Raw genomic sequence first — 55135 nt, forward strand, 5'->3', positions numbered from 1 at the left:
CCGGGGTCGCCGACCTGGATGCGGGTGATCCCGGACCGGTTGGTCTCGGGCCCGGCCCGGCGTACGGAGTCGCCGGTGAGACCGGTGGCCTCGGTGAAGTGGGTGCGCACGGTGTCCTCGACGAGGCGGGCCTCCTCGCCGTCGCGGGCGAGCACGACACCCTTCTCGTAGAAGAACTCGGCGGAGTCGTCCGGACCCATCGCGAGCGGGATGTCGGGCATCGAGCGTTGGATCTGGTCGAACTGCTCGTGGAATCGCTGTGGTGCCATGGCGTGTCCTCCCACTGAGGCGGCGGTCGTCAGTCAGAGCCTGCTGGCCCGTACTTGATACAGCGCCAAACGCGTGTGGTCTGCACCGGGGGCCACTACCATCCGAGGAGTGACAGCGGATGGCGACCCGGTTCTCGAACTGCTGCCGATGGTGTTCGCGGCTCCGAGCGAGGCGCTGGCCGGTGCGCGGGAGGTCCTCGACGGCGGTCCTACGGCGTTCCAGGCGTCCGTGGCCCACCATGTGATCGGTATCTGGCAGCGGGACTTCGGCGATCTCCGGCTCGCGCTGAAGCATCTGCGGCGGGCCCGCGACCTGGCCGCGCGCGCCGAGTCGGCGGACCGCGAGGCGGACGTCCTGGGCACGCTCGGGGTGGCGCTGGTGCACGCGGGCCGCACCCGGCAGGGGCTGGCGGCCTTCGAGCGGGGCATCGCCCGCGGCAGCGGGAAGTCCAGGGCGCGTGTCATGTTCCTGCGGGCCTACGCCTGGTGGGTGCTGGGCCGGCACCAGGAGGCGCTGCACGACGTACGGCGGGCGATCCCGGTGCTGCGGCGGACGGACGACGTGATCTGGACGGCGCGGGCGCTGACCCTGCGGGCGACCGTGCATCTGGCGCTGGGCGCGGTGGACCGGGCGGACGCGGACTTCACGGCGGCCGAGCGGCTGTGGGAGACCACCGGCCAGGAGCACGACAAGGCCGACGCGGTGGAGAGCCGGGGTCTGGCCGCGTTCCGCTCGGGCGACATCCCGGTCGCGCTCCGGCTGCTCGACGAGGCCGAGGAGAGGTACGCCAAGCTGTCCACGCCGACGTTCATGCTCACCATCCGGCGCTGCGAGGTGCTGCTGAGCGCGGGCCTGGCGGCGGAGGCGCTGGCCCAGGCGGACACGGCGGTGGGGCTGCTGGACGGCATCGGCGGGCAGTCCACCCGCAAGGCGGAACTGCTGCTGGTGGCCGCGCGGGCGGCGCGGCTGGCGGACGATCCGCCGACGGCCATCGCGCGCGCGGCGGTGGCGGTACGGCTGTTCGCCGCGCAGCGCCGCACCTGGTGGCAGACGCATGCCCAACTGGTGCTGATCGAGGCGAGGTTGGCGGCCGGGCGGGCCTCGGGCAGGCTGGTCGCGGACGCCGCCGCGGTGGCCGGCCGGCTGGCCGCGTTCGGCTCCCCGTCCGCGCCGGAGGCCGCGCTGCTCGCGGGGCGGATAGCGCTGGCGGTCGGCTGGACGGCGGACGCGGAACGGCACTTGGCGGTGGCGGCCCGCAGCAGACGCGGCGGGCCGCCGCTGGCCCGGATGACCGGCTGGGCGGCACAGGCGCTGCGCGCCGAGGCCGCCGGTTCGGGCCGCGGGGTCCTGGAGGCCTGCCGCCGCGGCCTCGACGTCCTGGACGACCACCGTACGACCCTGGGCGCCTCGGAGTTGCGGGCTCGGGCGACCGCGCAGGGCGCGGAGCTGGCGGCGCTCGCGCAGCGGGCGAGTCTCGACTCCGGTGGCCCGCGCAGGCTGTTGGTGTGGAGCGAGCGGTGGCGGGCGACCGCGCTGTCCACCCCGCCGGCCCGGCCGCCCGCCGATCCGGCCCTGCTGAGCGGTCTGACCGCGTTCCGCGAGATCGCCGCCCGCGCGGAGGAGGCCCGCATGGAGGGCCACCCGGTGCCGGCCCTGGAGCGCGAACAGCGGCGCCTGGAACGGGAGATCCGCTCCCGCACGCTGCACATGCGCGGCGACGCGCCCGGCGAGGGCGAGCGCTTCGACCCGACTCGGCTGCTGGCGCGCCTCGGTGAGCGGCGGTTGGTGGAACTGGCCGTGGTCGACGGGCGGGTGCACGCCCTGCTGTGCGGTCAGGGGCGGGTCCGGCGGTTCGCGGCGGGCCCGCTCGCGGAGGCGATGGCCGAGGCGGAGCATGTGCAGGCGGGGCTGCGGCGGCTGGCGCATCCCGGCGCGGAGGCCAGGCTGCCGGTGGTGGAGGCGGCGGGCCGCCGCCTGGAGGAGCTGCTCCTCGGCGAGGCGGCCGGGCATCTGGGCTCGGGGCCGGTGGTGGTCGTTCCGCCGGGCCGACTCCACCGGGTGCCTTGGGCGTTGCTGCCCTCGCTGCGCGAGCGGGTGCACAGTGTGTCGCCGTCCGCGGGCAGTTGGCTGCGCGCCCTGGACACCCGGCCGCCGTCCGGCGGCCGTCATGTGCTGGTGCGCGGGCCCGGTCTCGCGACCGGCGGCGCCGAGGTCCCGGACCTGGCCGACCGTTACGGCAGGCCCACGGTGCTGGAGCACGACGACGCCGAAGTCCCGCGTGTGCTGGCCGAGTTGGACGGGGCGGCGCTGGCGCATATCGCCGCGCACGGCACGTTCCGCGCGGACAGCCCGCTGTTCTCGTCCCTCCGCATGGCCGACGGCCCCCTGATCGTGCACGACTTCGAACGCCTCGCGCGCAGCCCGTACCGCATCATCCTCTCCAGCTGCGACACGGCCCGCCTCGCGTCGGTCGGCGCGGACGAACTCCTGGGCCTGGTCACGGCGTTGCTCCCGCTGGGCACGGCGGGTGTGGTGGCGAGCAGCGCCCCCGTCAACGACGCCGCCGTGGTCCCGCTGATGCTCGCCCTCCACAAGGGCCTGAGCGCGGGCCTCTCCCTGGCGGAGGCCCTGCGCGACGCCCGGGCCGCGCTCCCCGGCGACGCCGTCCACCAGGCCACGGGCTGGTCCTTCACCGCCTTCGGCGCGGCCTGACTCACTGCCTCGCCGGCCCGGCGAGCCGGCGCCGGGCCGCCCGTCACGCCGAGCGCGTCGCCGGCAGTTCCACCAGCCACGGCAGCGCGCCGCGGTCGCTCGCGCCGAGGCGGGTGTAGGCGCTGTAGAGGTGGTTGCCGACCGTGCGGACCGAGAGGGTGAGGCGTTCGGCGATCTGGCGGTTGCTGAGGCCCGCGGCGGCGAGGGTGACGATCTGCCGCTGGCGGGCGGTGAGTTCGCCGAGGACCAGACCGGACAGCGCCGGGGTGCGGGCGCCCTGGCAGCGGCGGGCCAGCGCGACCGCGCGGGTGCGGGACTTGCGGGCGGCGCGCGGGTCGCGGTGCGCGCGGACGGCCTGTGCGTGCGCCTCGGCCGCGAACAGCAGGAACCCGCGCCGCTCCAGCTCCCCCGCCACTCTGTCGAGTGCCGGCCCGTCGCCGTCGACCAGTGCCTCGGCGTGCCGGGCGAGGACGGCCGGTCCGTCGCCGGGCAGCCGGGCGAGCCGGCCGGCGACCTGTTCGGGAGCGCCGAGGCGTACCGCGTCGTAGAGGGCGTACGCGGCGGGCCTGCCGTCCTCGGCGTCGCCGCGCCGGTTCGGGGTGAGCGCCTCGGCGACGGTCTCGCGGGCCGTCTCCACATCGCCCCGGGCCGCCGCCGCCCAGCCGGTGGCGGGGCGGTGGGCGAGGGTCTCGCCGGTGTCCGGCACATCGCCCGACTGGGCCGCGGCCAGGGCGAGTTCGGCCCCGCAGAGCGGGTCCGCCAGGGTCTCCCGCAGCCCTTCCCTGGCCCAGGCCGCGGCCTCGCGCAGTTCGCCGCGCAGCCGCGCGAACCGGGCGCGGACGGCCGCGTACCCGGCCGGGACCGGTGCCCCTTCGGCCGCCAGCCACTCCCCCACCGGCGTCGGCAGCGGCCGTACGTCGGTCCGGTCGATGCGGTCGGTGAGCGCGGCGCGTTCGGCGGCGAGGGCCGGGACGCACTGGTCGGGTGTGCGGGCCAGGCGGCGGGCCCGGAGCCGGCCGGCGGCGGCGCGCAGCGCGGGACCGTGCAGAGGGTGGGTGAGGCGGACGGCGCCCAGGTCGTCGACCTGGATCAGGTCCTCGGCCTCCAGGCGTTCCAGGACGTCGAGGTCGAAGTCGTCCGTGGCGGACGCCAACGGCTCGGCGAAGGCCAGCCGTTCGAGGCTCTCGCGCTCGTCCAGGCCGGTGCGGGCGAGGACCCGCGCGGTGCGTTCGCGGACCGCGGCGGTGACCGGGACCGGGCCGCGCCAGGCCCACTCGTCGGTGTCCGTGGCGCGGGTCAGCAGCCCGCGCTCGCGCACCGCGCCGAACAGGTCGCGCAGCAGCCGCAGATCGCCCTGGCAGAGGTGATGGAGACGCTTGACGGTGAGGGGTTCCAGCGGGCCGCCGGCGCCCGCCGCCAGCAGCTGGGCGATCTCCTCGCGGGGCAGCGGCTCCAGCGCGAGGCGCGGCAGCAGCTCGCCCGTCCACAGACGGGACACCGCGCCGGGCACCGGTTCGCCGTCGGCGACCACGACGATCAGGCGGGTCCGGCCGTGGACGGTGAGCTGATGGACCAGGGCGGCCGAGGAGTCGTCCAGGAGGTGGGCGTCGTCGATCAGCAACAGCCGTGTTCCGGACAGGAGTTGGACCGCTCGGTGCAGCGAGACGCTCTCGGGCAGCAGGTGGGCGAACGCAGCGAAGGGCAGCGCGCGGGTCTCGGGCGTCCCGGTGACCCGCAGGCATTCGCCGCCCCGGACGGCCTCGGTGACCAGCCGGGTCTTGCCCCGGCCGGCCGGGCCGGTGACCACGATGCCGTGCCGGCCGGCCGTCAACGACCCGCGGATCAGTTCGAGTTCGTCCTCCCGGCCGGTGAACGGCCAGGGCAGTTCGAGGGTCTTCGCGTCCTGTTCGAAAGTCATCACGCAGATATGAGTCGGGCTACTCATCCCTGATACAGGGTGACTTGAGTAGCCCTCGACTCAGGCGCCCGGGTGCGGTCACCGGCACTCTGGTCGCATGACCGCTCGCTACTGCTCCCTCGCGCAGCAGCCGGCCCCGGAGTTCGGACCGGGACTGGCCGCGGAGCGGCGCGGTGCGCTCGTCGGCGGCAGCCGCATGTGGGTCAACGGCACGGTCCTGCACTACTACTTCTACGATGTCGCCCACGCCGACCGGGCCGCGGGCGCCGACACGTCCGTCATCCCGATGCCCGGGACCGGTGAGCTGCGGCGGGTGCCGTGGGCCGGTGCCAAGGAGCAGCAGGAGGTCGTGCGCGAGTGCTTCCGTGAGTGGCGGGGGCTCGGCATCGGTGTCGACTTCGCCGAGGTAGGCGACCGTTCGGAGGCCGAGCTGCGGATCGGGTTCCAGGCCGGTGACGGTTCCTGGTCGGCGGTGGGCCGCGACGCGCTCACGGTCGGTCTGGGCGACCGGACCATGAACTTCGGCTGGGACCTGACCGCGCCCGGACAGCGTGGCACGGCGCTGCACGAGATCGGGCACGCGCTGGGCATGCTGCACGAGCACCAGAACCCGTTCGCCGGGATCCACTGGGACGACGAGGCGGTGTACGCCGAACTCGCGGGCCCGCCGAACTTCTGGAGCCGGGACCGGACCCGGTGCAACATCCTGCGCAAGCTGGACCCGGACGAGGTGAACGGCTCCGTCTGGGACCCCCAGTCGATCATGGAGTACCCGTTCGCGTCGGGCCTGATCCTGGAGCCGGAGGAATACCGTACGGGCCTGCACCCGCACGGCGGTCTCTCCTCCTGCGACAAGGAGTTCGTACTGCGCTGGTACCCGCCCGTCGGCCCTCCCCGGCCGGCCGAGCTGGTGCCGTTCCGTTCGGCCCCGCTGCGACTGGGGCCGGGCGAGCAGACCGACTTCACGATCGAGCCGGCCCAGACGCGCGAGTACGCCGTCGGCACCTTCGGGGACAGCGACGCGGTCGTCGTGGTCTTCGAGGAACGGGACGGCGAACCGCGCTTCCTCGCCGGGCAGGACGACGGGGGAACACCGCGCAACGCCACACTCAAGGTCCGGCTCGTCAAGGGCCGCCGCTACTTCGTCCGTGTGCGTCTGTACTCCACGTGGGGGTCGGGGGACACCGCAGTGATGTGCTGGTGACAGCACGGGTACAGGCGCACGCGGGCGGACGGACCACAGTCCGGCGCCGGGGGAAGCGGCCGAGGAAACGTCGCCTTCGGGGGAGGGAGACGTTTCCTCGGCCACGCCGCTGTGTTCAACGCCGTTGGCCGACGGCGTAGTTGTGCGCTAGGCCCCCGACTCCAGTGGCCGGGAGGGGTCCTTGGACCACTCCTCCAGTGAGCCGTCGTAGACGGAGATGTCCGTACGGCCGAGCAGGGTGAGCGCGAGTGCGGCGCCCGCGGCCGAGATCCCGCCGCCGCAGTACAGCACGACCGGTGAGGCCTCGGGGTCCAGGACCGCGCCGACCCGCGACGCGAGTTCCGCGTGGGGCAGGACGTGTCCGGATTCGTCCAGGAGGCCGCGTCCCGGAAGGCTGCGGCTGCCCGGGATATGACCGCGCCGGCTGTAGCGGGTGGGCACCGAGCCGTCGTAGCCGCCGGGCGGAAGGGCGCACACGAGCGTGCCGGGGCGTTCGCCGCGGCTGATGGCGGCCACGTCCTCGATGCCGGACCACAGGTCGGGACGGACGACCGGGGTGAGGGGACGGACGTCCGGCACCGGGCCGACGTCGTCGCCGGAGGCGAGCGGGCGCCCGGCCCTCGCCCACCCTTCGAGACCGCCGTCCAGGACCGCCGCCGGTACGCCGATCGCGCGGAGCATCCACCACAGCCGGGCCGCCCAGATACCGCCGCCGCTGTCGTACGTGACGACCCCGGTGCCCTCCCCCACACCCAGCCGGGCCAGCGCGGCGGCGAGCGCCCCGGGCGCGGGCACGGCGAAGTGGTACGGCGCCTCGCGGTCGGAGAACTCGCCGGTCAGGTCGGCGTGTCGTGATCCGGGCAGGTGCCGCTCGGCCCAGGTCCCGCGCCCGCTCACGGAGCGGTGGTCGCCGTCCTCACGGGGTGAGGGCAGCAGCGCGGTGGCGTCGAGGACGACCAGCCGGGGGTCGTCGAGATGGGCGTCGAGCCAGGTGTCGTCGACCAGCGGGCCGGGCAGCGGGGAGAGGGTCATGGCGGCCGATCGTACGCCCGCGACCTGGGCGTCTCACCCATCGGGCATGGATATCCCATATTCCGGACCGGGCTTGCACAGAATCCGGGTGGTGCGGTTATCGTTCGGCCATCTACGCGGGAGCCCCTACCCGGTTGGGCTGAGAGGGCGTCTGGGACCGGCTCGTCGAGAGTCCGGCCCCCATGGGGACGCCGACCGCACCACTCGCGCCTCAGCGCCCGCGTAGGAGTTCACGTGTCCGCAGCAGTCGAGCCTCAGCACCCGGTGGTCAACTCCCCGGCGCGCCGCTCCTGTTGTTGTCGCACGCACTGATCCACCGCTTCCGCGCGCTCCCCCTTTCCTCCCTTCAGGCGCCGTCACGCCTGCGCACGTCTCGGAGTACCCCCATGTCGCACATACGGGTCATGCTGGACTATTTCCACCCGTGGCCGAATTCGGCCGGTCTGTACGTCGCCCGTGCCCGCCGCTGGTACGCCGAGGCCGGTCTCGACGTCGAGCTGGTGGTCCAGGATCCGGGACGCGGGGACACCCTCGAATATCTGGCGCGGGGCGAGGTCGACTTCGGCATCTTCCCGCCGAACCGCCTGCTGGCCCGGCGCGCCGAGCACGGCCAGCCGCTGATCGCCGTGTCTGCGGTCAACCACCGCGGCCTGGAGGCGATCCAGACCACCGTCTCGGCCGGCATCACCCGCCCCCGCGAGCTGGCCGGCCGCCGGATCGCCTACAACCCCACCCCGCGCGGCCGGGCCATGGTGCGCCATCTGGTGGCGGCCGACGGCGGCGACCCGGACGCCGTGATCAGCGTGGACGCCGGTGCGCGGGAGCTGACCGTGGACGACATCGCGGCGGGCGAGGCGGACGCCACCTTCGGCAACTACTGGTCCTGGGACGCGCTGCGCGGCGACCTGCCCGAGGAGCAGCGGCTGACCTGGCCGGTCGACGAGATCGGCGCCCCGCGCTACCACAGCTATCTGCTCGGCACGAGCGAGCGGCTGCTCGGCGAACGCCCCTCCCTCGTAAGGGACTTCCTGGCCGTCACGGCCCGCGGCTACGCGGCGGCGGCCCAGGAACCGGACGCCACACTGGAGTTGCTGGAGCGAGTCATCCCCTACTTCCCGCGCCCGCTGATCGCCCGCTCCCTGGCGCTCGTAGCGCCCACCTGGACGGACCCGGACGGTCGTTGGGGCGTCATCGACGAGGGCCGGATGGGGCCCTACGCGCACTGGCTCGCCGAGAACGGCGCGATCCCCAACGACCGGGACTGGGCCAAGTCCTTCACCAACGGCCTGCTGGACGTGGCCACATGAGAACCCTGGCCTGCCAGGCACGGTCGCTGACCCGGCGCCTCGCCGTCGACTTCATGCGGGTGGGCAGCGCGCTGTGTCGGCCCTGACCGGACCGACCCGCCAGCCCGACCACCCCTCGAAGGACCCGACATGCATCGCCGTACCGCCCTGGCCGCCCTGGCCACCACCGCCCTCCTCGCCGTCACCGGCTGCTCCGCCGACTCCACGGCCGCCGCGAAGGACGGCACCACGACCGTCACCCTCGCGCTGGACTGGACGCCCAACACCAACCACACCGGTATCTACGTCGCCCAGGCCAAGGGCTGGTTCAAGGCCGCCGGGATCGACCTGAAGATCGTGCCCTACGGCTCGACCGCGCCCGAGACCCTGATCGCCAACCACAAGGCGGACTTCGGGATCTCCTACCAGGAGGGCATCACCACCGCCCGGGCCGCCGGCCAGGACATCACCTCCGTCTACGCGGTGACACAGAAGACCGACGTGACGATCGCCGTGCGCGCCGACCGCAGCGACATCACCTCGCCGAAGGACCTCGACGGCAAGACCTACGCCGGTTTCGGCGCCCCGTACGAGCAGCCGCTGCTGCGGAAAGTGATCCAGAACGCGGGTGGCGAGGGCGACTTCAAGCAGGTCACCCTCAACACCTCGGCGTACCAGGCGCTTTACGCGGGCAAGGCGGACTTCGCGATGCCGATGCCGACCTGGGAGGGCCTGGAGGCGGAGCTGAACGGCAAGCCGCTGAAGAACTTCCAGCTCTCCGACTACGGCTTCCCGGCGATCTACTCGACGCTCGTCGCGTCCTCGGATCAGTTCCTGAAGAAGAACCCCCGGCTCGCCAGGGAGTTCCTGGCCGCCGTCGACAAGGGCTACCGCTACGCCGCCGAACACCCCGCCCAGGCGGCCGACCTGCTGATCGCGGCGAACAAGAGCGTCCTCACCAACACCGAGCTGGTGCGGGAGAGCGAGGCACTGCTCGCCAAGGAGTACTACAAGGGCGCGGACGGCTCGATCGGCACCCAGAGCGCGGAACGCTGGCAGGCCTTCGCGGACTTCGAGTACAAGGCGGGCCTGCTGGTCGACGCCAACGGCAAGAAGCTCACCACCGCGCCGAAGGCGTCGACGTTCTTCACCAACGCCTACCTCCCGGACACCAAGTGAGGCCGCTGCTGCGGTCGTTGTGGCCGCCACTCCTCGTCCTCGCCGTACTCCTCGGCGGCTGGCAGCTCTACGTCACCGCCGCCGGGGTCGATCCGACGACGCTCCCCTCCCCCGCCCGGGTCGTGGAGCAGGGCTGGCTGAACCGCCAGGACCTGTGGGACCAGACCCTCCCCACCCTCCAGGAGACGCTGCTCGGCTTCGCTCTGTCGTTCGCGGCGGCCTGGCTGGTCGCCGTCGTCCTCGACTTCTCCTCGGCGGCCCGCCGGGGTCTATACCCGCTGCTCGTCGCCTCGCAGACCGTCCCGATCGTGGCCGTGGCCCCGCTGCTGATCATCTGGTTCGGCTTCGGACTGCTGCCGAAGATGCTGGTGGTGACCCTGACGACGTTCTTCCCGCTCGCCGCGAACCTCGCGGCGGGCTTCGCGGCGACCGACCGCGAGGCGATGCGGCTGCTGCGCTCGCTGGGAGCGGGCCGTCTGCGCACGTTCCGGCTGGTCCGGGTGCCGAGCGCGATGCCGTACTTCTTCGCCGGGCTCCGCGTGAGCATCACCTACGCCGTCGTCGGCGCCGTCTTCGCCGAGTACGCGGGCGCGGAGGCGGGCCTCGGCATCTATATGCAGGCCCAGAAGAGCGCGTTCCGCACGGACCTGGTCTTCGCGGCGGTCGCGGTGACCGCCGCGCTGAGCATCGCCCTGTTCGGCGCGACCTTCCTGCTGCAACGGCTGGTGCTCCCGTGGGAACGGGCGCTGAAGGAGGAGAGGTCGTCATGAGCAGTCTGCGGATCGAGGGCGTCGGCAAGTCGTTCGGCCCCCTCGAAGTGCTGCGGGATCTCGAACTCGGCGTGGAGCCGGGCGAGTTCGCGGCCGTCATCGGCCCGAGCGGCAGCGGCAAGAGCACCCTGTTCAATCTGGTCTCCGGCCTCGACCGTCCCACGTCGGGTCGGGTACTGGTGGAGGGTGAACCGGCCGGAGTGGAGTCGGGCAAGGTCGCCTACATGCCGCAGAAGGACCTCCTCTTCCCCTGGCGGACCGTGCTCGACAACACGGCACTGGGCCTTCAGGCACAGGGAGTCGGGAAGAAGGAGGCACGGCGCAGGGCCGACGCCCTGTTCGCGGACTTCGGCCTCGACGGCTTCCAGAAGGCGTATCCGTCCCAGCTCAGCGGCGGTATGCGGCAACGCGCGGCGCTGCTGCGCACGGTCGTCCTGGAGCGCCCGGTCCTGCTCCTCGACGAACCCTTCGGCGCGCTCGACTCACTCACCCGCACCGAGATGCAGCTGTGGCTGGCCGGCATGTGGCAGCGCCACCGCTGGACGGTCGTCCTGGTCACCCACGACATCCGCGAGGCGGTCCTGCTCGCGGACACGGTCCACGTCCTGTCACCGCGCCCGGCCACCGTCGTCGACCACGTCGAGGTCCCGCTCGCCCGCCCGCGCGGCGCCGACGACTTCACGAACCCCGACTTCGCGGCGACCGAGCGCCGTGTCCTGGACGCCCTGCGCGGCACGACTGCGGTGAGGACGGCGTGAGTTCACACCTCGCCCACGGCCTGGGCACCGACCCCGTCGCCCCCGACTGGCCGCCCCTGACCGACATCGAGGTGACCGACGTCGTGGGCCCGGCCCGGGTCGTCTGGCGCAGCCCGCGCCCCCTGTCGGCGGCGGCCGTGGTGGAACGCGCGGGCCGCCGGCTGTTCGTCAAGCGCCACCACACCTCGGTCCGCACCCTCGAAGGCCTGACCGAGGAACACGCCTTCCTGCGGCGGCTACGGCGACGCGGCGCACCCGTGGTCGAGGTGCTCGACGCGACGACGCGCGGCGAGTGGACCTACGAGGTGCACTCGACCGGCACCGGCATCGACCTCTATCGGGACGCCCTGTCCTGGTCCCCGTTCCGCTCCCCCGCCCACGCGAGAGCGGCCGGCGAGGCGCTGGCCCGACTGCATCTGGCGGCGGAGGGTTTCGACGCGCCGCGCCGCCAGGTCCAGCCGCTGGTGGCGTCGTTCACCGTGTTCGCGTCGGCCGACCCGCTGACGGAGCTGGAACGGTACGTGGCCGACCGCCCCCAACTGGCCGCGGGCCTGGTGGACTTCCCGTGGCGCGAGGACACCCGGCGGGTCCTGCTCCCGCTGCACGAGGAACTGGCCCCGCACCTCCCGGGCCTCACCCCGCTCTGGACCCACAACGACTGGCACGCCTCCAACCTCCTCTGGAACGAGGACGGTTCGGTCGCCACGGTCCTGGACTTCGGCATGAGCGACCGCACGACCGCCGTGCACGACCTGGCCACCGCGATCGAACGCAACACAGTCCAGTGGCTCCGGCCCGGCTTCCCGGTCCGCGAGGAGGACGCCCTCGCGCTCCTGGCCGGCTATCAGTCCCTACGTCCGCTCGGCCCCGCCGAGTCGAAGGCGCTCCCCGCGCTGCTTCCCCTGGTCCACGCCGAGTTCGCGCTCTCCGAACTCGGCTACTTCCACGGTGTGACGCGCTCGGCGGAGAACACCCGGCTGGCGTACGAGTACTACGTGGGCCACGCGGAATGGTTCGCCGGGGAGGGCGGACGGCGTCTGCTGGACCTGTGCGGTGCTAGCGGGGCGGCAGTTCACGGCTGAAGACGACACGGGGTCGGCCCGGCCCGTCGTAGTCCTCGACGGTGCGCGCGTCGAAACCGAGGGTGCGGTGGAAGGCGATGGACCCCTCGTTGGTGACCGAGGTGATGGCCTTGAGGCGGACCGCGCCCTGTCGTGCGGCGGTCTCCATGAACGCCGTGTACAGGTCGCGGCCGAGCCCGGTGCCGCGGGCGTCGTCCCGGGTCGCGATCAGGTGCACGTATCCGGTGCGGTCGGGTGTGACGAAGCCGAAGAGGTAGCCGCGGATGCCGTCCTCGGCCCGGGCGACGAGACATGTCGACCCGAACTCCTGGACCAGCGCGGTGAGATGGAGCGCGCGCAGGTCGCGCTCCCCCCAGTAGCGTGCGTGGTCCGCCAGGACCTGGTGGAGGTCGGTGACGTCGGCGGGTTCGATACGGACGGCCATGGCGTCGATCATGGCAGAACCCGTCAGGGCCGGGCGAGGACCGGCCCCCAGTCGAACGGCGGGTCCGGGATGTCCGCGCGCAGCGCGGGTGCCACCGCCGATCCGAACAGCTCCAGCGAGTCGCGGTGCTGACGGTCCGTCAAACCACTGGCGTCCGCGTGCAGGTGGAGCACGGTGTGGCCGAACCGCTCGTGGTAGCGGTGCACCTTGTCGATGACCTGCTGGGGGCTGCCGATCAGCGCGGAGCTGCGCTCGACGTAGTCCTCCAGGGTCTCGAAGACGACGGGCAGGCCGACCTGTCTCTGGAAGGCGAGGTTGCTCTCGAAGACCGGGCGGTAGGCGGTCAGCGCCTCCTGGGTCGTGGGAGCGACGTAGAGGCCGGCCGTGCCGGCGCCGACCGCGATGTCCGCCGGGTCGTGGCCGTAGTGCTCCCAGCGTTCCCGGTAGTGGCGGATCAACTCGGCATAGGGCTCTATGGGGTTGGTGACGTTCGCGGAGAACAGCGGGTCGCCGTAGCGGGCGGCCAGGTCGACGCTCTCCTTGCTCGTCGCGCTGCCGTGCCAGACCCGGACCGGCTGCTGGTAGGGCCTGGGCCACACCTCCGCGTCCTTCAGTTCCGGGCGGAAGCGGGTCTTCGCGGTCACCTTGTCCTGTCGCCACAGCTGCCGGAACACCTCGTAGCTCTCGGCGTTGCGCTCCCACTGGTCCTCGGGCGTGACGTGGAACAGCTCGCGCTGAGCCGTGCCGTTGCCCTTGCCGATGATCAGGTCGAGGCGTCCTCCGGAGAGGTGGTCGAGCGTGGCGTAGTCCTCGTAGGCGCGGACCGGGTCGAGGAGGCTCAGGGTGGTGACCGCCGTGAAGAGGCGGATGCGGCGGGTGAGCGCGGCGACGTGGCTGAGGACGACGGTCGGCGAGGAGGAGATGAAGGGGCGCTCGTGCCGCTCCCCCACGCCGAAGCCGTCGAAGCCCAACTCCTCGGCCAGCACCGCGTTGTCGAGGACCTCGCGGAAGCGTTCGTGCGTCGACTTCCGGATGCCCGTGACCGGGTCGGGGCGGTGGACGATGAGGGTGATCGCGAGGAACCTCACGAGGCCGCCCGATCCTCGCGCACCTCGTCGGGGTGCGCGAGGCCGAGGTGGTCGCGGAGGGTCGGGCCCTCGTACTCGGTGCGGAAGACGCCCTGTTCCTGGAGGAGCGGGACGACCTTGTCGGCGAAGGGGTCGAGTCCGGTCGGGGTGATGTGCGGGACGAGGATGAAGCCGTCGCTGGCGTCGGCCTGCACGAAGTCGTTGATGGTCTTCGCGACCGTGGACGGGGAGCCGATGAAGGCCTGCCGGTTGCCGGTCTCGATGACCAGGTCGCGGATGGACCAGTTGTTGGCGGCGGCCCGCTCGCGCCACTCGCGGGCGGTGGCCAACGGGTCGCGGTACATGCGGACTTGGGCGCGGCCCTTGGAGATGTGGTTGTCGCTGACGTCCGGGTCGACGTCGGGCAGCGGGCCGTCCGGGTCGTAGGACGACAGGTCCCGGTTCCAGACGAACTCCAGGTGCTTGATCGCGGTGGCGCCGCTGACCTGCTGGCGGCGGACCTCCTTGGCCAGGTCCTCGGCCTCGGCGTCGGTGTCGCCGAGCACGAAGGTCGCGGCCGGGAGGATCAGCAACTGGTCGGACCTGCGGCCGTACTTGGCGAGGCGGGACTTGACGTCGGTGTAGAAGGCCTGGCCCTGGTCGAGGGTGCTGTACCGGCTGAAGATGGCGTCGGCGGAGGAGGCGGCGAACTCGCGGCCCTCGTCGGAGTCGCCCGCCTGGAAGATCACCGGGCGGCCCTGCGGGGAGCGCGGGACGTTGAACTGGCCGTGGATGTCGAAGTGTTGGCCCTGGTGGACGAAGGCCCCGGCCTTGGCGTCGCTGAGGAAGGTGCCGGTGGCCTGGTCCGCGAGGATCTCGTCGCCGCGCCAGGAGTCGAAGAGTTCCTGGGTGGTGGCGAGGAACTCCTTGGCCCGGGAGTAGCGCTCGTCCTGCGGGAGGAAGCCGCCGCGGCGGAAGTTCTCGCCGGTGAACGCGTCCCAGGAGGTGACCACGTTCCAGGCGGCGCGGCCGTCCGAGAGGTGGTCGAGGCTGGCGAACTGGCGGGCCACCTCGTAGGGCTCGTTGAAGGTGGAGTTGATGGTGCCGGTCAGGCCGAGGTGCTCGGTGACGGCGGCGAGCGCGGCGAGGATCGTGAAGGTGTCGGGGCGGCCGACCACGTCCAAGTCGTAGATCTTGCCGCCCTGTTCGCGCAACCGCAGGCCCTCGGCGAGGAAGAGGAAGTCGAACTTGGCGCGTTCGGCGGTGCGGGCGAAGTGCGCGAAGGAGCTGAACTCGATGTGGCTGCCGGCCGCGGGGTCGCTCCACACGGTGGTGTTGTTGACGCCCGGGAAGTGGGCGGCCAGGTGGATCTGCTTCAGGGGCTTGCTCATGTCGTACGGTCCTCCGGCTCAGGCGTTGGCGGCAGCGGCGTAGCGGTTGGCGGGGCGGGCGAGCCCCAGCAGGCCGCGCAGGGTGTCGGCCTCGTAGGCGCGGCGGAAGGCGCCCCGGCGCTGGAGTTCGGGGACCAGGCCCTGGGTGATCGCCGGCAGGTCGTGGCCGGCGACGGCGGGCCGCAGCCGGAAGCCGCTCAGCCCGGCGGACTGCAACTCCTGGAGGAGGTCGGCGAGTTGGGCGGGTGTTCCGGCGAAGATCCGGGCGTCGCTGGTGTACGGCTCCCCCGCGAGGGTGTCGAGGCGCTCGCGGCGGGCGACGGCCGTGCTCTCCTCGTCGTCGAGGAAGACGACGAGGTCGCCGAAGATGTGCAGCGGTTCGCCGGCGCGGCCGGCCGCGTCCTGTTCGGCGCGGATCTCGGCGACGATCGCGCGGGCGTCGGCGGTGTCGTGCGGGGTGACGTAGCCGACGTCGGTGGCGCGGGCCACCAGCCGGTAGGGGATCGTCTGGTGGGCCAGGGAGCTGACGATCGGCTGTCCCTGCGGCGGCCGGGGGGTGATGGAGGGGCCCTTGACGCTGAAGTGGCGGCCCTCGAAGTCGATGTAGTGCAGCTTGTCGCGGTCGACGAAGCGGCCGGTGGCGACGTCCCGGATCTCGGCGTCGTCCTCCCAGCTGTCCCAGAGACGGCGCACGACCTCGATGTAGTCGGCGGCCTCGTCGAAGTGCTCGGCGAGGTGCTCCTGTCCGGCCGGGGTGCGCAGGCTCTCCAGGCTGATCGGCGGGACGTCGCGGCGGCCGAAGTGGTCGGCCTCGTGCGGGCGGGCGGAGAGCTGCACCCGGACACCCGCGCGGCCGGTGCTGACGTAGTCGAGGGTGGCGATCGCCTTCGATATGTGGAAGGGCTCCGTGTGTGTGGACACCACCGTGGGGACCAGGCCGATGTGGCTGGTGAGGGGGGCGATGCGGGCCGCGGTCAGTACGGCGTCGAGGCGTCCGCGGACCTGGTCGGTGCGGCCGTCGAGCTCGCCGTAGTGCGAGGACTGGAGGCCGAGGCCGTCCTCGAAGGTCACGAAGTCGAGCAGGCCACGCTCGGCCTCGGCGACCTGGTCGGCCCAGTAGGTGGCGGTGAACAGGTCGCGGGGCCGGGCCGCCGGCTCGCGCCAGGAGGCGGGGTGCCAGCCGGTGCCGTCGAGGGCGACGGCGAGATGCAGTGGAGAGGGGGAGGTCGATGACACGAGGGGTGCCTTCCTGGAGGTCCGTACGAGAGCGCCGGCCCGGGGGAACGGGCGGACGGCGGGTGGGCAACGGGGTCAGGGGCGACAGAGCGCGCCGGCGATCCGCAGCAGGTCGATGTGCTGTCGGGTGGTGAGTCGCACGTGGAGGACGGCGGCGCCGCACATGTGCTCCACCTCCACGGATTCCGGCTTCACTGGGGGCAACCTCACGGCAGTGCCGTTTCTTCCGGACCGGCGGCGGGCGTCGGGCCGGTGAACCGTACGAACGAGAAGACCGTACGGGCGCGCAGGGTGAAGCCGATCGACTCATAGAGCCGGATGGCGTCGGTGTTGGTGGCGGCGGCGTGCAGGAACGGGTGGTCGCCGCGCTTCTTGATGCCGGCGGCGACGGCGCGGACCAGGCGGGTGGCGAGGCCCCGGCCGCGGTGGTCGGGGTCGGTGCACACGGCGCTGATCTCGGTCCAGCCGGGCGGGTGGAGGCGCTCGCCGGCCAGGGCGACGAGCCTGCCCTCGTGGCGGATGCCGAGGTAGGTGCCCATCTCGACGGTGCGGGGCAGATAGGGGCCGGGCTCGGTGCGGGCGACCAGGTCGAGGATCTCGGGCACGTCGTCCGGGCCGAGGCGGACGGCCTCGGGGTCGGGTTCGGCCCGCAGTGCGGTGTCCACCAGTTGGACGCCGTGTCCGGAACGGACGATCTCCCAGCCGTCCGGGGTCTCGCTCACTCCGCGCACGGCGGCGGTGCCGCCGGGGCCGACGAGGGTGGCCAGGTCGGCCCAGGCGCGCGGGTCGTCGTTGTCGGTGATGGCGTGGAAGCCGGCCACGTCGACGGGGTAGCGGGCGGCGCGCCCGACGCGTTCGGCGAGGTGGGCGTGCGGGCCGGTGAGCGCGGCCCAGGCCGGGTTGTCGAGGACGTGGGTGGTGATCGTCGCGGGACTTGCGGTGACAGACATCGGGTGACGGCTCCGGTACGGGTCGCACGGGCCGGGGACCCCGCCGGGGCGTGGCGGGGTCCCCTTGCCGGGAGGGTGGGTCAGGAGTCGCTCTTCGGCAGTCCGGGCGGGTTGACCTCGGACTTGGCGACGGCCTCGTTGGAGAGGTTCCAGGCGGCCAGCCACTTGGCGTACTGGCCGTTCTTGATCAGGTAGTTGATGGCGTCCGCGAGCGGCTTGGCGAGGCCGCTGTCCTTCTTCGCGGTGGCCGCGATCAGGCCCTGGAGGGTGGAGCCGGCGCCGGAGTAGGTGCCCGCGTTGCGGACCGCCTTGGCGGTGCCCTTGGTCGAGGAGACCTGGTAGGCGACCGAGGGGTTGGGGGCGAGGTAGGCGTCGATCTTCCCGGAGGCCAGCGCGAGGTAGGTGCTGTTGTTGTCCTGGAAGTACTTGACGGTGAGCGCCTTCTTGCCCTCGGCGGCCAGCTTCTTCTTCCACTCCAGGAGGATCCGCTCCTGGTTGGTGCCGGCGCCCACGGCGACGGTCTTGCCGGCGAGGTTCTCGTAATTGCCGTCGAAGTTCCAGGAGTTGTCGGCCTTGACCGCGAAGCCGAGGTTGTCCTCGCGGTAGGAGGCGAACTCGTACTTCGCCTTGCGCTCCTCGGTGTCGGTGACGTTGGAGAAGGCCACGTCGACCTTGCCGCTGTCGAGGCCGATGAAGAGGTTCTCCCAAGTGGAGTTCTTCAGCTCCGGCTTGAGGCCGAGGACGGCGGCGACCAGGCGGGCGATGTCGGCCTCGGATCCGGTGAGGGTCTTCTGGTCCGAGCCGACGTAGCCGAGCGGCGGGGAGCCGGCGGGCAGGAAGCCGACGCCGACCTCCAGCTTGCCGCTCTTGGCTATCGCCTTGGGCAACTCGGCGCTGATCGACTTCACTTCGGCGACCTTGAGCTTGGCCTCCTTGGCGGCACCGAGGGAGAAGGCGCCCACGGTGACGGTGCCGGAGGCGGCGCTGCCGGACGTGGTGGCCGCGTCACTGTCGCCGCCGCAGGCCGCGAGACCACCGGCGAGGGAAGCGAGGACGGTGCCCGCGGTGAGTCCACGAGTGAGTCTGCCGCGAAGGCTGGGAGTAGACATGGCTGTTCCTAGGCTCGGTGTTGAGGGTGAAGGTGAAGGAGAAGGTGAGAGAGGTGGGGCGGGGCGGTTCAGAGGACCTTGCTGAGGAAGTCCCTGGTGCGCTCGTGCTGCGGTCGGTCGAGGACCTCGTGGGGCGGTCCCTGTTCGACGATCTTTCCGCCGTCGATGAAGACGACCCGGTCGGCGACCTCGCGGGCGAAGCCGATCTCGTGCGTGACGATGACGAGGGTGGTGCCGCTGGTCGCCAAGTCCTTGATGACGGAGAGGACTTCGCCGACGAGTTCGGGGTCGAGGGCGGAGGTGGGCTCGTCGAAGAGGATGACTCCGGGCCGCAGGGCGAGGGCGCGGGCGATGGCGACGCGCTGCTGCTGGCCGCCGGAGAGCTGCCTCGGGTAGGCGCCGGTCTTCTCGGCGAGACCGACGCGGCCCAGCAACTCCCGTGCCAGTTCCAGGGCTTCGGGCTTGCCGAGGCGGCCGGTGGCGACCGGGGCGGCGGCCACGTTGTCGAGGACGGTCAGGTGCGGGAAGAGGTTGAAGTTCTGGAAGACGAACCCGATCCGGCTGCGCTGGGTGAGGATGGCGCGTTCGCTCAACTCCTTGAGCCGGCCGCCCTGTTCCTTCACCCCGATCAGTTCGCCGTTGACGCTGACGTAGCCGATCTCCGGCTTCTCCAGGTGGTTGATGACCCGCAGCAGCGTGGACTTGCCTGAGCCGGAGGGGCCGAGGATGACGGTGACCTCGCCGGGCCGCACGGTCAGGTCGACGCCGTCCAGCACCCGGTGGGCGCCGTACCACTTGTGGACGTCGTGCACCTCCACGGCGGCGGGTGTGATCTCCGCCAGCGGTTCGATCGTGTGGGTGCTCATACGGCGGTCTCCCTGCGGATGCGGGCCCGCAGGTCGGTGACACCGGTGCGGAGTTTCTGGATCGGGGTCGGCGGCAGGGAGCGGGTGGCGCCCCGGGCGTAGTGCCGTTCGACGTAGAACTGAATGACGGACACGACGCTGGTCAGGATCAGGTACCAGACGGTGACGACCAGGAGCAGCGGCACGATGTCGCCGGGGTAGGTGGAGCCCATCGTCTGCGCGGAGCCGAAGAGGTCGAGCAGCGAGACGTAGAAGACCAGTGAGGTGCTCTTGATCAGGCCGATCAGCTGGTTGACGTAGTTGGGGGTGATGGAGCGCAGCGCCTGCGGGAAGACGATCCGGCGGAACTGGTAGCCCTTGGGCAGGCCGAGGGCGGAGGCCGCCTCGTGCTGGCCCTGGTCGACGGAGAGGATGCCGCCGCGGACCACTTCGGCCGCGTACGCCGCCTCGTTGAGGCTGAGTCCCACGACGGCGACGGCCATGTCGGTGGCGAGTTTCGACTCGTCGAAGGAGAAGAAGGCGGGGCCGAAGGGGATGCCGATGCTGAGCGTCTGGTACAGGGCGCTGAAGTTGTAGAGGAAGATCAGCACCACGATGAGCGGGATCGAGCGCAGCGCCCACACGTAGGTCCAGCTCGCGGCCCGCAGTACCGGGCTTCCGGAGAGCCGGGCCAGGGCGAGGACGATGCCGCCGAGGAGGCCCAACACCGCGCTGAGCGCGGCCACTTCGAGGGTGATGACGAGGCCGTCGAGGATCGTCGGGCGCAGGAACCAGTAGCCGAAGCGGTCCCACTGGTAGAAGGAGTTGGTGACCAGTCCGTGGACGAACTGGGCGACCAGCACCAGCACGGCCGCGGTGAGGATCCACCGGCCGGGCCGGCGCAGCGGCTGAACCCGCTGTGCGGTGAGGGGTTTTGACGGGGCGTCGGCAGCGGGGGCGTCGGCCAGGGACACGGTGGTGCCTGGGGGTTCACTCATGGTGGGCTCCGGCGGATTCACAGACCCCGGTCCGTGGCGGTGGACGCACGACGGCGGACGGCACGCGCGGGTGCACGGGACCGGGGGCGGGGAGGGGGCAGGCACACCCGCGGGAGCGGGGGCGCGTCAGAGGTGCGTGGGCCGAGTGGTCGTCAGGCCCGACAGCGGGCACGGCCCGGTGCGGTACACAGTGCGCTGCTGACCCGGAGCAGATCGACAGCGCGGTCGGCGACGAACAGGTTGGCGTACGACTGCACGCAGCCCAGCGGGCGGCGCGTGGCCGTCCTGCGTGCTGCGTACATGGCGTCACCTGTCACTGTTCCGGCCCCTGGGGGCCTCGCGCTTACCGAAACGTCATCCGGTCCGGTCGTCACCTGGGGCACCCCACCGCGTGCGAGGGTTGCCGGTCAGCAAGCCAGGGCTTGTCGCTGACACTCATGACCGTTCTGGGTCGCAAGTTAAGACAATTGCCCGAACGGATGTCAATGGCCGTCCAGTAGATGGACGCTCCGGACCCCGCTCAACTGCGGCAAGCCCCGGTTTCGTCCGCCGCGTGGGCTGCCCAGTCCAGGATCTGGACGGCGGCGCCGGCGGCCTCCAGGCCCTGGCAACGGGCGTGGTGGCGGCGGGCGATGCCGTCGAGGTCGAGGTGGGTGCCGAAGGCCGGGTGGGCGGCCAGCCGGCGGGCGTAGGCCCACAGGTGGGGGTGGTCGGCGACGCTCCGCACGGCGGCGGCGTCCAGGTGGTAGCGGTGCACGGTGTCGAGTTGCACCAGCGTGACCCACAACTCGACGTCGGCGGCGGTGAGTTCGTCACGGAGCATGTGCTCGCGGCCGTCCAGCCAGCGGTCCAGCGCGCCCAGCGTCTCCAGCAGCAGGACGAGCGCCGCCTCGCGTTCCGCCCGGTCGCCGCCGGCCGCTCCGGCGCGCTGTGCCGCGTCCTCGATGCCCTGGGCGCAGAGCCGCTCCACGGCCTCGATCTCCGACTCGGCGCCGCACGGGTACAGCTCCGGTCCGGCCGCGCCGAAGTGCCGCGCGAGGTCGCGGGTGATGTCGGGGGCGTGGGTGCTGACGATGCGTCCGGACCAGTCGTCGCTGAGCACGGGCGCGGCGGCCGGTCCGGTGTGGCGGTGGGCGCTCGCGTCGTAGAGCGGGCGCAGCACGGAGTGTCCGCCATTCGGACAGTCGGGCACGGCGGGGAGGAAAACGGCCGGACAGCTCTCGTCGAGGCCGAGCAGGCTGTGGGTGACGGCGATGCGCAGGCCGTCGGCGCAGGCGGTGGACAGGTGCAGGCGGTAGCGGCGCGGCACGGCGTAGTGCCCGCTGCGCGCGTCGCGCCCGATCCGGCCCCGGAACTGGGGGGCGGGGCGGGGGGCGGGGACGGCGGCGAGCGGCGTGACGGACATGGGACTCCCCGGGTACGGGCGCGTGGACGTACGCGCGGCGGAAGCGTCGTCGAGCGGTGGACGGAGCTCAGCGCAGTGGGCTGATCGCGCTGCACACCCGCAGCAGATCGATGTGACGGCGGGAGGTCAGAAGAGGCGAACGGTCCACTCGGCTGGTGGTGACCGACTCAAGGCGCCCCATGTTTCCCTACCTGTTCACTAGGATTCCTCTCATGGAGTGTCGATCCACCGTCGCCCGGGGTCAAGAGGGCGTCCACGGGTCGGTCACCGGTGACCGACCCGTGGACAGTCGGGTCCGCTACTTCGCGTACATCAGGGTGCCGAAGCCGAGCTGGTCGTAGCCGCCGCTGTCGGAGCCGTAGTCACCTCCCCCGCCCTCGGGCGCCACGAGGTCGTAGTACATGGCCGAGATGTACTTGTCGTCGAGGCCGATCCGGCGGTTGTAGTGGAAGTGGAGCATCGCCCACACCGGCCGGATCTGGCCGCGCGAGTCCGCCGAGATCACCGTCTGGGACGACTGGGCGCAGCTCTGCCCGGTGCCCCAGGTGTAGGTGGTGAAGGGGACGTCGCCGCCCGCGTTGTACTTGGCGACGTACTGCGCGGCCTGCATGAAGCGGCGGCTGTCGTAGGAGTAGAGGTCGTCGCCCTGGTTCCAGGCCATCTCGCACACGGCGCCCATCTGGCCCATGCCCATGACGGTGTGGCCCTGGTCGCGGCCGGATTCCTGCCACTGGCCGAGCGCGTAGCCGTCCGAGTCGGTGTACAGGTACGGCACGGCGTGCGCGATCGAGCCGTTGCCCGCGCCCGACTTGAAGTAGGTGACGGCCTGGTCGTACTTGGCGCTGTCCTCGTTGAGGATCCCGATGGCCAGGACGGACGCCATGTTGCACAGGTCCCAGTTGGCCCAGTAGTTGGTGATGCAGGCGTCGTTGTGGTTGGTGAGGAAGCTGTCGTTGAGCGGGTAGAAGACGGTGGCCAGCAGCTCCTGGGCGGCGGCCAGGTCGAACCCGCTGTAGTCCCGCATGAGTTCGCAGGCGTTGGCGAACTGCCAGCCGTAGAGGCCGGCCGCGAGGAACCGGTCGGCGTTGCCGGTGACCGAAGTCAGCGTGGTCGACCAGGCGTTGAGGATGTTCGCGGCGCACTCGGCGTTCGCCTCGGTGCCGCCGACCTGCCAGCGCAGGGCGTTCTGGTAGGCGGCGGCGATGTCGTTGTAGAGCAGGCTGTAGTTCTGGCCGTCGCCGCCCCGGACGATCGTCGCGGTCGCCCGATTGGTCCAGGTCGACTGTGCGTGGGAGTTGGCGGTCAGCCGGTTCCAGCCGGACAGCCAGGGGTCGGTTCCCGCCGCGACCCTGACCTTGGCCCGGTTGATGTCTCCGGCGTTGTGCAGCATGCCGGGGTGGGTGAAGGTGGCCGGGGCCGCGTGCGCGGTCGTGGCCACCGCGGCGCCGCCCAGAGCGGCGGCTGCGGTGAGCCCGCCCGCGGTCTTCAGCAGACCGCGGCGGCTCAACTCTGTTCTGCGGAAATGCTCGTGGGGGGAAGTGCGGCTCATCGCTGTGCATCTCCAATCCGTGCCGGATCAGGTGGGCGTGATGCTCACCTCGTCGAACTCGGTGGTGCAGCGGGCCGGTTGACTGCGCGAGCAGACCACCAGACCCACGCGGTAGGGGGCGTCACCGAAGCCGGGGATCTCTCCGTCGGCGAGGGGGGTCCAGGTGATGCCGTCATCGGTGGACAGGGCTGCGCTGAACGCGGTCCCGGCGCGCTTCAGCCGCAGCAGGGCGGGGAGGGTGACGGCGGCGCCGCCGGTGAAGGCGGAGGCACCGGCCACGGTCCTGCGGAGCATCAGCTGGGCGCTCGTACCGGCCGTGACGATCGCTCCGGCCGCCTGGTCGAACGGCGACAGCGACTTCGCCATGAGCAGCCCGACCCGGTCGGCGGTGACCCCGCTGCGGGAGACCAGCCGGGCGACGACCTCGCAGTCACCGCTGACCGGCCGCCGTACGAACTGCCCGGTCATTCCCTGGCCGTTGGCGTTGAGATCGACACCCGCGCCGCGCACGGTGAAGGTCCCGCCGTCGTACGACGTGCTGCCCGGCGTGGTGATCGCCACCACGCCCAGCGTCCCGAAGTCGCGGTCGTCGAGCACGGTGTCGCCGAGATCGCCGTACGTCCACGGCGCGGGCGGCGCGGTACCGACCGTCAGGGTGAGGGTGCCGGTCGCGGTCCCCGAGGCGTTGGCGGCGGTGGTCTCGACCGTGAACTCCCCCGTCTGCGTGGGGATTCCGGAGACGAGCCCGGTGCGCCGGTCGATCCGCAGCCCGGCGGGCAGGCCGTCCGCGCCGAACCGCACGGGCTGGTGCGAGGCCCGCAGCATGTACCGGAAGGCGGCCCCTTCGTTCGTGAACACGGTGTCCGCGGAGGTGAACCGGGGGACGGAAGGTGTCGGCATCACGGCCAGCGCCCGGGCGGAACGCGGGCCGCGGCCACCGGCGTTGGTCTTCACGACCGTGTAGTGGTACGTCGTTCCCGGCGTTCCCGTCGCGTCGACGTACCGGACGCGGGTGCCGAAGCCGACCGGGCCGACGCGGGTGGCGAGGGTCGTGTACGGGCCCGGGGCGCGGGTGGCGCGCAGGACCGTGTACTCGGCACAGAGGTCCGGGTCGCTCCAGGCCAACTCGACGGCGTCGGGGCCGGTTTCGGCTCGGAGGTCGGTCGCGGTGCGCGCCGGGCGGGGCACGCGCCACACCGTGCCCTTGGCGGACGTCACGCTCACGTTGTCGAAGGCTCCGGTGCCGGTCCCGGCGTAGTCCTCGTCGACACCGAGACAGGAGGTGAGGACGAGTCCGGCGTGGGCGGTACGCCCCAACTCGACCTCGGTGCTGCCGACTTCGGTCCAGTGGACGCCGTCCGGTGAGATGGCTCCGGTGCAGCGCGCGCCCGTCCGGGTCACCCGTACCCAGTACGGTCTGCGCAGCCGGTAGCCGTCGCCCGCGCCCTCGACGTACGGCGCCTCCAGCGGGGTCGCCGACTCGGGCAGTGTGCCGAGGTCGGAGATCGGGAAGGCGGCGTTCACCGTGATGGCGTCCTGCTGGGACGGCGGTACGGGCGTGCCGCCGGTGCCGGAGACCGCCGCGCCGGTGGCCGTGCGGGCCGAGAACACCCCGCTCCAGGTGTGCAGCGGCAGGCCCTGGACGAGCATCGCGGCGTGTGCCGCGTCCGCGTCGAGGGAGGCCCGGACGGTGACGCCGATCTTGGAGTACTGCGAGCTGAGCGGCCACACGATCCGGGCGGTGACCGCGCCGTCGCCGCGCAGCGGGAGGTGGGCGAGACGGTAGGTGTCGGCGGTGCCGCTCGCCTCCAGGACGAAGCGCTCACCGTCGAAGACCGCGGAGCCGGGGATCTCCACGTCCCCGACGTCCTGGGTCGACCAGGGTCCGGGAAGACCGGCGCAGGCCGCCGCCCAGGCCGAACCGCCGCTCGTACCAAGGGTGTTGGCGGCGGTGACGGTGTAGTAGTACGTCCGTCCGGCGTGCACGTCGTGGTCGGTGTACGTCGGCTGCCGGACCCCGGAGGCGATCGTCTCGTAGCGGCCGTCGACAGCCGCGGCCCGCAGGACCGTGTAGGTGTCGGCCCACGTCGAGGGCAGCCAACTCACCTGTACGGAACGGTCGTCACCGATCGCGGTGACTCCCGCCGGTGGCGTCGGCACGGCGGGCGCGGCGGCCGTGGCGCCGGCGTAGGCGAAGGTGCCCCAGCTCGGCAGGTCGTCGTTGCTGCCCTCGACGACCCGGGCGCCGCCGCTGCCCCGGAAGACGGCGTTCTTCGTGTACGGGGTGTCCAGGCCGCGCACGCCCGCGTAGTGGGCGTACGCCATCTCGTAGATCGGCGGGAGAGTGCCGCGCGAGACGGCCGAGACGATGGTCTTGATGTACTTGCCGGTGCGGTCGAGGTCGGGGACGAAGGGGACGTCGCCGCCGAGGTTGTAGCGGGCGGCGTACTCGACGTTGGCGAGGATGCGGTTGTCGTCGAAGCCCCACAGGTCGACGCCCTGGTTCCAGGCGACCTGTGCCGCGTCCGCGAGAAGGCCGACCGCGAGCTGTTCGTGGCCCTGGTCCCGGCCGGACTCCTGGCCCTGCCCGGCGGCGGTGACGACGCGGTGGAGGACGCTGCCGTTGCCCGCGCCGGCCGCGGCGAAGCGCAGCGCGTCGCGGAAGAGGGTGGGCTCCTCGCAGAACACCCCTATGGCCAGCAGGGATTGAAGGGCCGTCAGATCCCAGTTGCCGTTGGCGTAGAGCATGTAGCCGGACACCGCCGGGTACCAGACGCGGAGGAAGGAGTCCTCGCAGCGGGCGATACCGGCCGCGCTCCAGCCGTCGTAGCCGGTGTGGCGCAGGAGTTCGGCGGCGTTGACGAACTTGAAGGCCTGGAGTCCAGCGCCGAGCGGGCCGTCGGCTCCGGTGATGGCGGTGAGCGAGGCGGACCAGGCGTCGAGGATGTCGCGGGCCTTGTCGGCGTAGGCGCGCTCGCCCGTGACGCACCACATCAGCGCGGTCTGGTAGGCGGCGGCCGAGTCCGCGACGGCCTGGTTCTGGAAGTTGGTCGGACCGCGTCCCCAGGTGGTGATCTGGCCGGTGTTCTGCACGGTGTACGAGGACGAGGAGCGGGCGTGGGCCGCGAGCGCCGAGTAGCCGTCGTAGACCGGGGACTGCTTCGCGGCGACCGCCGCTCTCATCCGGGCGAGGTCGTCGGCGGTGTGCAGGAGGCCGGGGTGGGAGAAGGTCACCCCGGCGTCGTTCTGGGCGGCCGTCGCCCGGCCGGGCACGAGCACTCCGCTCGCGCCCGACGCCAGCAGCAGGGCCGCGGAGCCGCCGAGGAAGCCCCGGCGGCTCGGTGTGGGGGTGTTCATGACGCGGCAGCCGCCTCGGCCTCGGCGGTCGTGAGGAACTTCAGATTGGTGACGTGCTCGTTGTAGAACCACTGGATCGCGTCGGTGGTGTAGTACCAGCTCGGCTTCTTCATCGAGTCGGCGACGACGAGCCCGTTGATGACGAGGTTCTCGAACGTGACGTTGTTGATGGCGTGTTCGGCGTCGTAGCCGAGGAAGAGCGACGGGTTGGCGTGCGTGCCGGTGTAGCTGAGGTTCTTGACGTAGACGCCGTCGATGCCGCGCCCGACCGAGGTGTTGTACTTCGTGTTGAACATCACCTTCATGTAGATGACCTGGCCCCAGCGGAAGTCCTCGATCCGGACGTCCTCGATGCGGACGTTCTTGATGAGGTTGGAGTCGCCGGGGTTGAGGGCGATGCAGCCCTGGTAGTTCATCTGGGGTTCGCGGTGGTCGAGGATGTCGATGTTCTTGATCAGGAGGTTCTCGATGGTCTCGGGCGCGTCGGAGTTGCCGTGCGTGCCGACGTTGATCGGGTGGGCGACGTCGGCCCACAGGGTGCAGTTCTTGACGGTGATGTCGCGGGTGTCGCCGTAGTAGTCCCAGCGGTGGCAGTAGATGGCGATGCAGTCGTCCGAGTTGCGCATGAAGCAGCCGTCGAAGGTGATCCTGGTCGAGGAGAAGACGTCGAAGCCGTCGCCGTTGCCCTTCGAACTGAACGCGCGCGCCTTGGTGATGCGGACGTTGTCGCTCTCCGCGAACGTGCCCGCGTAACCGGCCGGGTTGAGGATGATGACGTCCTGGACCCGGATGTTCTTGCTGCCCTCGCAGAGGATCGCGCCACCGGGGTTGTTGTAGAGCACTCCGTGGCCGGTGAGGCGGGACTTCTCCACGTCCTTGAAGTAGACCTGCGCGGTCAGCACGGCCCCGCCGGCGAGGTGGACGGTCTTGCCGCTGGGGACCAGAAGGACGTTTCCGGTGACGGTGTGGACGCCCGGCCCGAAGTAGATGACGTCCGGGTCGTCGGCGGACGGGGCGTGGTGCTCGACGCGGTTGGTGATGAGGTGCAGGGCGTCGAAGATCTCGTCGTTGATCTGGACGACGAGATCCTTCGGCTCGTCGAGGGTGAACCGCAGGGTGTCGCCGAGGAGTTCGGGCGTGATGCCGTACGAGTCGGGTCTCACCCGGGCCTTGGTGGTGCCGCCCTTGAGGTAGGTGACCTCGATCTCGACCGAGCCGTCGAAGTCGAAGTAGGCCATGGACGAGCTGTAGACCTTGCCCGAGCCGGTGGTGGCGTTGATCTCCTCGAACTGCGGCCGGTAGATGTCGAGGGTCTGCCACGCGCCGTCGGGAGCGGTGCGGACCCGCACCTGGAAACCGGTGTTGGTCGGCATGGTCGCCGGACGCGGGTAAGTCACCAGCTTCGGGCGGGAGGTGTGGCCGCCGCCGGCGTGCGCCGCCGTGGCGGTCAGCCCGGACAGACCGGCGGCCAGCGCGGTGGCACCGGCGGCCTGGAGGGCCGTACGACGGGACAGGGGCGTGTTCATACCTACTCCTTGTTTGTTTCGCTCCGTCACCTGCGGGGCGCACCCCTACGGCTCGGTCGCGGTGCAAGAGGGCGGAAGGAACGGCTACTTGAGGCCGCTGGTCGACATCCCGGCGACGAACCCGCGCTGGGCGACGAGGAAGATCAGCAGGATCGGGACGACGTACATCACGGAGGCCGCGGCCTGGAGGTTGGTGCTGGGGGTGCCGGCCGCCGAGACATAGGTGGTCATCACCGCGACGGCGAGCGTGGAGTGGTCGGTGGACAGCAGGAGTTGGGGCGCGATGTAGTCGCCCCAGGTCCAGGTGAAGGCGATGACGAAGCTCGCGGAGAGCACGGGCCAGGACTGCGGGAGGAAGATCCGCCAGAAGATCCCGCCGTAGCCGCAGCCGTCGACGATGGCCGCCTCCTCCAGTTCGCGGGGCAGGCCCGCGAAGAACTGGCGGAAGAGGAAGACCAGATAGGGGGCGGAGGACAGGCCCCACAGGACCCAGGGCCAGTACGTGTCGACCATGCCGAGCCTGGCGAAGATCAGGTAGGTCGGCAGCAGGGTGATCATCTGGGGCAGCATCATCGAACCGATGAGGATGCCGAACAGGACCTTCTTGCCGGGTGCGGTGAGCCGGGCGAAACCGAAGCCGACCCAGGCGGAGCTGAGGGTGACGAGGGTGGCGTAGAGGGTGGCGATGATCAGGGAGTTGCGGGCGTAGCCGAGGAAGTCGATGGCCTTGTAGGCGTCGGTGAAGTTGTGCCACTCGAAGCGGGTCGGCAGCCAGTGCACCGGGGCCGCCGCGAGTTCGGCGGGCGCCTTGAGGCCGGTGAGGATCAGCCAGCCGAAGGGGCCCAGGAACAGGCCGGTGACGACGACCAGCGCCGTGTAGAGGGCGAGGCGGCTGACGCGTATCCGCACGCGGGCCCGGGAGTCGGGACGCACACTGGTGGCGGTCACTTCCGCGCCTCCGGGTCGACGTTGTAGAACACCACGCCCGAGGTGAATCTGAAGATGAGTCCGGTCGCGACGAGGATCAGGACGAAGAGCACCCACAGCAGTGCGGAGGCGTAGCCGTAGCGGCCGAGCGCGAAGTACTCCGCGAACACATGGATCATGTAGGTGTAGTTGGACTGCGGGATCGTGGTGAGGCCGCCGGTGCCCGCGGTGGGGGCGAGCAGCATCGGCATGACGGTCTGCACGGAGGCGATCACCCCGGTCACGGTCTGGAAGAGCAGCACCGGCGACAACAGCGGGACGGTGATGCTGCGGAAGGTGCGCCAGGCGCTCGCGCCGTCGATGCGGGCCGCCTCGTGGAGTTCGCGCGGGACGTCCTGGAGGCCCGCCAGCGAGATGATCATGATGTTGCCGGCCGCCCACAGCACCGTCATCACCAGGACGTAGCGGGCGTAGGGGTCGGCCAGCCAGCCGATCGCGTCGAAGCCGAAGAAGGTCAACGCACCGTTGGCGGCACCGGAGTTCTGGTCGAAGAGGTTCTTGAAGGCGATGCCCGCGCCCACCGGCGGGACCACGGCGGGCAGATAGAGCAGGGTGCGGAAGAGTCCGCGTCCCTTGAGCGGGCGGTTGACGAGGACCGCGAGGGCCAGTCCCGCGACGATCGACAGCGGCACCGAGAGCACGGCGAACAGACCGGCCCGGCCCAGGGCGTCCCAGGTGACCGGATCGCCCATCAGCTCGCGGTAGTTGCCGAGGCCGACGTAGTGCCAGTGCGGGGAGATGCCGTCGTACGTGGTGAAGCTCAGCCACAGCGCGTACGCCATGGGTGCGACGGTCAGCAGGGAGAAACCGATGATCCATGGTGAGGCGAACAGGTAGAACGCGCGGTGCCTGCGCGTCGTCATGGACGGTCCGGGGCGGGCGGCGGACCGGTTCCGGCCCGTCTTCATGGTCGGGCGCGGCCGTCCGACGGCCGGCGAGGTCGCCTGATCGACCGTCATCCCACTTGCTCCTTCCCGCGTGCGATCTGTTCGTTGATGACGGAGTTGAGGCGTCCGGCGAGCCGGTCGACGGACATCTCGCCCTTCATGGCGGGCGTGGCGGTCTGGTTGAAGAGGGACTCGAAGGCGTCGCCGGAGATGTACGGGGAGACGGCGACCACCGAGAAGTGCTTCAGCTCGTTGCGCTGGGCGCTCAACGTCCGCCTCTGGAACTCCTCCTGATGGGGCATCAGGAGGCGGAGGGACTTCAGGCTCGGGATGCCCCAGCCGCTGGCGGCGCGGGCCCTGGCCGGTGCCTCGCCGAAGAACCACTCGAAGACGCGCCAGGCGGCGTCCTTGTTGCGGGACTTGCGGGGCATCCACATGCCGGTGCCGCCCTGGCAGGCGCTGATCCGGGGGCCGCCCGCGAAGACCGGGGCGGGGGCCAGCCGGGAGGCCTCGGCCAGCTTCCGGTCGGTGCCGATCATGCCGCCCATCCAGTAGCCGTTGTTCGACATGGCCAGGCGGCCGGCCTGGTAGGTGGGCCCGTCCCAGCCGTTGGGGTCGGGCAGGACGGGGCTGGGGCCCACCTTGAGCCGGCAGTAGTCCAGGTACCAGGTCAGCGCCTTGCGGGCCTCGGGGGTGGTGAAGTCGACCTTGGAGAAGTCGTCGGCGAACAGGCTCCCGCCGGCGGAGGCGGTCATGGTCGCCATGAGCGTGAGTTTGACCAGGCCGTTGTAGCTGCCACCGAAGACGGTCGTCTGGCCGTGCGAACGCCGCGCGAGATGCCGGGCGTTGTCGAGCCACGCGTCGAAGGTGACGGGCTCGGTCTCCGACGGGTAGGCGACGCCCTGCCGGTCGAAGGCCGCGGTGTTGAACCAGAACATGGAGTCCTGGGAGAAGTCCTTGGCCATGCCGTAGCGCGGGCCCTTGCCCTGGACCCTGCCGTCGTAGCGCCACAGGTCGTTGACCGGGTCCAGGTCGTCCGGGCGCAGGACGCTGCTGGTGGCGAAGTAGGAGTCCAGTTCCTGCATCACGTCCCGCGCGGCGTAGAACGCGGCGTCCACGGCGCCGACCCCGCGCACCAGGTCCGGCGGGCTGCCGCTGGTGAGCATGGCGATCAGCTTGGTGATGTCGTAGTCCACCCGTTGGATCGCGATGCCGGTGTCCCGCTCGGCCTGCTTCACCAGGTCGGGGCCCAGGTCGTCGGCCTTCGCCATCACCGTGACGGTCTCGCCCGCTCCGCTCACCCCGGTGGACACCGGGAGGGCGCAACCGTTCAGGGCTGCCGCGCCGGTCGCCGCGCCGACCGCCGAGAGCGCGAGGAATCGTCGGCGGCTCGGCGGAGCACCAGCGCGTGCGGGCATGACCGCACCTCCTCAATAGAAACCGGTTGTCATGCGTTGGGGCAGAGCTTCTTCCGGCTCGGAAACGGCGTCAAGACCTTGGGCGAACTTTCGAAAAGACTGGGTGATCTCGGCGACACAGTCCCGCAACGCGCCGTGTCAGAAACCGGTTGTGCATCACGTGTGCCCCAAGTCCCGGACATCGGGCCGCTGTTCGGGGCGTCAGCGCAGGTCGGCGGCGCGCTCCGGGCTCTCGTCGAGGAAGCCGCCCGACTGGTGCTGCCACAGCTTCGCGTAGGCGCCCTCGGCCGCCAACAGCTCCTGGTGCGTGCCCTGTTCGACGATCCGCCCGCGGTCGAGGACCACGAGCCGGTCCATGCCTGCCACGGTGCTCAGCCGGTGCGCGACGACGAGCGCGGTCCGCCCCTCCATGAGCCGCCACAGCGCCTCCTGGACGAGGACCTCGCTCTCCGAGTCGAGGGCGCTGGTGGCCTCGTCGAGCAGCAGGATCGGGGCGTCGCGCAGGATCGCCCGGGCCAGGGCGACGCGCTGGCGCTGTCCGCCGGAGAGCTTGATCCCGCGCTCCCCCACCATGGTGTCGAAGCCGTCCGGCAGCGCGTCGGCGAACTCGGTGACATGCGCGGCCCCGGCCGCCCGGCGGACCTCGGCGTCGGTGGCGTCGGGCCGGGCGAAGGCGATGTTCTCGCGCAGGGTGCGGTGGAACATCGCCGGGTCCTGCGGGACGTAGGCGATCAGGCTGCGCAGGTCGGCCTGGCGCAGCCTGCTGATGTCCTGGCCGCCGATCAGGATGCGGCCGGAGTCGATGTCCGTCATGCGCAGCAGCAGTCGGCTGAGCGTGGTCTTGCCGCCGCCGGACCGGCCGACGAGGCCGATCTTCGTGCCGCTGGGCACGTGCAGGTCGAGTCCGTCGAAGAGGGTGTCGGCGCCCGCGTGGGCGAAGGTCACCTGCTCGAAGCGGACGTCGGCGGCGCGGGAGAGCAGCGGTTCCGGGGCGTCCGGGTCGAGGACGGTGGGTGAGGTCAGCAGCAGTTCGGTGAACTGGGCGGCTTCGGTCATCGAGCTTTCCAGGCGCCGGTAGATCTGGTTGAACTCGAACATGATGCGGGTCGCGTTGGAGTAGTACGTGAAGGCGACCACGACCGCCTCGACCCCGTGCTCGCCGCCGCCGAGCGCGACCGCGAGCAGCAGGCCAAGGGCGTTGGTGAGTACGGAGAGCGGCGCGACGAGGGTGTCGATGCGCAGGTTGCCGTAGTCCCAGGAGCGCAGGGTCAGCCGGCGGGAACGGGCGACGCGGGAGCGGTGTTCGGCGGCCTCGCGTTCCTCGGCGGCGAACGCGCGGACGGTGTCCATGTTCATCAGGCTGTCGGCGACATGGCCGGAGACCCGGGCGATGGCCTCCTCGCGCTGGTCGACGAGTGCCTGGCGGCGCCGGATGAGCGGTGCCACGACCACGGCGGTGAGCGCGATCATCACCAACAGCCCTACGACCAGCAGCGGTTCGTAGCGCCAGAGCACGACCGAGCCGAACAGCAGCGGCACCAGGCTGCCGACGACCTGGAAGGTCATCGTGTCGACGAACTCCTCGAAGCGGGAGGCGAAGCTCAACACCCGCTTGGTCAGGGAGCCGGCGAAGTTCTCGTGGAAGAACGCCGCGTCCTTGGCGAAGAGTTCGTCCATGCCGATCACATACAGGTGCTCGATGCCCAGCGCGTCCAGCCGGTTCAGACAGTGCAGTCCGAGCCGCCACAGCAGTTCGGCGAAGAGCAGCACTCCGGCGAAGCCGAGGACGTACGGAAGGGTCGAGGCGATGCCGATGCCCGAGTCGCCGGCGATACGGCCGACGAGCTTCGCGACGATCAGCGGAGCGATGTAGTTGATGCCGGTGTTGCCGAGCGCCGGCAGCAGTGCGCCGGGCACGGTCCAGCGGCGGAGCCGGGCCAACTCCCGGCCGTAGTAACGCAGTGCGAGAAGTACCGAGCCCCTGCGCGACCCGGCCTCGCGCGTTTCAGGCGATCCCATCCCCACCCCGTGATGTCGAAGGAAGCCCGGCATCGGCGCTGGCCAGGAATGGCAGTGTCCCGCGCGGACGGCCGTGCGGTCCAAGCGTTTTTCCCGCGACAGCGGTGGTGCGCGAGGGGTTCGCGGGGCCTACGGTGACTCCATGGCGATCCAGGTGAGCGAGCCCCTGCGGCTCCCCGACATGCCGTTGCACGATCCGTTCGTCGTCGCGGACGAGGAGACCCGCACCTATCACCTCTACACGTCCAACGACCCTTCCGTGTCGGGTGTGGAGGGCGTCGGCACGATGGTCTACCGCAGTCACGACCTGCGCGAGTGGACGCGTCCCGCGGTGGTGTTCCTGGCGGCGGAACAGCCCGATCTGTGGGCGGGCGACGGCGGTTGGGCGCCGGAGGTGCACCGGTGGAACGGCCGGTACTACCTGTTCACCACCCTGCACGACGAGAAGAGCCCGCTCCCGGTGCGGCCGGCCGGCGACTGGGGCACGCCGTTCGCCCTCCCGAACCACCGGCGCGGCACGGTCACGGCCGTGTCCGACTCGCTGCTGGGCCCCTTCACCGTGGTCGACCCCGCCCGGCCCACCCCGCCCGAGCACCTCATGACCCTGGACGGCACGCTGTACGTCGACCCGTCCGGGCAGCCGTGGATGGTGTACGCGCACGAGTGGTTGCAGACCGTCGACGGCACGATGGAGGCGATCCGGCTGGCCCCGGACCTGACCGGGACGATCGGCGACCCGGTCTTCCTCTTCAAGGCCTCGGACGCGGGCTGGATCGGCGAGGACATACCGGCCGGGGTACCGCACCAGCTCCCGCCCTACGTCACGGACGGACCGCAGCTCCACCACGCGCCCGACGGGAGCCTGTTCATGCTCTGGTCGACGTACGAGAAGAACCGGGCCGACCCGGACGGCACCCTCAGCGGGGGCTACGTCCAGACGTACGCCGTGTCGGAGTCCGGCGCGCTCACCGGGCCGTGGCGTCAACACCGGCCGCTGGTACGGGAGGACAGCGGGCACGGCATGCTGTTCCGCACGTTCGAGGGGCAGTTGACGATGATCCTGCACCGCCCGTTCGAGAACGCGCGCGGCAAGCTGTACGAAGTGGAGCTGCTGGACGGCGAGTTGCGGGTGGTGCGGCAGCGCACGGACCTCGACGGCGGTGGTTGACCCGGCCGGACTGCCGGGTCAACCGCCCTGCTGCGGCGGCGACTTCGAGTTCTACACCTCGTTGAAGCCGCGCGTGGCGTCGTAGATGTCCAGCTCGATGACCACCACGAAGAAGGCAGTCACGACGTAGTGGAAGTTGACGCCGTCCTCCCACGCGGAACGTGTCACGGTGTCGGTGGTGTAGGCGAGGTGACTGCCGTCGCCCTCGGGGTCGGCCACGATCCGGCCGAGCAGGCGCTCGAACTTCTCCCGGTCCGAGGCCGGCATGTAGTCGCGGAACCGCGCGACCTGCTCGGTGAACTGCACGCGTCTTCTCATCACCGTCGTCATCGCCGCAGGATCATACGGACCGGGTGAAGGCTCGCGCCGGGATTTTCCGGGCGCCGACCGTCGCCCCTCGTCGAACCCGGTCGTCCCGCGTCCAGCGGGGTCGTCCCGCGTCTATCCGATCGGGTGCAGCAACGGCACCGGGCCGCCCGGCTGCCAGTGGGGAGGTACGGCGGCCAGGGCGTCGGCGAGGGCCGCGCCCTGGAGGAACGCGGGGCGGTGGCCGCCGAGGGGTCGGGCGGTGGCGCCGTCCCAGATGACCGGGACCAGGCGGGTGCGGCCGGGGGCGACGCGGATGTCCCCGGTGAGCGGGACACCGGGCAGGGGCCGCAGCGCGCGTCCGGTGAGGCCGGACAGCAGCGGGGCGAGCAGGGTGTGGGCGGCGACCAGGGCCGCGTACGGGTTGCCGGGCAGGCCCAGGATCCAGTGCCCGTCCGGGAGTTGGGCGAGGAGTTGGGGATGGCCGGGGCGGCAGGCGACCGCGTCCACGATCCATCGGGCGGCGCCGTCGCGGGCGGCGCCCCCGGCCAGGACGGCACGCAACCGGTCGGTGACACCGACCGACGTGGAGCCGGTCACGACGGTCACGTCCGCGTCGTGGGGTGTGCGGCGCACGGCGTCGGCGAGCGCGCCCGCAGGACGGTCCGGCAGGTGGCGCGACTCGGTGACCTCGCCGCCGAGCAGGTCCACCAGGGACGGCAGCAGCGGGCCGAGGGCGTCGCGGATCCGGCCGGGGGCCGGGTGGCCGGTGTGGGTGAGTTCGTCGCCGGTGACCAGGACACGGACGCGAGGGCGCGGTCGTACCGCGAGGGTGTCGTGGCCGCAGGCGGCGGCCAGGCCGAGCAGGGCGGGGCCGACACGGGTGCCGGCCGGGGCCAGTTCCGCGCCCGCCGGGGCGTCCTCGCCGGCGCGGCGGATGTGCCGCCCCTCGGCCGGGGTCCGGCCGGCCAGGAGCGAAGGGGCGGGGCGTTCGGAGTCCTCCAGCGGCAGCACGGCCCACGCACCGGACGGCACGACCGCGCCGGTGGAGATCTCGACCGCCTCTCCCGGTCCCAGTGCCCCGCCCGTCCACACGGCACCCGCGCGCACCGCGCCCCGCAGCTGCCAGGGGCCGGGCCCGGGACCGACCGCGTGGCCGTCCATGGCGGCCGTGTCGAACCCGGGCAGCGGCCGGTGCGTGCGCAGCGCCTCGGCCAGCGTCAGTCCGGCCGCCCCGGCGAGCGCAACTCGGCGAGCGGGCAGGGGTGTCGGGGCGGCGTGGGCCAGTTCCCGTGCGCGCGCCCACGGCACATCGCGGTACGCGGCGGTCATCGGCTCTGCGGCGAGGAGGACGGTCATGCCGGTCAGCCTGTCGCCGCCGCTTTACCTCCGGCCGCCCGCGCGATTGCGGGCGTGCTCCGGTCCGCTCACGAGTGACGAGGGCCGACGGTGAGGCGCGCGAGGAGCGCCCTTACTGTCCCGCCGTCCCGCCCTCCTCCTGTCCGGCTACGACGCCGAGTCCTTCTTCCCGGTGGCCGCCGCGTAGGCCTGGGCCGGTGTCATCGGTACGCCGTTAAGGGCGACCGTCTTGTACTGGCTCACCTTGGCGCAGCTCTTGGACTGGTCGGCGGTCGAGGCGTTGGCGTTGGAGACGGCCGCGTGGGTGTCGGCCGGGGCGGCGGCGGAGGAGCCGCCCGAGAGGGTCGTGCCGCTCGTCCAGTCGGCGCCGATGACCAGGGTCAGGCCGCTCGCGCCGCTCTGGGTGAGGTGCGCGGCGGACAGGCCGAGGGCGGAGGCCACCGTCTGGGCCTCGGCCTTCTCGCCGGGGCCGTAGGTGAGTCGGGTCGTCGCCGCCTGTTCGGGGGCGTTGCCGGTGCTGGTGCCGGAGCTGAAGCCCTTGGCGATGAGCGCGTCGGCGATCACGGAGGCGCGTCCGCCGATCGTGGTGCCGTTCTCCACCTTCACGGCGACCTCGGCGGCCGGGACGGTGGCGGGCGCGGTCGTGGCGGGCGCGGAGGATGCTTTCTTCTTGCCGCCGCCCCCGCTCAGGGACTGGTCGTCGGCGATGGCCGCGAACAGGGACTTGGCACCGGCGGCCGGGACGACCCGGTCGGCGTTGGTCGGATCGGCGCCGGTCTGCATGGTGGTGAACGTCATCCGCTTGGACGGGACCTTGTCCAGGTCGGTCGCCAGGTCCACGAGCTTGCCGACGCTGCCCAGTCCGTCGTCGACCGTGAGCGCCTTGGTCGCCGCGTCGGCCAGGGAGTACACCTTGGCGGGGTTGGCGAGCGTGCCCGCGCTCTTGAACTTGCGGATCATCGCGCTCAGGAACAGATGCTGGGAGACGGTACGGCCGAGGTCGCTCCCGTCACCGAAGCCGTGCCGCGAGCGCACGAACTCCAGCGCCGCCTCGCCCTTGAGGGTGTGCGTGCCCTTGGCGAGCTTCAGGTGCGAGTAGGTGTCGTAGACGTTGTCGCTGACACAGACCGAGACCCCGCCGACCGCGTCGGACATCTTCACCACACCGGCGAAGTCGAGCATCACGAAGTGGTCGATGGTGATGCCGGTGAGCTGGTGAACGGTCGTCACCTGGCAGGCGGGGCCGTACTGGAGGGCGCTGTTGATCTGGCCGTAGTAACCGGCCGTCGCCTGGCTGCTGTCCGGGTCCTTGCAGGCGGGGACCTGGGTCATGGTGTCGCGGGGCACGCTCATCACCGTGGCGTTGGAACGGTCGGCGGAGACATGGACCACCATCTCCACGTCCGCGTTGTGGCCGCTGGTCGATTTCCCCGAGCCGCAGCCGCCGCCCAGTTTGCAGTCGGCGGCGTTGTTGCGGCCGTCCGAGCCGATCACCAGGAGGTTGATCGGCGTGCGGCCGAAGGCGTCGGCCTTCTCCTTGCCGCCCGCGCCGTCGTCGAGCGCGACGCTGTTGATGTTGCCGTTGAGGTGCTCCCAGAGCCAGGTGCCGACTCCGGCGGTGACGAGGATCAGCGCCGAGACCGTGATCAGGGCTATGCGGGCGACCCGGCGGCGCCGGGCGGGCGGTTTGGCGCGGCGGCGCGAGCCGTGGCCGGTGTTCCGTGCCGCCTGCCGGGCCGCGGCTCTGCCGGTCGGCGGCCGGTTGGCCGACCCTCCGTCCGCCCTGCGCGCGTGCGGCACGGTGGAGCGAGCTCGCGTGGCCGCACGGCCGGACGTCTCGCCCCGGCGGTCGCTCATCCACCACTCCCTACGCTGTCACCGGCACCGGATGATTGCGCAATATAGCAACTGTTGCCGTTCACACCGATGGCACCTCCCCTCCCGGCCGTCCCCAACTCCGAACGCGCGAGGTCCTGTTCGAGGTCGTCCAGGGCCCGGCGGGCGGCGGCGACACGGTCCAGCAGCAGCCTGCGGTCCTCGTCCCCGGCCGCGCGCGGACTCCGGTACGGCGGCTCGTCCCGCTCGGTGGCGCGGGCGTCGTCCAGGGAGGTGAGGACCACGCCGATCAGGACATTGACCAGGACGAAGGAGGCGAGGAGCACGTAGGACGCGTAGTAGAGCAGGCTCCAGCGGGAGATCTCCAGGCCGGCGTGGACGGCGTCGCCGATGCCGTCCAGGGTCATCAGCAGGAACAGGGTGAGGACGGCGCGGCCGATGGAGCCGTAGTGCTGGGGGTCCTGGCGGCCGAAGAAGACCCAGCCGACCATGGCGTAGACGTACAGCACCAGCCCGCCGACGAGCAGGAAGCTCAGTGTGCCGGGGAGGCTGCGGGCCACGGCGACCAGGACGACGCGGAGTTGGGGCAGGAAGCGGGCGGTGCGCAGGACGCGGGCCAGCCGCAGCAGTCGTAGGACCGTGGTGTTCTCGCGTACGACGGGCAGGAAGGCGCAGAGGACGACGGCGAGGTCGAAGAGGTTCCAGGGGTCCTCGGCGAAGTCGCGGGGGCGGTCGGCGCAGGCCAGCAGGCGCAGCAGGATCTCGGCGGTGAACGCGACCAGGCAGGTGTGTTCGGCCAGGCGTAACCAGCGGTGCCAGTCGGCGGCCGGTCCCGGGTAGGTCTCGATGCCCAACAGGGCGGCGTTGGCGAGGATGACGCCGAAGACGGTGAGGGCGAACCAGCGGGCCTCGGTGACGGTGCGGCAGCGGCGCGCCAGGCGCTCGCGGGCCGGTCGCTCATGGGCCGATCGCCCGTCGGCCGGTCGTGGCGCCGCCTCGGTCCCGTTGTCGTGTTGCTCCGGCATCCGGCTGTCTCCGCTCCCTCGCGCAGGCTCATGGCCCCGCCAACCGGGCTGGACGGCAGGGTGGTTGAGCGATCACACTTCAGGAGAGACTTCTACAGCACTGTAGATTGTGTTGTGCGGCCGGTACTCCGTAGCGGTCCGACTCCCGGGAGAAAGCAGACCTGATGTTCGGCTTGAGCGAACTGGCCGTGATCCTTCTCGTCGTGGTGGTCGTCCTCGGGATCAAGAAGCTGCCGGAGTTGACGCGGGCGGCGGGCAGGGCGACCCGGATCTTCAAGAGCGAGACCCGAGCGCTCAAGGAGCCGGATGCGGATTCCCGGCGGCCTTGAGCGACTCGGGGACGGGCGGCGAGCGCCTGACGCGGACCGGAGTCCGGGACCACCGAAGTCCAGGACTACCGGAGTCCGGGATCACCGAACCACCGGACTCGCGGACTCCGCGGCTCAGACGGTCGCGGTGCCCTCGGTGACCGGGCGGGCCGAGGCGGTGTCGCCCGGGGCGGCCTGGACCTGACGCGTGACCGACGCGTCCGGGGTCGCGGCGGAGGCGTCGGACCGCTCGGCGGGGGCCGGAGGGGCGTTCTCGTCCTTCATCGCCTTGGCCTCGCTCTTGAGGATGCGCATGGACTTGCCCAGTCCGCGCGCCGCCTCGGGCAGCTTCTTCGAGCCGAACAGCACGATGACGACGATCGCCACGACCAGCAGGTGCCACGGTTCCAGTCCGTTGCGGAGCATGCCGCCACTCCCACTCTCTTTGTCGGACGGCGGTGCCCGCGGGGCGCGGAACACCACCCGTCACGCTTGCCATATTGCGCAACCGTACAACTATGGGGTGGGGACGGCCCTCACCTCAACCATCTCGGGGTGAACATTCCCTTCTCATCTCATCCGGCGACGGCTCTCCCGGCCTTGGCCCAGTTGGCGTGCAGCCGGTCCAGGTACGACCGCGCCTGGCTGCCCGGTGCCGTACCGCGCGCGAAGGCGAGCATGTTGCCCGCGCCGGTGTTGTAGCCGAGGGCGAGGAGGTCGTTCTCGGTGAGGGAGGTCTGCCGGGTCGCGGGCAGTCGGGCCGCCAGGTCGTGCAGGTACCAGGCTTCGGCCTCGATGGCGAGGTCGCGGTCGTCGGGCAGTTCGTCCCAGCTCCGTCCGGCGAAGTCCCGGCCCTGCTTGACCTCGTCGAAGGTCGCGCGGTGCATGTTGGCGATCCCGAAGGCCGCGTCCGGCTTGTACCGCTGCCAGGCCCGCTCGAAGGCCGCGTCATGCGGTTTGTACGCCTCGTTGTAGAGGATCGCCATCACCAACTGGGCGCTCACACCAGCCTGTTGGGCTCTCGCGCGGACCTGGGGCGCGTATGTGGCGGGGTCGTACGAGGTGCTGGTGGTCGTGGTCGTGGCCCGGGGCGAGGGGCTCGCCGAGGGCGAGTGGGAGGGCCCCGGCGAAGAGTGCGGAGTCGCGGCCTGCGGGGTGTCGGCGGCGCGCACGAGGACGTAGACGACGATCGCGAAGACCGCGAGCGCGAGCCATCGTCGCCGGGTCGGGGACCCGGTCCGGGTTTCGGCCATCTCCCGCCTTCCATCGGGACGGTGTGCACATCCGGGTACCCGAACGTACCGCAAGCCCTTCCTGCGGGAAGATGTCCCCCATCATCGGGAATTTGGCGAGAACCAGTACTCTGCCGCTCGCGTCATACGGCAGGGTGCCGATGTCCTGAACTGTGGGGGGACCACATGAGCGGTGAGATCTACTTCAGCAACAACTACCGTGACCTGTGCGTGCGCAACGGCACGGGAGCGGGTTTCCAGTTCGAGTTCTCCTGCGCCCGCTGCTACGACACCTGGCGTTCACCGTTCCAGGCCTACGTCGGTGAGCGGGCCGCCACCTGGCTCGGCAAGGGTGTCGACATGGCCTGGAGCATGCTCGGCAGCGCGGGCCGGGGTGTGTCCTCCGCGGCCGACGGGCTCGCCGGGGCCGGCTGGGGCCAGGCCCGCGACCACGCCTTCCAGCAGGCGATCGACAACGCGGAGGGGCACTTCAACCGCTGCGCGCGCTGCACCGAATACGTCTGCGGGCGCTGCTGGAACGCGGCCCAGGGACTGTGCCTGCGCTGCGCGCCCGACACCGCCGCCGAGGCCATGGCGGCGCAGCAACGCGGCCTCAACGACATGGCCTCCCAGCGCGCGTACAGCGCGGGGCAGCAGGCCGGTCAGGCCTACGACCCCACCACGCCAAGGCAGTTGGTGTGCCCCCAGTGCCGCACCGAGACGCACGGCGCCGCCTTCTGCTCAGGCTGCGGGTACCACCTCGCCCAGTCCAACGCGTGCACGTCCTGTTCGGCCGCGGTGCCGGACGGTGCGGCGTTCTGCCCCGGGTGCGGAACCCGGAGGTGACGCGGTCGGCGGGGCACCGGCCTCGGTGGACGGGGCCCCTGACCAGGTGTCACAGGTGGGCGGCCACGGCGGGCAGCAGGTCCTGGAAGGTCCGGCCCGCCGCGGGTTCGCCGATCGCCTTCAACTGCCAGCCGCCGCCCGAGCGGTGGAGCTTCGCCATGATCTGGGCCGTGTAGGCGCCGCCGCCGCTGAGGGTGTACCGGGCCAGTTCCTGACCGGTGGTCTCGTCGATCAGGCGGCAGAAGGCGTTCTCCACCTCCGCGAAGGTCTGCCCGGTGAACGAGTTGACCGTGAAGACGATCTGGTCGATGTGCACGGGGACGCGGGCGAGGTCGACCAGGATCGTCTCGTCGTCACCGCCGCCGGCGCCGCCGATCAGGTTGTCGCCGGTGTGGCGGACGGAGCCGTCGTCGCTCGTCAGGTGCTGGAAGAAGACGACGTCGGCCGGTTCCCGGCCGGCGAAGAGCACCGCCGAGGCGTCCAGGTCGATCTCGCGGGGGCCGGTCAGCTTGGCCAGGAATCCCTTGCGGGGCGCGGCCTGCCAGCCCAGCCCCATGCGGACGGACGTCAGGGCACTGCCGTCGGACTTGCTGAGGCTGACCTGCTGGCCCTTGCCCAGGTTGACGGACATGCGCGGTCTCTCTTTCTGCCGTTCGGGAAATGGTGGGCGGACGCCTCAGACGCCGACGCCGAAGTCCGCGGCGATACCGGCCAGTCCGGAGGCGTAACCCTGGCCCACGGCACGGAACTTCCACTCCGCGCCGTTGCGGTACAGCTCGCCGAAGACCATGGCGGTCTCGGTCGACGCGTCCTCGGAGAGGTCGTAGCGGGCGAGTTCGGCGCCGCCGGCCTGGTTGACGACGCGGATGAACGCGTTGCGGACCTGCCCGAAGGACTGCTGGCGGTTGTCCGCGTCGTGGATCGAGACGGGGAAGACGATCTTGTCGACCTCGGCCGGTACGGCGGCCAGGTCCACCTTGAGGGACTCGTCGTCGCCCTCGCCCTCACCGGTGAGGTTGTCGCCGGTGTGCTCCACCGCGCCCTCGGGGCTCTTGAGGTTGTTGTAGAACACGAAGTGCAGGTCGGAGAGGACCTTGCCGGAGGTGTCGAGCAGCAGCGCGGAGGCGTCCAGGTCGAAGTCCGCGCCGGTCGTGGTGCGCACGTCCCAGCCCAGTCCGACCAGCACCGCCGTCAGGCCCGGCGCCTCCTTGCTCAGCGATACGTTGCCGCCCTTGGACAGGGAAACACCCATGACTCGTCCCTCCACGCATACCGACGATCCGGATCCGCGGCACGGACCCGAGCTAGAATCTACAACAGTGTAGAAATCAAGGGGAGGGCGGCACGGCCCACCGCCACCGCGTCGCTACGATGTGACGATCACGACCCCGTAGCGGCAGGAGGAGAACGGAACGTGGCGAAACCGGATCCGCGCCCCCCGCGCCGGGCACAGGGCGCGCTGGAGACGCAGGTGCTCAGCGTCCTGCGCACCGCCGACGGGCCGGTCACCGCGGCCTGGGTACAGGAGCGCCTGGACGCCGAACTCGCCTACACGACCGTGATGACGGTGCTGATCCGGCTGCTGGAGAAACAGGCCGTGACCCGCAGGCGGGAAGGCCGTTCGTTCGTCTGGTCGCCGGCCGCGGACGAGGCCGGGCTCGCCGCGCTGAAGATGCGCAAGGTGCTCGACCGCGAGCAGGACCGCAGGGCGGTGCTGGCCAGCTTCATCACCGCCCTTCCGGAGGACGACGAACAGCTGCTGCGCGCCCTGCTGGACCAGGCGGCCGACGCTCCCGACGAGCCGGCGGGCTGAAGCCCGTGGGCGTCTTCGTCTTCCTGCCGCTGCTCCTGCCGTTGACCGCCTGGCCGATCGCCCATCTCGCCACCCAGCATCTGCACCCGCGCGCCGCCACGACCGTGTTGAGCGTCGTGGCCGCCGTCATGGCCGTGTGCAGCACCCTGTGCCTGGGGCTGCTGATGGTGGTCGGCACCGCCCAACTGCCCGGCAATCCCCTGCCGGACGGCTGGTCGGACCCCGAGGTACGGGAGAGCGTGCCCCAGGACGAGATCGTGGGCAAGGCCGCGATTCCCCTGCTGCTGGCGGTGGTCGGGGGCTGCGGCCGGACTCTGTGGCGCCACTTCCGGGTACGGCGGCTGGCCCACGCGGCGCTCGCGGGCCTGCGCGACACACCGGTCGCGGTCCTCACCGACGCCGAGCCGTACGCCTACGCCCTGCCCGGCGGTCCGCGCGACCGGATCGTGGTGTCCACCGCGATGCTCGGCCGGCTGGACACCCGGGAGCGGCGCGCCCTGTTCGCCCATGAGCGGGCGCATCTCGCCGCCCGGCACCACCGCCACCTGCTGATCGCCCAACTCGCCGCCCAGGCCAACCCGTTCCTGCTGCCACTGCGGACCGCCGTCTCCTACGTCGCCGAGCGCTGGGCCGACGAGGAGGCCGCCCACTCCGTCGGCAGCCGCAAGGCCGTGGCCCGCGCGATCGGCAAGGCGGCCCTCGTACGGCGCGGCACAACGGCACCGGCGCTCGCGGGCTTCGCGGCGCCCGGCCCGCTCCCCCGCCGCGTCGCCGCGCTGCTGGCACCGGCGCCACCGGCCCGCGCCTGGCCACCGCTCTTCACCGCGGTGGGCCTGGCACTGTGGAGCGCGGCGGCGGGCGCCGCCCTGTCCGCGACACTCTCGGCGAACTCGGCGGTGACCCTGCTGCTCCTGCTGCACGCGGCGACGCCGCTGTAGGGACAGGGGGGTCGGGGGCGGCGGCGGGCACGGGCGTGGCCGCGAGCGCGATACGGGCGCTGGCGCCGGCGCCGGCACGGGCGCGGCCTACGGGACTCAACTCCCGTAGGCCACAAGGCCGATGAGCGAATGGGCGAATGGGCGAATGAGCGAATGGATCGATGGACGGATCGCCCGATGGCCCGTTCCGCTCAGCGCGGTCGGCTCAGAGGTCGAACTCGTGCGGGGGCAGCCCCAGCGCGAAGCAGGCGTCGCGGACCACGGCGCGCTCGGTGGGGTCGAAGTCGCCGTCCGCGCCGCCGATGACGATGCCGATCTGGATCACCGCACGCGCCTCGGCCGGCTTCTTCTTCGCCTTGGCGATCTCCTGGAGCACGCCCACCTTGCCGAAGTCGAAGTCGGCGGTCAGCTTGTTCAGGTTGTCGTCGAAGCGGCGCTGGAGGTCGTCGGCCGGGAAGTTCTGCAACACCTCGTTGCTGAAGATGAGTTGCGCGACCCGCTGCCGCTCGGAGGGGTCGATCCTCCCGTCCGCGGCGGCGACTAGCGCGCACATCGCCATGCTCGCGTCCCGGAACGCGCCGCTCTTCAAGTCGTTCTTCTTCGCCACGAGTTGGGTCTGCATCGTCGATGCCGACTCCTTGATGCGGTCCCACAGCGCCATGCCAACTCCGAGTGCTCCGGGCCGTCCGCGCCACGGCGGGCGACCGTCCGGTTCTATATCTACAGCGTTGTAGAACATAGCAGCACGGGTGGGCGCGGCGCGCGCACTCGAAGACCGGACCCGGCCCATACGAAAAGGGCCCCCGCGAGCTCTCGCCCGCGAAGACCCTTCGCACCGTCGGGACGACAGGATTTGAACCTGCGACCCCTTGACCCCCAGTCAAGTGCGCTACCAAGCTGCGCCACGTCCCGGTCGCGCCCCACCCGGTCGGTCGGGTGAACGCGCAGGTAAACCTTACCGCATGCGCCGGGTCACTTCGGCGACGTCGGGGTGTCGTGGGTGCGGTACATCGCCTGGACGTCCAGCTCCAGTTGGACGGTGGGGCCGACGACGGCGATGCCCCGGGCGAGCATGCTGCGCCAGTTGAGGGTGTAGTCCTCGCGGTGCAGTTCGGCCGTGGCGAGGGCCGCGCAGCGGAGTTCCTCCGCGTAGCCGCCGTTGACCGTGCCCAGGTAGGTGGTGTCCAGGTTCACCGAGCGGCTCACGCCGTGCATGGTCAGCGAGCCCTGGAGCGTCCACTTGCTGCCGCCGCGATAGGCGAACCGCGTGCTGGTGAAGTCGATGTACGGGTAGCGCTCCACGTCGAGGAAGTCGCCGGAGCGCAGATGGTCGTCCCGCGTGGTGTTGCCGGTGGTGATGCTGGACGCGTCGATGCGGACGTGGACCGTGGACTCGGCCACCTCCTGGGCGATCTGGATGCCGCCCTGGAAGCGTTCGAACCGGCCGTGCACATGGGCCATGCCGACGTGCTTGGCGATGAAGCGGATCGCGGTGTGCGGCGGGTCGAAGAGCCAGGTGCCGGGCGGCGGGAGTTCCTGGGCGCGGCCGGGCAGGAGCCATACGCGTTCGACGGGCCCGGCGGTTCCGGCGGCGATCTCCACCGTCTCCTGGTGCGGCTGGAGTCCCTGGGCCGAGACGAGGAGGCTGTAGCGTCCGGGCGGCAGCGCGGCGAGGAAGTAGCCGTACGGGTCGGTCGTGCCGGAGGCGATGACGCGGTGCGAGTCGAGGGCCGTCACCGTGACATCGGCGGAGGCCATGGGCGAGCCCATCGGGTCGACGATCTCCCGGCCGAGGCCGCCCGCGCCGGGCGGGAGGGGGAGCGAGAGGCCCGCCGCGGCCGGGGCGCCTTTGGTCCTCCGGCGCCTGAGCAGTGCGAGGGCCATGGTGATCACCTTTCTTCACAGCGGTCGTGCTCCGCCGATCATGAAGGCTTCGGGATCCCTGCGGGTGTCTCAAATCGAGACACCCGTTCCGGCGCCCTCCGCGTAGCGGCGGACGATCGGCTCCAGGTAGTCCGCGCGTGTGCCCACCAGGAGCGGGAACTGGGCCGTGGAGTGGATCAGGGCGATGGCGTCCAGTTCCGGTTCGCGGCCCCGGGCGCGCTCCGCCCCGGCCGTCGCCGCGTGCCGGGCGCGTATGTCGGTCTCCGGGAGCGACGGCGCGCGGAACAGAACGCCGACACTGCCGTTCCCGGCGCGGACGACGTTCCAGAAGGTGAGGTCCTCGGGCCGGGCCTCGATGCCGGTCTCCTCGGCCAACTCCCGTGCGGCATGGCAGTGCAGGGCCCGCACGTCGAGCGGTTCGTCGCCCTCGGGGGGTTCGAGCGAGCCGCCCGGCAGCTGCCAACGGCCGGGCGCCGCCGTGGAGTCGGACATGCGGCCGACCAACAGGCGGCCGTCGTCGGCCGGTTGGAGGACGGAGACGAAGAACGACGGCAGCCACGAGGTGGAGAACGGGACGCGCCGCAGGGCGAAGTGGCGGTACGTCGTCCGTACCCAGGAGATGACCAGTTCGTCCGGCCCCGCCCGCTCCGCGCCCGCGCACACCAGGACCGGCCCGTCGAAGAAGCTCGGGTTGGCGCGCACCCGTTCGTCCCAGACCCGGTCCATGGCGAGCCGCTCCTCGGGGGTGAGCCGAGGAGCGGCCGATTCGACGAGCCGGAGCCGGTGGACGTCCAGGAGTTCGGCGCCGGGGCGGCGCGCGCTCTGTTCGATCATCGGCTCATGCTGGCACACCGGGCGGTGTTCAGTTCAGGGCGCCGGGTGCCACCGCCGAGGCCTCCGTCTCCGCCTTCAGCAGCGCCGCCCGCGAGGTGCCGACGGTCTTTCCGCCGCCGCGGCCGGACCGTCGCACCGGCACCATGAGCGCGGCCAGGGCCGCCGCGAGACAGAGCACGGCCAGCAGCGTGAATCCGTGGGTGTACCCGGAGTCGTACGGCAGGCCGGACGCCTGGAGGTGGCCGGTGACCAGGACGCTGGTCACGGCGGCGCCGATGGAGCCGCCGATGGTGCGGATGTTGGCGTTCATGCCGGTGGCGGCGCCGGTCTGCTCGGGCGGGACGCTGCCGACGATGAGGTTGGCCATGGAGGCGAAGGCGAGTCCGATGCCGAGGCCGAAGACGCCCGCGACGAGGGCGATCTGCCACTGCCGGTCGTGCCAGAGGGCGAGGATGCCGCAGGCGACCGCGCCGAGCGCGGCACCGGTGGTGAGCAGCGCCTTGGCGCCGACGACGGGTTCCAGTCTGCCGCTGAGGACGCCGGAGACGAACATCGCGATCAGCATCGGCAGCATGAGGAGTCCGGACGCGGTGACGCTGGCGCCGAAGCCGTACCCGGCGGACGACGGGGTCTGGACGAAGCCGGGCAGGAAGGACCAGATCGAGTACATGCCGGCGCCGAAGAGCAGCGCGGCGGTGTTGGTGGTCCACACGGACGGCAGGCGCATGACCTTGAGGTCGATGAGCGGGCTGCGCGAGCGGGCCTCGGAGAACAGCCAGGCCGCGAAGATCACGACGGCCGCGGAGAAGAGGCCGACGACCTTCGTGGAGCCCCAGCCCCAGCTGCCGGCCTGGCTGAGCGGGAGCAGCAGCGCGACGAGCCAGCCGGACAGGAGTACGGCGCCGGTCCAGTTGACGCTGCCCTCGGCGCGGCTCGGCGACTCGGGGACGTAGCGCAGGGCGATGAGGGTGGTGACGGCGACGATGCCGACGGGGAACCAGAACAGCCAGCGGTAGTCGAGCGCGGACACGATGGGGCCTGCGGCCACCATGCCGACACCGCCGCCGGCGGCGATCACGGCGGACAGGTTGCTGATGCTGCCCGGCACTTGGGGCGCGTCGAACTCGTCGCGGATGATGCCGAAGGAGAGCGGGAACAGCGCGCCGCCGACGCCTTGGACGACCCGGGCGACGATGAGGACGCCGATGTTGGGGGCGAGCGCGGCGACCAGACAGCCGGCCAGGACGGCCAGCAGGACGGCGACGAGGGTGCGCTTCTTGCCGACGAGGTCGCCGACGCGGCCGAGTATGGGGGTGAAGACCGAGGCGGACAGCAGATAGGCCGTCATCACCCAGGTCGCGGTGGACTGGGAGGTGTGCAGGGCGTGCTGGACGGTCGGCAGGGCCGGCGCGATCAGCGACTGCAACATGGAGAAGACGCCCGCTCCCGTCGCGAGGACCGCGAAGGTGAGGCGGGTGGTGGATGTGCGGGGCATGGAGAGCCTCTCCGAAACAAGCAGGCAGGGCGCGTCCGCACGCACACGTCGACGGCGGTACGCACCCACCACTGCTAAAGTGGAGGTACCCCTCCACCATAGCGGAGGTACACCTCCGGTTCAACCGAGTCCGCCCGGGAGGCACCAGTGACGGTCCAGCCGTTCCCCGTCAGCGAAATCGTCGCGGCCCAGCGCCCCCACCGCAAGGACGCCGCCCGCAACTACGACGCCCTGCTGGCCGCGGCCCGCGAGGCCTTCGCGGAGCACGGCGCGGAAGCCTCCCTTGAGGACATCGCCAGACGGGCGGGCGTCGGCATCGGCACCCTCTACCGCAACTTCCCGACCCGCCGCGCCCTCTTCGAGAGCGTCTACGCCGACGAGGTCAACACCCTGTGCCAGGCCGCCCTGGACGTCGCCGACCAGGAGCCGTGGGAGGCGCTGACGGCGTGGCTGAACCGCTTCTCGGGCTACATGGTCACCAAGCAGGCGGTGCGCCAGGCCCTGGAGAACGACTCGGAGATCTTCGGGACCTGCCGCGACTCGATGTACTCCGCGGGCGGCCCGCTGTTCGAGCGCGCGCAGAAGGCGGGCGTGGCCCGCACCGACATGGACTTCGGTGATCTGCTGCGGCTGGTGGCCGGCGTCACCGGGACGACGTTCGTCGACGACGCCCAGCGCGACCGCGTCCTGGCCATCGCGCTGGACGGCGTCCGCACGAACCACTGACCGCGCGGACCCTCGACCGCGCGGACCCTCGACCGTACGAGCCACCGACTACACGGGTGCGGTGCCCTCGTACGCCGCCCGCAGCAGGGCGAGCACACCCTCCTCGGTGACCGGCCGGGGGTTGGCGTACGCCTGGCCGACCACCTGTGCCGCGGCCGTCGCCAAGTCGCTCTCCTTCAGGCCGAGTTCGGCGAGCGTGCGCGGGGCGCCGAGCCGTCCGGCCAGCTCCCACAGGGCGGTCGCGGCGACCGGGGCGTCCAGCGCGCGGGCCACCGCGTCCGCCGCCTCCGGTGCGGCGGGGGTGTTGTACGCCAGCGCGTACGGCAGCACCACCGTGTGCGTCTGCGCGTGCGGGAGGCCGAAGGTGCCGCCGAGGACGTGGCACAGCTTGTGGTGCAGGCCCATGGTGGTCGCGCCGAGGCAGGAGCCGCACAGCCACGCCGCGTACAGGGCACGGCCCCGGGCCTCCAACGAGCCCGGCTCGGCGGCGAGTTCGGGCAGCGCGCCCGCCATCGCCCGCACCCCCTCCTGCGCCATCAGCGCGACCAGGGGGGAGCCGTCCGGGGCGTACAGGGCCTCGACGGCGTGCGCGGTGGCGTTGAGGGCGCTGGTCACCGTGAGCGGGACGGGCAGGCCGAGGGTGAGCTCCGGGTCGTAGACGACACTGCGGGGCAGGACGGCGGGGTCGCGGCCGGTGCGTTTGGCGCCGTGTTCGGTCAGGCCCCACACCGGAGTCATCTCGGAGCCGGAGTAGGTGGAGGGCACCGCGATCAGCGGGAGGCCGGTGCGCAGGGCGATGGCCTTGCCGAGGCCGATCGACGAGCCGCCGCCGACCGCGACACAGCCGTCGGCGCCCAGGGCGCGTGCCAACTCCACGGCCCGGTCTGCGACTTCGACCGGCACATGCATCCTCGCCCCGGTGTGCACACCGACGCACACCTCGCCCAGCGAGTCGGCGACCGCCTGCGCGGTGTCGGCGCCCCGGGTGCCCGAGAGCACCAACACCCGTCGTAGACCGAGCCGTCGCGCCTCACCGGCGGTCGCGGTCAGCGCGGCGCCGGGGCGGAAGACGACCCGCATGGGCTGGGCGTCGTAGGCGAAGTCGAGGAAGTCCTTCACGGCTGCCGCTCCAGTACGAGGTCGAAGCGGGCGTGCCGGAACGGGTTGGCGATGCCGAACTCCCGTGCCAGGGACGGGTCGTCGACCTGGGCGAAGTCCTCGACGAGGCTCTGTTTCACGGCGAAGACGGCGTCGGAGTCGAGGTAGTCGCTGCCCGCGACGAAGATGTGCGTGGTGACGGGGGTGTGGCCGTCGGCCGAGGCGATGAAGTGGATGTGGGCGGGGCGGTAGGGGTGGCGGCCGGTCGCCTTCAGGAGGTCGCCGACCGGGCCGTCGGTGGGAATGGGGTACGGGCTCGGCACGCAGGTGCGGAACCAGAAGCGGCCCTCGGCGTCCGTGGTGAACAACCCCCGTCCGTTGCCCGGGGGTTGGACGTCCGGCCGCTGCACGTCGTAGAAGCCGTTGCCGTCCGCCTGCCACACGTCGAGGTGGGCGCCGGGGAGCGGGGTGCCGTCCCCCGAGACGACCCGGCCGCTGACCACGCAGGGCTCGCCGCCGCCCACCAGGTCGATGTCCGCGCCGAGCGCGCGCACCGGCGACTCGGTCATGTGGAAGGGGCCGAGCACCGTCGACTCGGTGGATCCGGCGGCCCGGTCGCCGTTGATGGTCTCCACCAGCATCGACAGGCCGAGCACGTCCGACAGGAGGATGAACTCCTGCCGGGTGTCCGTGCAGGTCTGCCCTGTCTCGGTCAGGAAGCCGATCGCCCGCTCCCACTCGTCCTGGGTCAGACGGGTCTCCCGCGCGAACGCGTGCAGGTGCCGGACCAGGCCCGACAGCAGTTCGCGCAGGCGGGGGTCGGCGGTCTCCCGCAGGCTCGCGAGCGCCTCGTCCGTGACGGTGGCGTGAGTGGTCATGTACGGCTCCCTGCCCGATACGAAATGTCAGCCGTGCCCGAGGATGCGGCGCAGCGCGTCCGTGAGCAACTGTTCCGCGTTCTCGGCCGCGTCGGCGTGGCGGAAGGCGACATGGCCGTCCGGTCGGACCAGCAGGGCGCCCGCGTCGGAGATCTCCCTGAGGCGGGCCCAGTCGCCGTACGGGTCCTCGTACCGCTGCCCGGGGCCGATGACGACCGTGGCGATGTCGAGGGGCTGGGCGCCGGCCGCGCGCAGCCAGGTCTCGCCGCCGATGCCGGTGAGGAGGGTGAAGCGGCCCTTGCCGACGGTGTCGAGGGTCGAGAGGGTGCGGGTGCCCGAGGTGATCCAGGCGTGCGGGAGTTTGGCGCCGGGCCGTGAGCTGGGCCGGTGGTACAGCTCGGGGTCGCGGTCGAAGCCGGGGTCGGGTGTGCCGTCCGGGACGATCGCGTCGGACGTGTAGCGCTGGTTGAGGTCGACGCCGTGCGCGTTGAACTCGTAGACCTTGAAGGCGATGGCCTCGCGCAGCGCGGCCCGCTGCTTCGCGGCGGCCTCGGTGGCGTCCTTGCGGGCGGCGATGTTGGCCCACAGCCGCTCGGGGGTCTGCGGGGAGAGTCCGTCGAGCGCCTCGAAGATCGGGGCGGTCTCGCCGATGGACTTGTTGGCGCGGGTGACGATCTGCCTGCCGACCGGGGCGCGCTCGGCGTCGTAGGTGTCGAGCAGCTTCGGCGTGGCGGTTCCGTCGAGGACCAGTTTGAGCTTCCAGGCCAGGTTGTAGGCGTCCTGGATCGAGGTGTTGGAGCCGAGCCCGTTGGACGGCGGGTGGCGGTGCACGGCGTCCCCGGCGCACAGGACGCGGCCGTTGGCGTAGGTCTCGGCGTACATCTCGTTGACCGTCCACGCGGAGGACGACCTGATGGTCACCGGGATGTCGTCGTCGCCGACCAACTGCCGTACGACGGACAGCGCGTACTCCTCGGTGAGGTCGGGGGCGCCGGCGCTCACGTCGTAGCCCCACACGATCAGCCACTCGTTCCAGGGCCTGACGCAGCGCACCAGGCCCGCGCCGATGCCGCCGACGGTGGCGCCCGGGGCGAGCACCCAGTAGAGGGTGGAGGGGCGGTGGGCGGTGTACTTCGTCAGGTCCGCGTCGAAGACGATGTTGATGCTGCCCGCGACCCCCATCTGGCCGCCCATCGGCAGTCCGGCGTCCTCGGCGACCTGCGAACGGCCGCCGTCCGCGCCGATCAGGTACTTGGCGCGGATGCGGTACTCGTCGCCGCGCAGCCGGTCCTCGACGGTGACCGTGACACCGTCCTCGTCCTGGACGAAGGACTTGTAGACCGTGCTGAAGCGGACGTTCGAGCCGCGGGCGAGCGCCGCGTCGACGAGGACCGGCTCCATCAGGTGCTGCGGCATGTCGCACATGCGGGTCGGGCTGGCCAGGTCGTGCGCGGCCTGCACGAGCGGGTCGTTGCCCCAGGAGCGGATCCGGCCCAGTTCCTCGCCGGCCAGGCTGGTGCAGAACGTGGTGTCGCCCATCAGGTGCTGCGGGGTCGCCTTGGCCAGCACCTCGTCCTCGACACCAAGATCGCGCAGGACCTCCATGGTGCGCTGGTTGGTGATGTGCGCGCGGGGCGTCCTGGTCAGGCGCGCGTAGCGGGTGACGACGATGTGGGGGACGCCGTAGGTGCTCAGCGCGAGTGCGGCGGCGGCGCCGGCCGGGCCGCTGCCCACGATCAGTACGTCGGTCTCGACAACGTGCACGGCGGGACGCTCCAGGGGGTGAGACCGGTTGGGACCGGGACGGGAAAGGCACCGACTCTTCAGGATCATCGGGCGGGCGGTACCCCCTCGGGTGTCTCATTACGAGACAGTCACCGCCCCGCGACGGCCGCCGACAGGGGCCGGATACGGTGAGAGGCGTCATGACCATCGTGGAGCACTCCCCCGCCCTCGGCCCGCTGCGCCGGGCGCGCGAACGGTTCCTGGCCGGCCGTCCGCTGCCCGACGACGTCCCCGACGAGGTCCTCGCCGCCTGGCGGCGGGCCCGCTTCTTCGGCGTACGGCACGACCTCGACGCTCCACCCCAGGAGCCCGAACCGCCCGTCGAATCGGCCCTGTTGGAGGCGGCGGGGCCGGTCCTGGAGCGCATCGCGCCGGCCCTCGGCGGGCACGCGGCGCTGCTCCTCACCGACGAGCGGCCACGGGTGGTGTGGGCGGCGGGCGAGGTGCCCGGGGGTGACCGGTGCCGCGATCTGTCCGAGCGGGAGGTGGGCCACAACAGCGCGGCGCTCGCCCTGCGCACCCGGCGGCGGGCCGAGGTGCACGGCCCGGAGCACTTCCTCGACGTGTGGCAGGAGGTGTCCGCCGTCAGCGTGCCGCTGCTCGCCCCGGAGACCGGCCGGCCGCTCGGCACGGTGACGGTCGCGTCCGGTCTGTGCGCCGGCTGCGGCCCGCATCCCGGGGCCGCCCTCGCGGAGGCGGCGGCCGTCGCGGTGGAGGCGGAACTCCTCGCCCGCTCCCGTACGGCCGAACGGGTGCTCCTGGACGCCTACACCGGTGCCGCGCACGGCCCCGGCCGCGCGGTCGTCGCCCTCGACGGCCGCAACCGCCTGATCAGCGAGGCCGCCGTCCGCCTCGCCACCCCCCAGGTGCTGGCCGCCCTGGAACGCGCGAGCACGGGCGAGCCGCCCTGCGGCAGCCCGCTCCCCGAGGGCGCCGGCTGCACCGCGGAGATCACTCCGGTACGGCACGAGGGCCGCGTCCTGGGCATCGTGGCCGTACTCGCCGCGCGCGCCGCCGACGGGCCCGGTCCGGCGCCGCGCCCCGCGCTGGCGCTCACGGGCGGCTCGGTGCCCTGGCGGCACGCGGTCGCGCGGGCGGTCGAGCTGGCCCGGGTGCCTCAGCCGCTGCTGCTGACCGGCGAGCGCGGCACCGGCAAGACCGCGCTGGCCCGCGAACTGCTCGGCGAGGATGTGCCGTTGGTCGCCGACGCCGCCGAGTCGCCGGAACTGGGCGTGAAGTACAGCGAGTTGGCCGACGGACGCGCTCTGCTGCTGCGGCACGCGGAACGCCTCGCGCAGCCGGACGTCGCCGCGCTCAACTCCCTGCTCGACGAGCACCCGGACGTACGGCTGCTGGTCACCTACACGCCCGGGACCGCCCCGGGCCCCTGCTTCCAACGCCTGCTGGACACGCTGGCCGCCCGGTCGGTCGCCCTGCCCGCGCTGCGCGAACGCCGGGAGGACGTGCGGGAGTTGCTGCCGGTCCTGGCGCCCCGGCCGGCCCCGGGACAGCCGCCGCTGAGCTGGACGCTGGACGCGCTGCGGGCTCTGGAGGAGCATCCCTGGCCCGGCAATGTCACCGAACTCGCGCATGTCGTGCGGACGTTGGCGGAGCATCGGCGGGTCACCGGTCCGGTGCGCCGGGCCGAACTGCCCGATCCCGTCCGGGAGGGCCCCGCCGCCCGGCGGCTCAGCCCGATGGAGCACGCCGAACGCGCCGCGATCCTGGCCGCGTTGCGCCGGCACGGCGGCAACAAGGCGCGGGCGGCTGCCGCGCTGGGCATCGGGCGGGCGACGCTGTACCGGAAGCTGCGCGGCTATCAGGGCGTCTCCTGAACCGGCCCGCCGGAAACCTCGCGGCCCCTGGGGCGTCTTCCGAACCGGCTTATTTGATCAGGGCGTTCGCTACCACGACCACCACGCCGAGCAGCGCGTCCAGCGCCCCGATGACCAGGGCGACCGCCCAACTCCGCGCCGACCAGCGGGCCGTGACCAGGCCCAGGCCGAACAGCAGCGCGATGTTGAGGACGAAGGCCGCGTACTCGACGCCTTTCGCGGGCCACCAGCCCCAGCCCGCCCCGGCCAGCAGCAGGACGGTGGGCAGCGCGGCGGCGACCAGCGGCCATTCGTCGCGCAGCGTGCGCAGGGCGTCCCAGCGGCGGTGCGGGGCACGCTCGGCGATGTAGTGGGCGTACCCGTGGGCCAGCGCCGAGGCGCCCGCCGTCA

52 protein-coding genes, 1 tRNA gene and 1 riboswitch (2 of these 54 running past the window's edge) are annotated in these 55135 nt (G+C 71.8%); of the genes, 14 read left to right on the top strand and 39 right to left on the bottom strand.

Annotated elements, in window-relative coordinates; translation table 11 throughout:
* Positions 1 to 269 carry the 5' end (the start) of a S8/S53 family peptidase gene (locus ACIQPR_RS42775; protein WP_403660889.1) on the bottom strand. Its footprint begins 1168 nt before the window's first position, so only the first 269 of its 1437 coding nucleotides appear in the window; it begins with the start codon at positions 267 to 269; its stop codon lies beyond the left edge, outside the window.
* A gap of 109 nt (positions 270 to 378) precedes the next feature.
* Here ACIQPR_RS42775 and ACIQPR_RS42780 point away from each other — a divergent pair, with 109 nt between their 5' ends.
* A complete protein-coding gene (locus tag ACIQPR_RS42780) occupies positions 379 to 2982 on the top strand; it encodes a CHAT domain-containing protein (RefSeq protein WP_403660892.1) in 2604 nt (867 codons plus the stop codon).
* Between the two features lie 43 nt (positions 2983 to 3025).
* On the opposite strand, the gene ACIQPR_RS42785 is transcribed toward ACIQPR_RS42780, so the two are convergent.
* Complete coding sequence (locus tag ACIQPR_RS42785; protein ID WP_403660895.1) at positions 3026 to 4900, bottom strand: LuxR C-terminal-related transcriptional regulator; 1875 nt, start codon at positions 4898 to 4900, stop codon at positions 3026 to 3028.
* Positions 4901 to 4997: 97 nt separating this feature from the next.
* Here ACIQPR_RS42785 and ACIQPR_RS42790 point away from each other — a divergent pair, with 97 nt between their 5' ends.
* The gene (locus tag ACIQPR_RS42790; protein ID WP_403660897.1) at positions 4998 to 6104 is read left to right on the top strand and encodes a M12 family metallopeptidase; all 1107 of its coding nucleotides are present in this window, start codon (positions 4998 to 5000) and stop codon (positions 6102 to 6104) included.
* Positions 6105 to 6251: 147 nt separating this feature from the next.
* Here the strand turns inward: ACIQPR_RS42790 and ACIQPR_RS42795 are convergent, their stop codons facing one another.
* On the bottom strand, positions 6252 to 7136 hold the full coding sequence (locus tag ACIQPR_RS42795; RefSeq protein WP_403660900.1) for a sulfurtransferase: 885 nt from the start codon (positions 7134 to 7136) through the stop codon (positions 6252 to 6254).
* Between the two features lie 386 nt (positions 7137 to 7522).
* On the opposite strand from ACIQPR_RS42795, the gene ACIQPR_RS42800 reads away from it, so the two are divergent.
* The 5 genes from ACIQPR_RS42800 to ACIQPR_RS42820 all read left to right on the top strand — a co-directional run bounded on the left by ACIQPR_RS42800 (position 7523) and on the right by ACIQPR_RS42820 (position 12211).
* Entirely contained in the window at positions 7523 to 8443 is a 921-nt protein-coding gene (locus ACIQPR_RS42800) for an ABC transporter substrate-binding protein (protein ID WP_403660903.1), read from the top strand.
* A 129-nt stretch (positions 8444 to 8572) separates the two neighbouring features.
* Complete coding sequence (locus tag ACIQPR_RS42805) at positions 8573 to 9601, top strand: ABC transporter substrate-binding protein (RefSeq protein WP_403660906.1); 1029 nt, start codon at positions 8573 to 8575, stop codon at positions 9599 to 9601.
* Complete coding sequence (locus tag ACIQPR_RS42810) at positions 9598 to 10371, top strand: ABC transporter permease (RefSeq protein WP_403660909.1); 774 nt, start codon at positions 9598 to 9600, stop codon at positions 10369 to 10371. Before ACIQPR_RS42805 ends, ACIQPR_RS42810 begins: the two co-directional genes overlap by 4 nt.
* Complete coding sequence (locus ACIQPR_RS42815; RefSeq protein ID WP_403660912.1) at positions 10368 to 11129, top strand: ABC transporter ATP-binding protein; 762 nt, start codon at positions 10368 to 10370, stop codon at positions 11127 to 11129. The genes ACIQPR_RS42810 and ACIQPR_RS42815 overlap by 4 nt, the downstream gene beginning before the upstream one ends.
* Positions 11126 to 12211, top strand: a complete 1086-nt coding sequence (locus ACIQPR_RS42820) for a phosphotransferase enzyme family protein (protein WP_403660915.1) — start codon at positions 11126 to 11128, stop codon at positions 12209 to 12211. Before ACIQPR_RS42815 ends, ACIQPR_RS42820 begins: the two co-directional genes overlap by 4 nt.
* On the opposite strand, the gene ACIQPR_RS42825 is transcribed toward ACIQPR_RS42820, so the two are convergent.
* From ACIQPR_RS42825 to ACIQPR_RS42915, 19 genes are all read right to left on the bottom strand, one after another.
* Complete coding sequence (locus tag ACIQPR_RS42825) at positions 12186 to 12635, bottom strand: GNAT family N-acetyltransferase (protein WP_403660918.1); 450 nt, start codon at positions 12633 to 12635, stop codon at positions 12186 to 12188. The two genes, ACIQPR_RS42820 and ACIQPR_RS42825, sit on opposite strands and share 26 nt — an antisense overlap.
* A gap of 23 nt (positions 12636 to 12658) precedes the next feature.
* Positions 12659 to 13723 (bottom strand): LLM class flavin-dependent oxidoreductase, encoded by a 1065-nt coding sequence (locus tag ACIQPR_RS42830; protein ID WP_403660921.1) that lies wholly within the window; start codon positions 13721 to 13723, stop codon positions 12659 to 12661.
* A complete protein-coding gene (locus ACIQPR_RS42835) occupies positions 13720 to 15093 on the bottom strand; it encodes an NtaA/DmoA family FMN-dependent monooxygenase (RefSeq protein ID WP_403660924.1) in 1374 nt (457 codons plus the stop codon). Before ACIQPR_RS42835 ends, ACIQPR_RS42830 begins: the two co-directional genes overlap by 4 nt.
* Positions 15094 to 15111: 18 nt before the next feature.
* Positions 15112 to 16329 carry an LLM class flavin-dependent oxidoreductase gene (locus ACIQPR_RS42840; protein WP_403660927.1) on the bottom strand — a complete coding sequence of 406 codons (1218 nt, stop codon included), beginning with the start codon at positions 16327 to 16329 and terminating at the stop codon, positions 15112 to 15114.
* Positions 16330 to 16404: 75 nt separating this feature from the next.
* Entirely contained in the window at positions 16405 to 16524 is a 120-nt protein-coding gene (locus ACIQPR_RS42845) for a putative leader peptide (RefSeq protein ID WP_403660930.1), read from the bottom strand.
* 11 nt (positions 16525 to 16535) lie between these two features.
* Positions 16536 to 17279, bottom strand: a complete 744-nt coding sequence (locus ACIQPR_RS42850; RefSeq protein ID WP_403660933.1) for a GNAT family N-acetyltransferase — start codon at positions 17277 to 17279, stop codon at positions 16536 to 16538.
* 80 nt (positions 17280 to 17359) lie between these two features.
* A complete protein-coding gene (locus ACIQPR_RS42855; RefSeq protein WP_403660936.1) occupies positions 17360 to 18388 on the bottom strand; it encodes an ABC transporter substrate-binding protein in 1029 nt (342 codons plus the stop codon).
* A 68-nt stretch (positions 18389 to 18456) separates the two neighbouring features.
* On the bottom strand, positions 18457 to 19254 hold the full coding sequence (locus ACIQPR_RS42860; RefSeq protein WP_403660939.1) for an amino acid ABC transporter ATP-binding protein: 798 nt from the start codon (positions 19252 to 19254) through the stop codon (positions 18457 to 18459).
* Positions 19251 to 20231: an amino acid ABC transporter permease gene (locus tag ACIQPR_RS42865; RefSeq protein WP_403660942.1), complete on the bottom strand. Its 981-nt coding sequence runs from the start codon at positions 20229 to 20231 to the stop codon at positions 19251 to 19253. Before ACIQPR_RS42865 ends, ACIQPR_RS42860 begins: the two co-directional genes overlap by 4 nt.
* Before the next feature lie 152 nt (positions 20232 to 20383).
* A complete protein-coding gene (locus ACIQPR_RS42870; RefSeq protein ID WP_403660945.1) occupies positions 20384 to 20533 on the bottom strand; it encodes a hypothetical protein in 150 nt (49 codons plus the stop codon).
* A 32-nt stretch (positions 20534 to 20565) separates the two neighbouring features.
* Positions 20566 to 20674: riboswitch (SAM riboswitch) on the bottom strand.
* 77 nt (positions 20675 to 20751) lie between these two features.
* Positions 20752 to 21636, bottom strand: a complete 885-nt coding sequence (locus ACIQPR_RS42875) for a glutathione S-transferase C-terminal domain-containing protein (protein ID WP_403660948.1) — start codon at positions 21634 to 21636, stop codon at positions 20752 to 20754.
* 67 nt (positions 21637 to 21703) lie between these two features.
* Positions 21704 to 21817 (bottom strand): putative leader peptide, encoded by a 114-nt coding sequence (locus tag ACIQPR_RS42880; protein WP_324604858.1) that lies wholly within the window; start codon positions 21815 to 21817, stop codon positions 21704 to 21706.
* Between the two features lie 117 nt (positions 21818 to 21934).
* Positions 21935 to 23185, bottom strand: a complete 1251-nt coding sequence (locus tag ACIQPR_RS42885; protein WP_403660952.1) for an alginate lyase family protein — start codon at positions 23183 to 23185, stop codon at positions 21935 to 21937.
* A gap of 27 nt (positions 23186 to 23212) precedes the next feature.
* A complete protein-coding gene (locus ACIQPR_RS42890; RefSeq protein WP_403660955.1) occupies positions 23213 to 26542 on the bottom strand; it encodes an alginate lyase family protein in 3330 nt (1109 codons plus the stop codon).
* The gene (locus tag ACIQPR_RS42895; protein WP_403660958.1) at positions 26539 to 28068 is read right to left on the bottom strand and encodes a glycosyl hydrolase family 28 protein; all 1530 of its coding nucleotides are present in this window, start codon (positions 28066 to 28068) and stop codon (positions 26539 to 26541) included. The genes ACIQPR_RS42890 and ACIQPR_RS42895 overlap by 4 nt, the downstream gene beginning before the upstream one ends.
* Positions 28069 to 28152: 84 nt before the next feature.
* The gene (locus ACIQPR_RS42900; RefSeq protein WP_403660961.1) at positions 28153 to 29016 is read right to left on the bottom strand and encodes a carbohydrate ABC transporter permease; all 864 of its coding nucleotides are present in this window, start codon (positions 29014 to 29016) and stop codon (positions 28153 to 28155) included.
* Positions 29013 to 30014, bottom strand: coding sequence for a carbohydrate ABC transporter permease (locus ACIQPR_RS42905; RefSeq protein ID WP_403660964.1), 1002 nt, complete (start codon positions 30012 to 30014; stop codon positions 29013 to 29015). Before ACIQPR_RS42905 ends, ACIQPR_RS42900 begins: the two co-directional genes overlap by 4 nt.
* A complete protein-coding gene (locus tag ACIQPR_RS42910) occupies positions 30011 to 31360 on the bottom strand; it encodes an extracellular solute-binding protein (RefSeq protein WP_403660967.1) in 1350 nt (449 codons plus the stop codon). Before ACIQPR_RS42910 ends, ACIQPR_RS42905 begins: the two co-directional genes overlap by 4 nt.
* A gap of 201 nt (positions 31361 to 31561) precedes the next feature.
* The gene (locus tag ACIQPR_RS42915) at positions 31562 to 33379 is read right to left on the bottom strand and encodes an ABC transporter ATP-binding protein (protein WP_403660970.1); all 1818 of its coding nucleotides are present in this window, start codon (positions 33377 to 33379) and stop codon (positions 31562 to 31564) included.
* 142 nt (positions 33380 to 33521) lie between these two features.
* Here ACIQPR_RS42915 and ACIQPR_RS42920 point away from each other — a divergent pair, with 142 nt between their 5' ends.
* On the top strand, positions 33522 to 34547 hold the full coding sequence (locus ACIQPR_RS42920; RefSeq protein WP_403660973.1) for a glycoside hydrolase family 43 protein: 1026 nt from the start codon (positions 33522 to 33524) through the stop codon (positions 34545 to 34547).
* A 51-nt stretch (positions 34548 to 34598) separates the two neighbouring features.
* Here the strand turns inward: ACIQPR_RS42920 and ACIQPR_RS42925 are convergent, their stop codons facing one another.
* From ACIQPR_RS42925 to ACIQPR_RS42940, 4 genes are all read right to left on the bottom strand, one after another.
* Complete coding sequence (locus ACIQPR_RS42925; RefSeq protein WP_403660976.1) at positions 34599 to 34877, bottom strand: hypothetical protein; 279 nt, start codon at positions 34875 to 34877, stop codon at positions 34599 to 34601.
* A gap of 111 nt (positions 34878 to 34988) precedes the next feature.
* Positions 34989 to 36212 (bottom strand): molybdopterin molybdotransferase MoeA, encoded by a 1224-nt coding sequence (locus tag ACIQPR_RS42930; RefSeq protein ID WP_403660979.1) that lies wholly within the window; start codon positions 36210 to 36212, stop codon positions 34989 to 34991.
* 147 nt (positions 36213 to 36359) lie between these two features.
* Positions 36360 to 38069 (bottom strand): LCP family protein, encoded by a 1710-nt coding sequence (locus ACIQPR_RS42935; protein WP_403660982.1) that lies wholly within the window; start codon positions 38067 to 38069, stop codon positions 36360 to 36362.
* A complete protein-coding gene (locus ACIQPR_RS42940; protein WP_403660985.1) occupies positions 38066 to 39073 on the bottom strand; it encodes an ion transporter in 1008 nt (335 codons plus the stop codon). Before ACIQPR_RS42940 ends, ACIQPR_RS42935 begins: the two co-directional genes overlap by 4 nt.
* 164 nt (positions 39074 to 39237) lie before the next feature.
* Between ACIQPR_RS42940 and ACIQPR_RS42945 the strand changes: the two genes are divergently transcribed.
* Positions 39238 to 39402 carry a twin-arginine translocase TatA/TatE family subunit gene (locus tag ACIQPR_RS42945; RefSeq protein ID WP_403660988.1) on the top strand — a complete coding sequence of 55 codons (165 nt, stop codon included), beginning with the start codon at positions 39238 to 39240 and terminating at the stop codon, positions 39400 to 39402.
* Positions 39403 to 39516: 114 nt separating this feature from the next.
* Here ACIQPR_RS42945 and tatA read toward each other — a convergent pair whose 3' ends face one another.
* On the bottom strand, positions 39517 to 39807 hold the full coding sequence (gene tatA, locus ACIQPR_RS42950; protein WP_403660991.1) for a Sec-independent protein translocase subunit TatA: 291 nt from the start codon (positions 39805 to 39807) through the stop codon (positions 39517 to 39519).
* 149 nt (positions 39808 to 39956) lie between these two features.
* Complete coding sequence (locus tag ACIQPR_RS42955) at positions 39957 to 40634, bottom strand: lytic transglycosylase domain-containing protein (RefSeq protein ID WP_403660994.1); 678 nt, start codon at positions 40632 to 40634, stop codon at positions 39957 to 39959.
* Positions 40635 to 40799: 165 nt separating this feature from the next.
* On the opposite strand from ACIQPR_RS42955, the gene ACIQPR_RS42960 reads away from it, so the two are divergent.
* Positions 40800 to 41459 (top strand): zinc ribbon domain-containing protein, encoded by a 660-nt coding sequence (locus tag ACIQPR_RS42960; RefSeq protein ID WP_403660997.1) that lies wholly within the window; start codon positions 40800 to 40802, stop codon positions 41457 to 41459.
* Positions 41460 to 41508: 49 nt separating this feature from the next.
* On the opposite strand, the gene ACIQPR_RS42965 is transcribed toward ACIQPR_RS42960, so the two are convergent.
* Entirely contained in the window at positions 41509 to 42090 is a 582-nt protein-coding gene (locus tag ACIQPR_RS42965) for a TerD family protein (RefSeq protein WP_403661000.1), read from the bottom strand.
* Positions 42091 to 42135: 45 nt separating this feature from the next.
* Positions 42136 to 42711 carry a TerD family protein gene (locus tag ACIQPR_RS42970; protein ID WP_403661003.1) on the bottom strand — a complete coding sequence of 192 codons (576 nt, stop codon included), beginning with the start codon at positions 42709 to 42711 and terminating at the stop codon, positions 42136 to 42138.
* Positions 42712 to 42873: 162 nt separating this feature from the next.
* On the opposite strand from ACIQPR_RS42970, the gene ACIQPR_RS42975 reads away from it, so the two are divergent.
* Positions 42874 to 43272 (top strand): BlaI/MecI/CopY family transcriptional regulator, encoded by a 399-nt coding sequence (locus ACIQPR_RS42975; protein WP_403661006.1) that lies wholly within the window; start codon positions 42874 to 42876, stop codon positions 43270 to 43272.
* A 5-nt stretch (positions 43273 to 43277) separates the two neighbouring features.
* Positions 43278 to 44210, top strand: coding sequence for a M56 family metallopeptidase (locus ACIQPR_RS42980; RefSeq protein ID WP_403661009.1), 933 nt, complete (start codon positions 43278 to 43280; stop codon positions 44208 to 44210).
* A gap of 205 nt (positions 44211 to 44415) precedes the next feature.
* On the opposite strand, the gene ACIQPR_RS42985 is transcribed toward ACIQPR_RS42980, so the two are convergent.
* The 5 genes from ACIQPR_RS42985 to ACIQPR_RS43005 all read right to left on the bottom strand — a co-directional run bounded on the left by ACIQPR_RS42985 (position 44416) and on the right by ACIQPR_RS43005 (position 48423).
* Entirely contained in the window at positions 44416 to 44871 is a 456-nt protein-coding gene (locus ACIQPR_RS42985) for a tellurite resistance TerB family protein (protein ID WP_403661012.1), read from the bottom strand.
* A 177-nt stretch (positions 44872 to 45048) separates the two neighbouring features.
* A tRNA-Pro gene (locus ACIQPR_RS42990) sits at positions 45049 to 45122 on the bottom strand.
* A 60-nt stretch (positions 45123 to 45182) separates the two neighbouring features.
* Positions 45183 to 46094 (bottom strand): YceI family protein, encoded by a 912-nt coding sequence (locus tag ACIQPR_RS42995; RefSeq protein ID WP_403661015.1) that lies wholly within the window; start codon positions 46092 to 46094, stop codon positions 45183 to 45185.
* Between the two features lie 69 nt (positions 46095 to 46163).
* Positions 46164 to 46928, bottom strand: a complete 765-nt coding sequence (locus tag ACIQPR_RS43000; protein WP_403661018.1) for an NUDIX hydrolase — start codon at positions 46926 to 46928, stop codon at positions 46164 to 46166.
* Positions 46929 to 46956: 28 nt separating this feature from the next.
* A complete protein-coding gene (locus ACIQPR_RS43005; protein WP_403661021.1) occupies positions 46957 to 48423 on the bottom strand; it encodes an MFS transporter in 1467 nt (488 codons plus the stop codon).
* Between the two features lie 147 nt (positions 48424 to 48570).
* On the opposite strand from ACIQPR_RS43005, the gene ACIQPR_RS43010 reads away from it, so the two are divergent.
* Entirely contained in the window at positions 48571 to 49149 is a 579-nt protein-coding gene (locus ACIQPR_RS43010; protein ID WP_403661024.1) for a TetR/AcrR family transcriptional regulator, read from the top strand.
* Between the two features lie 48 nt (positions 49150 to 49197).
* On the opposite strand, the gene ACIQPR_RS43015 is transcribed toward ACIQPR_RS43010, so the two are convergent.
* Genes ACIQPR_RS43015 through ACIQPR_RS43025 form a run of 3 tightly spaced genes read right to left on the bottom strand, consistent with a single transcriptional unit; the run spans position 49198 to position 52889 of the window.
* Positions 49198 to 50268: a maleylacetate reductase gene (locus ACIQPR_RS43015; RefSeq protein ID WP_403661027.1), complete on the bottom strand. Its 1071-nt coding sequence runs from the start codon at positions 50266 to 50268 to the stop codon at positions 49198 to 49200.
* Positions 50265 to 51125: an intradiol ring-cleavage dioxygenase gene (locus tag ACIQPR_RS43020; protein ID WP_403661030.1), complete on the bottom strand. Its 861-nt coding sequence runs from the start codon at positions 51123 to 51125 to the stop codon at positions 50265 to 50267. Before ACIQPR_RS43020 ends, ACIQPR_RS43015 begins: the two co-directional genes overlap by 4 nt.
* Before the next feature lie 27 nt (positions 51126 to 51152).
* Positions 51153 to 52889 carry an FAD-dependent oxidoreductase gene (locus tag ACIQPR_RS43025; RefSeq protein ID WP_403661033.1) on the bottom strand — a complete coding sequence of 579 codons (1737 nt, stop codon included), beginning with the start codon at positions 52887 to 52889 and terminating at the stop codon, positions 51153 to 51155.
* Between the two features lie 161 nt (positions 52890 to 53050).
* Here ACIQPR_RS43025 and ACIQPR_RS43030 point away from each other — a divergent pair, with 161 nt between their 5' ends.
* Complete coding sequence (locus ACIQPR_RS43030; protein ID WP_403661036.1) at positions 53051 to 54745, top strand: helix-turn-helix domain-containing protein; 1695 nt, start codon at positions 53051 to 53053, stop codon at positions 54743 to 54745.
* Between the two features lie 49 nt (positions 54746 to 54794).
* Here the strand turns inward: ACIQPR_RS43030 and ACIQPR_RS43035 are convergent, their stop codons facing one another.
* Positions 54795 to 55135 carry the 3' portion of a hypothetical protein gene (locus ACIQPR_RS43035; protein ID WP_403661039.1) on the bottom strand. The gene runs 172 nt beyond the window's last position, so the window shows 341 of its 513 coding nt (coding positions 173–513); the start codon falls outside the window, past its right edge — the gene reads right to left on this strand; its stop codon occupies positions 54795 to 54797.

This window comes from Streptomyces sp. NPDC091280 (assembly GCF_044768565.1).
GTDB lineage: Bacteria > Actinomycetota > Actinomycetes > Streptomycetales > Streptomycetaceae > Streptomyces.

What these genes read in the sequence shown, in the direction of transcription:
- ACIQPR_RS43005 (WP_403661021.1), bottom strand. Translation starts at nt 48,423, where the DNA reads ATGCCCCGCACATCCACCACCCGCCTCACCTTCGCGGTCCTCGCGACG.
- ACIQPR_RS42930 (WP_403660979.1), bottom strand. Translation starts at nt 36,212, where the DNA reads ATGACCGTCCTCCTCGCCGCAGAGCCGATGACCGCCGCGTACCGCGAT.
- ACIQPR_RS42890 (WP_403660955.1), bottom strand. Translation starts at nt 26,542, where the DNA reads ATGAACACCCCCACACCGAGCCGCCGGGGCTTCCTCGGCGGCTCCGCG.
- ACIQPR_RS42795 (WP_403660900.1), bottom strand. Translation starts at nt 7,136, where the DNA reads ATGACCCTCTCCCCGCTGCCCGGCCCGCTGGTCGACGACACCTGGCTC.
- ACIQPR_RS42955 (WP_403660994.1), bottom strand. Translation starts at nt 40,634, where the DNA reads ATGGCCGAAACCCGGACCGGGTCCCCGACCCGGCGACGATGGCTCGCG.
- ACIQPR_RS42895 (WP_403660958.1), bottom strand. Translation starts at nt 28,068, where the DNA reads ATGAACACGCCCCTGTCCCGTCGTACGGCCCTCCAGGCCGCCGGTGCC.
- ACIQPR_RS42945 (WP_403660988.1), top strand. Translation starts at nt 39,238, where the DNA reads ATGTTCGGCTTGAGCGAACTGGCCGTGATCCTTCTCGTCGTGGTGGTC.
- ACIQPR_RS43000 (WP_403661018.1), bottom strand. Translation starts at nt 46,928, where the DNA reads ATGATCGAACAGAGCGCGCGCCGCCCCGGCGCCGAACTCCTGGACGTC.
- tatA (WP_403660991.1), bottom strand. Translation starts at nt 39,807, where the DNA reads ATGCTCCGCAACGGACTGGAACCGTGGCACCTGCTGGTCGTGGCGATC.
- ACIQPR_RS42940 (WP_403660985.1), bottom strand. Translation starts at nt 39,073, where the DNA reads ATGCCGGAGCAACACGACAACGGGACCGAGGCGGCGCCACGACCGGCC.
- ACIQPR_RS42935 (WP_403660982.1), bottom strand. Translation starts at nt 38,069, where the DNA reads ATGAGCGACCGCCGGGGCGAGACGTCCGGCCGTGCGGCCACGCGAGCT.
- ACIQPR_RS43020 (WP_403661030.1), bottom strand. Translation starts at nt 51,125, where the DNA reads ATGACCACTCACGCCACCGTCACGGACGAGGCGCTCGCGAGCCTGCGG.
- ACIQPR_RS43030 (WP_403661036.1), top strand. Translation starts at nt 53,051, where the DNA reads ATGACCATCGTGGAGCACTCCCCCGCCCTCGGCCCGCTGCGCCGGGCG.
- ACIQPR_RS42785 (WP_403660895.1), bottom strand. Translation starts at nt 4,900, where the DNA reads ATGACTTTCGAACAGGACGCGAAGACCCTCGAACTGCCCTGGCCGTTC.
- ACIQPR_RS42995 (WP_403661015.1), bottom strand. Translation starts at nt 46,094, where the DNA reads ATGGCCCTCGCACTGCTCAGGCGCCGGAGGACCAAAGGCGCCCCGGCC.
- ACIQPR_RS42925 (WP_403660976.1), bottom strand. Translation starts at nt 34,877, where the DNA reads ATGACGACGGTGATGAGAAGACGCGTGCAGTTCACCGAGCAGGTCGCG.
- ACIQPR_RS42835 (WP_403660924.1), bottom strand. Translation starts at nt 15,093, where the DNA reads ATGAGCAAGCCCCTGAAGCAGATCCACCTGGCCGCCCACTTCCCGGGC.
- ACIQPR_RS42965 (WP_403661000.1), bottom strand. Translation starts at nt 42,090, where the DNA reads ATGTCCGTCAACCTGGGCAAGGGCCAGCAGGTCAGCCTCAGCAAGTCC.
- ACIQPR_RS42805 (WP_403660906.1), top strand. Translation starts at nt 8,573, where the DNA reads ATGCATCGCCGTACCGCCCTGGCCGCCCTGGCCACCACCGCCCTCCTC.
- ACIQPR_RS42860 (WP_403660939.1), bottom strand. Translation starts at nt 19,254, where the DNA reads ATGAGCACCCACACGATCGAACCGCTGGCGGAGATCACACCCGCCGCC.
- ACIQPR_RS42850 (WP_403660933.1), bottom strand. Translation starts at nt 17,279, where the DNA reads ATGTCTGTCACCGCAAGTCCCGCGACGATCACCACCCACGTCCTCGAC.
- ACIQPR_RS42960 (WP_403660997.1), top strand. Translation starts at nt 40,800, where the DNA reads ATGAGCGGTGAGATCTACTTCAGCAACAACTACCGTGACCTGTGCGTG.
- ACIQPR_RS42910 (WP_403660967.1), bottom strand. Translation starts at nt 31,360, where the DNA reads ATGCCCGCACGCGCTGGTGCTCCGCCGAGCCGCCGACGATTCCTCGCG.
- ACIQPR_RS42865 (WP_403660942.1), bottom strand. Translation starts at nt 20,231, where the DNA reads ATGAGTGAACCCCCAGGCACCACCGTGTCCCTGGCCGACGCCCCCGCT.
- ACIQPR_RS42920 (WP_403660973.1), top strand. Translation starts at nt 33,522, where the DNA reads ATGGCGATCCAGGTGAGCGAGCCCCTGCGGCTCCCCGACATGCCGTTG.
- ACIQPR_RS42880 (WP_324604858.1), bottom strand. Translation starts at nt 21,817, where the DNA reads ATGGGGCGCCTTGAGTCGGTCACCACCAGCCGAGTGGACCGTTCGCCT.
- ACIQPR_RS42875 (WP_403660948.1), bottom strand. Translation starts at nt 21,636, where the DNA reads ATGTCCGTCACGCCGCTCGCCGCCGTCCCCGCCCCCCGCCCCGCCCCC.
- ACIQPR_RS42870 (WP_403660945.1), bottom strand. Translation starts at nt 20,533, where the DNA reads ATGTACGCAGCACGCAGGACGGCCACGCGCCGCCCGCTGGGCTGCGTG.
- ACIQPR_RS42800 (WP_403660903.1), top strand. Translation starts at nt 7,523, where the DNA reads ATGTCGCACATACGGGTCATGCTGGACTATTTCCACCCGTGGCCGAAT.
- ACIQPR_RS42915 (WP_403660970.1), bottom strand. Translation starts at nt 33,379, where the DNA reads ATGGGATCGCCTGAAACGCGCGAGGCCGGGTCGCGCAGGGGCTCGGTA.
- ACIQPR_RS42825 (WP_403660918.1), bottom strand. Translation starts at nt 12,635, where the DNA reads ATGGCCGTCCGTATCGAACCCGCCGACGTCACCGACCTCCACCAGGTC.
- ACIQPR_RS42790 (WP_403660897.1), top strand. Translation starts at nt 4,998, where the DNA reads ATGACCGCTCGCTACTGCTCCCTCGCGCAGCAGCCGGCCCCGGAGTTC.
- ACIQPR_RS42985 (WP_403661012.1), bottom strand. Translation starts at nt 44,871, where the DNA reads ATGGCGCTGTGGGACCGCATCAAGGAGTCGGCATCGACGATGCAGACC.
- ACIQPR_RS42855 (WP_403660936.1), bottom strand. Translation starts at nt 18,388, where the DNA reads ATGTCTACTCCCAGCCTTCGCGGCAGACTCACTCGTGGACTCACCGCG.
- ACIQPR_RS42815 (WP_403660912.1), top strand. Translation starts at nt 10,368, where the DNA reads ATGAGCAGTCTGCGGATCGAGGGCGTCGGCAAGTCGTTCGGCCCCCTC.
- ACIQPR_RS42970 (WP_403661003.1), bottom strand. Translation starts at nt 42,711, where the DNA reads ATGGGTGTTTCCCTGTCCAAGGGCGGCAACGTATCGCTGAGCAAGGAG.
- ACIQPR_RS42885 (WP_403660952.1), bottom strand. Translation starts at nt 23,185, where the DNA reads ATGAGCCGCACTTCCCCCCACGAGCATTTCCGCAGAACAGAGTTGAGC.
- ACIQPR_RS42905 (WP_403660964.1), bottom strand. Translation starts at nt 30,014, where the DNA reads ATGACGGTCGATCAGGCGACCTCGCCGGCCGTCGGACGGCCGCGCCCG.